Source organism: Catenulispora sp. GP43, from assembly GCF_041260665.1.
Lineage (GTDB): Bacteria > Actinomycetota > Actinomycetes > Streptomycetales > Catenulisporaceae > Catenulispora.
The window spans coordinates 1-45,028 of record NZ_JBGCCT010000049.1; the positions used below are offsets into that span (position 1 = coordinate 1).

34 protein-coding genes, 1 pseudogene and 1 riboswitch are annotated in these 45,028 nt (G+C 70.9%); of the genes and pseudogenes, 20 read left to right on the plus strand and 15 right to left on the minus strand.

Features of this window, described 5'->3' with window-relative positions; all coding sequences use genetic code 11:
* Positions 1-26 precede the first annotated feature (26 nt).
* Both ABH926_RS50550 and ABH926_RS50555 read left to right on the plus strand, forming a co-directional pair.
* The gene (locus ABH926_RS50550; RefSeq protein ID WP_370374613.1) at positions 27-1,040 is read left to right on the plus strand and encodes an IPT/TIG domain-containing protein; all 1,014 of its coding nucleotides are present in this window, start codon (positions 27-29) and stop codon (positions 1,038-1,040) included.
* Positions 1,041-1,118: 78 nt separating this feature from the next.
* Positions 1,119-1,571 (plus strand): hypothetical protein, encoded by a 453-nt coding sequence (locus ABH926_RS50555; protein WP_370374582.1) that lies wholly within the window; start codon positions 1,119-1,121, stop codon positions 1,569-1,571.
* A 20-nt stretch (positions 1,572-1,591) separates the two neighbouring features.
* Here ABH926_RS50555 and ABH926_RS50560 read toward each other — a convergent pair whose 3' ends face one another.
* Entirely contained in the window at positions 1,592-2,812 is a 1,221-nt protein-coding gene (locus tag ABH926_RS50560; RefSeq protein WP_370374583.1) for a branched-chain amino acid ABC transporter substrate-binding protein, read from the minus strand.
* A gap of 235 nt (positions 2,813-3,047) precedes the next feature.
* Here ABH926_RS50560 and ABH926_RS50565 point away from each other — a divergent pair, with 235 nt between their 5' ends.
* Complete coding sequence (locus ABH926_RS50565) at positions 3,048-3,269, plus strand: hypothetical protein (RefSeq protein WP_370374584.1); 222 nt, start codon at positions 3,048-3,050, stop codon at positions 3,267-3,269.
* Here ABH926_RS50565 and ABH926_RS50570 read toward each other — a convergent pair.
* A complete protein-coding gene (locus tag ABH926_RS50570) occupies positions 3,251-4,609 on the minus strand; it encodes a hypothetical protein (RefSeq protein ID WP_370374585.1) in 1,359 nt (452 codons plus the stop codon). The genes ABH926_RS50565 and ABH926_RS50570 overlap by 19 nt on opposite strands.
* 225 nt (positions 4,610-4,834) lie before the next feature.
* On the opposite strand from ABH926_RS50570, the pseudogene ABH926_RS50575 reads away from it, so the two are divergent.
* Positions 4,835-5,761 (plus strand): annotated as a pseudogene (locus ABH926_RS50575) (endo-beta-N-acetylglucosaminidase H); the annotation flags it as partial.
* A 778-nt stretch (positions 5,762-6,539) separates the two neighbouring features.
* Positions 6,540-7,241: a hypothetical protein gene (locus ABH926_RS50580; protein WP_370374586.1), complete on the plus strand. Its 702-nt coding sequence runs from the start codon at positions 6,540-6,542 to the stop codon at positions 7,239-7,241.
* Between the two features lie 144 nt (positions 7,242-7,385).
* Here ABH926_RS50580 and ABH926_RS50585 read toward each other — a convergent pair whose 3' ends face one another.
* The 4 genes from ABH926_RS50585 to ABH926_RS50600 all read right to left on the minus strand — a co-directional run bounded on the left by ABH926_RS50585 (position 7,386) and on the right by ABH926_RS50600 (position 10,482).
* Positions 7,386-7,886 carry a cupin domain-containing protein gene (locus tag ABH926_RS50585; RefSeq protein ID WP_370374587.1) on the minus strand — a complete coding sequence of 167 codons (501 nt, stop codon included), beginning with the start codon at positions 7,884-7,886 and terminating at the stop codon, positions 7,386-7,388.
* 24 nt (positions 7,887-7,910) lie between these two features.
* On the minus strand, positions 7,911-8,876 hold the full coding sequence (locus ABH926_RS50590; protein WP_370374588.1) for an NADP-dependent oxidoreductase: 966 nt from the start codon (positions 8,874-8,876) through the stop codon (positions 7,911-7,913).
* Between the two features lie 224 nt (positions 8,877-9,100).
* On the minus strand, positions 9,101-9,958 hold the full coding sequence (locus tag ABH926_RS50595) for a helix-turn-helix transcriptional regulator (protein WP_370374589.1): 858 nt from the start codon (positions 9,956-9,958) through the stop codon (positions 9,101-9,103).
* 17 nt (positions 9,959-9,975) lie between these two features.
* Positions 9,976-10,482: a MarR family winged helix-turn-helix transcriptional regulator gene (locus tag ABH926_RS50600; protein WP_370374590.1), complete on the minus strand. Its 507-nt coding sequence runs from the start codon at positions 10,480-10,482 to the stop codon at positions 9,976-9,978.
* 124 nt (positions 10,483-10,606) lie between these two features.
* Between ABH926_RS50600 and ABH926_RS50605 the strand changes: the two genes are divergently transcribed.
* Entirely contained in the window at positions 10,607-11,431 is an 825-nt protein-coding gene (locus tag ABH926_RS50605; protein WP_370374591.1) for a MarR family transcriptional regulator, read from the plus strand.
* A gap of 285 nt (positions 11,432-11,716) precedes the next feature.
* On the opposite strand, the gene ABH926_RS50610 is transcribed toward ABH926_RS50605, so the two are convergent.
* From ABH926_RS50610 to ABH926_RS50620, 3 genes are all read right to left on the minus strand, one after another.
* On the minus strand, positions 11,717-16,024 hold the full coding sequence (locus ABH926_RS50610; RefSeq protein ID WP_370374592.1) for a carboxypeptidase regulatory-like domain-containing protein: 4,308 nt from the start codon (positions 16,022-16,024) through the stop codon (positions 11,717-11,719).
* A 184-nt stretch (positions 16,025-16,208) separates the two neighbouring features.
* Positions 16,209-19,274, minus strand: coding sequence for an AAA family ATPase (locus ABH926_RS50615; RefSeq protein WP_370374593.1), 3,066 nt, complete (start codon positions 19,272-19,274; stop codon positions 16,209-16,211).
* A 55-nt stretch (positions 19,275-19,329) separates the two neighbouring features.
* Positions 19,330-20,004, minus strand: coding sequence for an HD domain-containing protein (locus tag ABH926_RS50620; protein ID WP_370374594.1), 675 nt, complete (start codon positions 20,002-20,004; stop codon positions 19,330-19,332).
* Positions 20,005-20,230: 226 nt separating this feature from the next.
* Between ABH926_RS50620 and ABH926_RS50625 the strand changes: the two genes are divergently transcribed.
* The 5 genes from ABH926_RS50625 to lepB all read left to right on the plus strand — a co-directional run bounded on the left by ABH926_RS50625 (position 20,231) and on the right by lepB (position 23,999).
* A complete protein-coding gene (locus ABH926_RS50625) occupies positions 20,231-20,476 on the plus strand; it encodes a hypothetical protein (RefSeq protein WP_370374595.1) in 246 nt (81 codons plus the stop codon).
* Between the two features lie 62 nt (positions 20,477-20,538).
* Positions 20,539-21,054: a MauE/DoxX family redox-associated membrane protein gene (locus ABH926_RS50630; RefSeq protein WP_370374596.1), complete on the plus strand. Its 516-nt coding sequence runs from the start codon at positions 20,539-20,541 to the stop codon at positions 21,052-21,054.
* A 40-nt stretch (positions 21,055-21,094) separates the two neighbouring features.
* Positions 21,095-21,628, plus strand: coding sequence for a hypothetical protein (locus ABH926_RS50635; protein ID WP_370374597.1), 534 nt, complete (start codon positions 21,095-21,097; stop codon positions 21,626-21,628).
* Positions 21,628-23,514: an ABC transporter ATP-binding protein gene (locus ABH926_RS50640; protein ID WP_370374598.1), complete on the plus strand. Its 1,887-nt coding sequence runs from the start codon at positions 21,628-21,630 to the stop codon at positions 23,512-23,514. Before ABH926_RS50635 ends, ABH926_RS50640 begins: the two co-directional genes overlap by 1 nt.
* An 8-nt stretch (positions 23,515-23,522) precedes the next feature.
* Positions 23,523-23,999, plus strand: a complete 477-nt coding sequence (lepB, locus tag ABH926_RS50645; protein WP_370374599.1) for a signal peptidase I — start codon at positions 23,523-23,525, stop codon at positions 23,997-23,999.
* A gap of 2 nt (positions 24,000-24,001) precedes the next feature.
* Here lepB and lhgO read toward each other — a convergent pair whose 3' ends face one another.
* The 3 genes from lhgO to ABH926_RS50660 all read right to left on the minus strand — a co-directional run bounded on the left by lhgO (position 24,002) and on the right by ABH926_RS50660 (position 28,959).
* Positions 24,002-25,192, minus strand: a complete 1,191-nt coding sequence (lhgO, locus tag ABH926_RS50650) for an L-2-hydroxyglutarate oxidase (protein ID WP_370374600.1) — start codon at positions 25,190-25,192, stop codon at positions 24,002-24,004.
* A gap of 216 nt (positions 25,193-25,408) precedes the next feature.
* Positions 25,409-26,167, minus strand: coding sequence for an alpha/beta hydrolase family protein (locus tag ABH926_RS50655; RefSeq protein WP_370374601.1), 759 nt, complete (start codon positions 26,165-26,167; stop codon positions 25,409-25,411).
* Positions 26,168-26,343: 176 nt separating this feature from the next.
* Positions 26,344-28,959: a discoidin domain-containing protein gene (locus ABH926_RS50660; protein ID WP_370374602.1), complete on the minus strand. Its 2,616-nt coding sequence runs from the start codon at positions 28,957-28,959 to the stop codon at positions 26,344-26,346.
* Between the two features lie 108 nt (positions 28,960-29,067).
* Between ABH926_RS50660 and ABH926_RS50665 the strand changes: the two genes are divergently transcribed.
* The gene (locus ABH926_RS50665) at positions 29,068-30,333 is read left to right on the plus strand and encodes an ROK family protein (protein ID WP_370374603.1); all 1,266 of its coding nucleotides are present in this window, start codon (positions 29,068-29,070) and stop codon (positions 30,331-30,333) included.
* A 161-nt stretch (positions 30,334-30,494) separates the two neighbouring features.
* Positions 30,495-34,403 carry a TIM-barrel domain-containing protein gene (locus tag ABH926_RS50670; RefSeq protein ID WP_370374604.1) on the plus strand — a complete coding sequence of 1,303 codons (3,909 nt, stop codon included), beginning with the start codon at positions 30,495-30,497 and terminating at the stop codon, positions 34,401-34,403.
* 9 nt (positions 34,404-34,412) lie between these two features.
* Here the strand turns inward: ABH926_RS50670 and ABH926_RS50675 are convergent, their stop codons facing one another.
* The 3 genes from ABH926_RS50675 to ABH926_RS50685 form a co-directional block, all read right to left on the minus strand.
* Entirely contained in the window at positions 34,413-34,928 is a 516-nt protein-coding gene (locus tag ABH926_RS50675) for a copper chaperone PCu(A)C (RefSeq protein WP_370374605.1), read from the minus strand.
* Positions 34,925-37,135, minus strand: a complete 2,211-nt coding sequence (locus tag ABH926_RS50680; protein ID WP_370374614.1) for a heavy metal translocating P-type ATPase — start codon at positions 37,133-37,135, stop codon at positions 34,925-34,927. Before ABH926_RS50680 ends, ABH926_RS50675 begins: the two co-directional genes overlap by 4 nt.
* 71 nt (positions 37,136-37,206) lie before the next feature.
* Entirely contained in the window at positions 37,207-37,509 is a 303-nt protein-coding gene (locus ABH926_RS50685) for a hypothetical protein (protein ID WP_370374606.1), read from the minus strand.
* Between the two features lie 200 nt (positions 37,510-37,709).
* A riboswitch (cobalamin riboswitch) is annotated at positions 37,710-37,913 on the plus strand.
* Between the two features lie 28 nt (positions 37,914-37,941).
* Here ABH926_RS50685 and ABH926_RS50690 point away from each other — a divergent pair.
* The 7 genes from ABH926_RS50690 (at position 37,942) to ABH926_RS50720 (ending at position 44,769) form a co-directional block, all read left to right on the plus strand.
* Positions 37,942-39,060, plus strand: a complete 1,119-nt coding sequence (locus ABH926_RS50690; RefSeq protein ID WP_370374607.1) for a HoxN/HupN/NixA family nickel/cobalt transporter — start codon at positions 37,942-37,944, stop codon at positions 39,058-39,060.
* Between the two features lie 51 nt (positions 39,061-39,111).
* Complete coding sequence (locus ABH926_RS50695) at positions 39,112-39,828, plus strand: hypothetical protein (RefSeq protein WP_370374608.1); 717 nt, start codon at positions 39,112-39,114, stop codon at positions 39,826-39,828.
* A 63-nt stretch (positions 39,829-39,891) separates the two neighbouring features.
* Positions 39,892-40,458 (plus strand): sigma-70 family RNA polymerase sigma factor, encoded by a 567-nt coding sequence (locus ABH926_RS50700; protein WP_370374609.1) that lies wholly within the window; start codon positions 39,892-39,894, stop codon positions 40,456-40,458.
* A 28-nt stretch (positions 40,459-40,486) separates the two neighbouring features.
* On the plus strand, positions 40,487-41,584 hold the full coding sequence (locus ABH926_RS50705) for an ABC transporter substrate-binding protein (protein ID WP_370374610.1): 1,098 nt from the start codon (positions 40,487-40,489) through the stop codon (positions 41,582-41,584).
* 34 nt (positions 41,585-41,618) lie between these two features.
* Entirely contained in the window at positions 41,619-42,683 is a 1,065-nt protein-coding gene (locus tag ABH926_RS50710) for a FecCD family ABC transporter permease (RefSeq protein WP_370374615.1), read from the plus strand.
* A complete protein-coding gene (locus ABH926_RS50715) occupies positions 42,684-43,445 on the plus strand; it encodes an ABC transporter ATP-binding protein (RefSeq protein WP_370374611.1) in 762 nt (253 codons plus the stop codon).
* A 133-nt stretch (positions 43,446-43,578) separates the two neighbouring features.
* The gene (locus ABH926_RS50720) at positions 43,579-44,769 is read left to right on the plus strand and encodes a GNAT family N-acetyltransferase (RefSeq protein ID WP_370374612.1); all 1,191 of its coding nucleotides are present in this window, start codon (positions 43,579-43,581) and stop codon (positions 44,767-44,769) included.
* Positions 44,770-45,028: the final 259 nt, after the last annotated feature.

Sequence of the window (45,028 nt, forward strand, 5' to 3'; positions counted from 1 at the left end):
CGAGCAACAGCGCCACCTACACCTATGTGGCGGCGCCGGTGGTGAGCAGCATCAGCCCGACGCAGGGCCCGAGCGTGGGCGGGAACACGGTCACCATCACGGGCACCGGGTTCACCGGCGCCGCCAGTGTGTCGTTCGGTTCGGCCTCGGCGTCCTTCACGGTGGTCAGCGCCACCCAGATCACCGCCACGGCTCCAGCCGGTACCGGCTCGGTGTCGGTGACGGTCACGACGCCAGGCGGGACGAGCAACAGCGCCACCTACACCTATGTGGCGGCGCCGGTGGTGAGCAGCATCAGCCCGACGCAGGGCCCGAGCGTGGGCGGGAACACGGTCACCGTCACGGGCACCGGGTTCACCGGCGCCACCAGCGTGTTGTTCGGTTCGGTGTCGGCGTCCTTCACGGTGGTCAGCGCCACCCAGATCACCGCCACCGCACCTCCCGCACCCGTGGCACCGGTCGCGGTCACAGTGGTCACCACTGGAGGCACCAGTAACGGGGTGCTGTACTTCTACGTCCCGCCGCCGACCGTCACCAGCCTTTCCCCCGCAGTGGGACCGGCGACTGGCGGCAATACCGTCACCATCACGGGCACCAACCTGACGCTCACCACAGCTGTCCACTTCGGAACCGCCGCCGCCACCGGGCTCGTGATCGTCTCGGACAACCAGATCCGTGTCCAGGCCCCCAGCGGCTCCGGGACCGTGGCCGTCACGGTGACCGCACCGGGCGGCACCAGCCTGCCGGGTGTGGGCAGCCCGTACTACACGTATGTCGCAGCCCCGGTCATCAACGCCCTCAATCCCGCACAGGGGCCGTCGAGCGGCGGAAACGGGGTCACCATCACCGGAAGCAACCTCGGCCGGGCCGAATCCGTCCTGATCGGCGGGAATGAAGCACCCTTCGTCGCCGTCTCGGACACCGAGCTCGTGGCCGTGAGCCCGGGCGGCTCCCCCGGCTCGGTCACCGTGACGGTCACCACGCCGGGCGGCGTCAGCAGCCCTGCCAGCTATCAGCTGGTCGCCGGCCCGAGCGTGTAGAAGGCAATGTGTTTCCTGGAGGACCGGTCCTCACTTTCGCTTCTTCGACAATCGCCGACTCCTGATAGACACACCGTCATGACAACGGGACGCACGCTTTCCTTCACGATCCTGGCGGCTGCGGCGCTGGTCACCGCGGGGTGCGGCAGCCACGGGTATGACGACGGCTACAAGACCTACGTCAACACTCTCGACTCGATCCAGGCAAACGACTGCATCATCGACAGCGCGCCGTTCGGCCAGCTCCTGAAAGCCGATGAGGCGCCCAAGCCGCCGCAGATCGTGCCGTGCAGCGACACCTCCAGCGTCAAGGTCTTCGCGGTGGCCGACCTGGCGGGCCCCTACGAGCAGGCGAAGGACCAGGCCGACAGCGCCTGCAAGGCGGCCGTGGGCCAGGTCCCGGACAGCGAGGCCCAGCAGTACATGCTGCCCGGGGCGACCGACCTGAACTACAAGATCATCTATCCGAGCCTGCAGGAGGACTGGGACCACGGCTTCCACAAGGCGATCTGCTACCTCAGCATGATCTAACAGTCACGACCCGCGCGGGATCAGCCCCCGACCAGTTTCGAGATGTCGCCGATCAGGGTGATCACGCCGCCCTTGATCTGGTAGGCGTAGATCGCCGTGCCCGAGACGTCGCCGGTCGGCGTGAACTTGATCTCCTTGGACAGCCCCTGGTAGTCCACCTTGCCCACGCCGTCGGCCACCGCCTGGCGGGTCGGGCTGGCGGTGTTCAGGCTCTTCAGCACACTGATGATGGTGTTCGCCGAGTCGTAGCCCTCGATGGAGTACGTGCCCGGCTCGGCGTTGGCCAGCTTCTTGTAGTCCGCGGTGAAGGTCGCGTACTTCGGGTCGGTGGCGGGGTCGAAGCAGGGACAGGTGAACTGCCAGCCCTCGGCGGCGTCGGCACCGGCGGTGGTGATGAAGTCCGGGTCCTTCGATCCGTCGCCGGCGATCATCTTGCCGTTGTAGCTCGCGGCCTTCAGCGCCTTGGCGAACACCCCGGCGTCGGCGTAGTAGCCCGCGTAGTACATGGCCTGGGCACCGGAGGCGTCGACCTTGGAGGCCAGCGGGGAGTAGTCCTGGGTTCCGGCCGCCGCGCTGTCGGTCTCGACCTTGACGCCGTCCTTCTTCAGCTCGCCGACGGTCGCCTGCGACAGGCCCTGGCCGTACTGGGACTTGTCGTCGACCACATAGACGTTGGTCGCATTGAGCACCTTGGCCATGTAGTCGGCGGCCGCCGGGCCCTGCACGTTGTCGTTGGCCACGACGCGGTAGAAGGTCTTGAAACCGGAGCTGGTCAGCGACGGACGCGTCGCCACACTCACCGCCACCAGGTTCGCGCTGGAGTACAGCGCCCCGGCGGCGGCGGTCGGGCCGGAGAAGGCCGGACCCACCACGCCGACCACCTTCGGGTCCTGGATCAGCAGCTGCGCCGCCGAGGCGCCCTTGGACTCGTCGCCCTGGTCGTCAGACTCCTTGACGGCCAGGTTGAACGGCAGGTCGCCCTTGGCGTTCTCCTGCTGGACGGCGAGCTTGGCGCCCCAGTCGATGTTCAGGCCCAGCGCCTCGTTGGCGCCCGACAACGGGCCCTGGACGCCTATCTCCAGCGTGGGCTTGTTGCCATTGGAACCGGTCGAGTTGGCGTTCCCGTTGGAAGTCGAGGAGCCGGCACCCCCAGACTTCGACGAACTGCCGGCACAGGCCGAAAGCGCGAGCACGCCGGCGACGACGACCGCGCCGGCCCGCACTCGGTTGATGGTCCACACGTCCGAATCCTCCCTGCTTCGTCGGACGAACCTCGGCGCTGATGACGCAGGGTGCTCATCCATACTCAAGCAATTACCACTTGGGTGATCGGAAGGCCAGAGCTCAGGAACGGCCGTGAGGATGTGCGCCTTCGAGCACTGAGTCCTTCTTGACGCCGTGCCCTATCGCGCACCGACGGGCAGGAACCCGCGGCTAGCTTGGCGGTACGAAAGCCGCCAGCGAAGGAGTGATCACATGAAAGCGTACATCTACAGCAACGACACGGCGGAGATGCAGCTGTTCAGCGGTGAGACCACGGGGACGTCGGGCGGGAAGTTCACCGTCACCCCGTCCACGTCGGTCAGCGGGATGACGCGGGGCGCGAAGTACAAGTACTCCCTGGGCGCGCCGAACGTCAACATCGCGACCGCGACGCTGACGAGTATCGACGGCAGCACCTACACGTTCACCGTCTGATCCGTGGCCTTCGGCTTGCGCTGGATGCGGTAGTGCAGGACGAGGAACGGCAGGCCGAACACCCAGAAGGCGTGTTCGGCGCGCAGTTCCCCGTCCCGCACGTAGACGTCCAGCTGCTCGGCGAAGCCGTGGACCGCGGCGCTGGTCAGCTCGCGCGACTCCGAGTCGATGTAGGTCAGGTAGTGGCCGGGCTGGTCCAGGTCGCTGCGGCTGGTCAGGACCAGGCCGCCGTCCGGCCGGGCCTTCGGCAGCAGCGTCGCGGTGAAACTGGCCTGCGGCAACGGGAACCCGACGCTGACGTACCCGCGCCCGGCGTTCCGGTAGGTGGTGTAGATCCCCATGTAGATCGGCTCGTCGTTGTCCGCGAACGACCGGATCCAGCCACGCACCGCCACGGCGTCGTCCGGGCGCACGATCGTGTCGATCCGGCTGCGGATCCCGCGCAGCGTCTCGCGCTGGTTCATCGGCACGTTCGCCTGGCCGAGCGGGCGCGCCAGCAGATTGCGGTAGAGCAGATAGCCCGGCCGGACCCACGCGCGCCACTCCGGCACGATGTCCAGGGTGAACCGGGTGGTGTGCTCGTAGAACTCGCGCACCAGCGGGTCGGCCTTCGACGGGGCGAAGTCCGGACCCGCCAACTCGTCGAGGGACGCGACGATGCCGACGTCCGGCGTGTCGGGGACGTAGACGCCGCCGAGAACCTTCGCGAGATCGCGCACGTACCCGGTGCCGACGTAGCGTGTGCGCGACTCCAGAGGCACGACGAACGGCAACTCGCGCGCCGTGACACGTTCGGCCAGAAGGCTGACCTGAGGGTCGCGGAACACCAGCGCCGACACCGCGCGGAACCCCACGACGGTCGCCGCGGCCACCACCGCCGGGGCCCTGAGCCCGGGCCGGGTGGCCAGTCCGCGGCCGATCACGGCGCCCAGCACCGGTCCGAGCGCGACCTTCTGCGGGCGCAGGCCGAGGCCGCCGGCGACGGCCCCCGCCGCGGTGCCGACCACCACGGGTCCGGCGCCCGTCACCCGGCCGGCGGCCCAGCCGACCGGGGCCGCGATCGCGCCGCTGGCGGCCACGCGCGCCCACCAGGCCGGGATCTGCCCGGGACGCTGCCGGGCCCGGGCCACCGCCTCGACCGTGCCGAGGCCGGCCGCCCCGGCGAGGGCGGCCAGCGTGGTCGCGCGCCTGCCGCGGTGGCTGCCGAGGGCGGCGCCGGCGAGGGCGCCGAGGACGCCCGCGGTGACGATCTGCTGGGTGCGTGAGGCGCCGGCGGCGCCGGCCGGACCTGCCGGCTCACCGCCGGCCGGGCGGTCGAGCGGGTACTCGGGTGTCGTCACGGTGGCACGCTACCCGAACGCGCCGCGCCGCACCTCGCCGGTCGCCGGCCGGGACCGGAACAGACTCCAGCCGGATCAGGCTCTTGACCCAGTACTCCGCCGGGTGGATAGTGCCCTTGCTTGAGCGGTTTATCTCCCTCGGCGGCACCACCCGGCACTCGCACAGGCAATGAGCAGACTGGATCAGAGGAGATGGTCATGAACGACGGTCCCAGCAGTTCGTCGATGCCGATCACCCGCCGCCGCCTGCTGCGCGACGCCGGTCTGGCCGTGGCCGTCCTCGGGACGTCCTCGGCTGTGGTCCGGGCCCAGGCGGCCACCCCGGCCGCCGCCGCCACGGGTGCCGCGGCCCCGGCCGCCACCAAGTCCGGTCCGATCACGACCGCCTACGTCGAGGTCAACACCAACAGCATCACCAGCGCCGGCAACTACACCCTGGCCTCGAACGGGGCCAACGTGTTCGACATCGCGATCATCTTCGCCGCGAACATCGACTACGACGGCACCAAGGCCACCCTGTATTTCAACCCGCAGGTACAGGCAGTCCTGGACAACGCCGCGACCGAGATCGCACCGCTGCAGGCCAAGGGGATCAAGGTCCTGCTGTCCATCCTCGGCAACCACCAGGGCGCCGGCTTCGCCAACTTCCCCGACCAGGCCAGCGCCGCCGCGTTCGCCACGCAGCTGTCGAACGCCGTGACCACCTACGGCCTGGACGGCATCGACTTCGACGACGAATACGCCGACTACGGCACGAACGGCACCGGACAGCCGAACGCGTGGTCGTTCCCCTACCTGGTCCAGGCACTGCGCAACGACATGCCGAACAAGATCATCTCCCTGTACTACATCGGCCCGTCCTCGACGTCGTTGTCCTACGGCGGGATCAACGTCGGCAGCCTGATCAACTACAGCTGGAACCCCTACTACGGCACGTGGGGGGCTCCGGATGTGCCCGGCTTGACGAACGCGCAGCTCGCCCCCGCGGCGATCGACATCCAGAACACCTCGTCGTCGACCGCGACCAGCCTGGCGCAGCAGACCGTGAGCGGCGGCTACGGCGTCTTCAACACCTACAACCTGCCCGACACGGACGCCAGCACGTACATCTCGTCCTTCACCCAGGCGCTGTACGGCAGCAGCGCCGTCTACAAGAGCAGCGGCTCGAGCGGCGGCGGCACGGCGACGTACAACAACACCGGCATCGCCGGCGACGGCTCCACCGGCCCGAACTTCGACGGCGTCGGCTGGGCCTACTCGGCCCAGGCCCTCGCGTCGGCCGGCGCCGGCCCGGGCTCGCAGCTCACCGCATCGGGGAAGACCTTCACCTGGCCGAACGTGGCCGCCGGGGCACCGGACAACTACCAGGCCGCGGGCCAGACGGTCGCGATATCCGGGGCGGGCACCTCCGGCAGCATCGCCTTCCTGGGCGCCGCCACCAACGGACCCTCCAGCGGGACCGCGACAGTGAACTTCACCGACGGCACGAGCCAGAGCGTGACGCTGTCGTTCTCGGACTGGACGCTCAACGGCGGGAGCGCCTCGGTCCAGTCGGGCAACACGGTCGCCATCACCAGCGCCTACCGCGACACCACTTCAGGCGGCCGCGACGGCGTCACCACCTACGTGTTCGCCACCAGCTCCGTCTCCCTGACTGCGGGGAAGACGGTCGCCAGCGTCACCTTGCCGTCCAGTGCCGACCAGGGCCAATTGCACGTATTCGCCATCGCCGCATAGCCCTCGGCGCTCGGCGCTCGACCCTCGGCATCGCGCGTTTCGTGGTGTGTTAACTTAGCCGCAGCGCGTACCAGGACGCCTCCCGTCCGCGGCAAGCACCGAGTGCCCCTGGATTCCCCATCACTGTGCAGCGCCATGCGCCGATCCCTATCGCGCCCGGCCGCAGCGGACTCGGGCGACGATGGAGAACGTCATGGATCACAAGACGCTTCCGGACAACGCGGACCTCGCCCAGCTTCGCGCCCAAGCCAAGGAACTGCGGCGTGCCTGCGCCGGCGGCAATCCCGCGGCACTGGCCCGGCTGAAGGCGGTCCGCCCCGATGTCGAGTCGGCCGCCGGCACCGCGGTCCAGCTGCGGGACGCCCAACTGGTCATCGCCCGCGAACACGGCTTCGACGGCTGGCGCGACCTCGTGGCGGCGGTCGTCGACCAGCAGAGCGGCGGCCGCGACCTGCACCGGTGGTTCGGAGTGGAGCTGAACAACGGCACGTGGGACGTCCTGGACTCCGGCCTGTCGGAGAACAGCCCGATCGAAGACCAGGAAGCGGCGCTGTACGCGGCGTACGCCTCGACGTACCACTGGATGCAGGCCGGGACGGTCGCGAACCACGGCCGCGGCGAGTACATGATCGCCGCGGTCGCGACGGCGATCGGCCATCTCGACGTCGCGGCCCGGCACGCGAACCGCTACGCCGGGCTGATCGAGGCACACCCGGCAGCCTTCACCGACTGGGACCGGGCCTTCGCCGCCGAAGGACTGGCCCGCGTCGCGGCCCGTACCGGCGCGGCGGACGCCGAGGTCCTGAGGACCGAGGCGGTCCGCCTCATCGAGGCGGTGGCCGACCCCGAGGACCGGCGGGTCTGCCAGGAGCGTCTGGCAGCGTCGCCCTGGTAGCGGAAACGCGAGGGCGAGCCGGCCGCGCGGGACGTTGACGGTCCGGGTCCGTACACAGCGGGCCCGGATCCGGCCCCATCGAAGCCGGCTGACACACGCGGGGAGCGGAAGCGCGGCGCCTGTCTGGCAGAGGACAGAGGCGGGCTACAGGAATTCGCTTCGGTACGTCTCGGCCAGCTCGCCGGCGAGGCGGCGGCGCTGCGCGAGTTCGTCCTGCGACAGCTGCGGAGGCGGCGCGTCCTTGCTCGCCACGACATCACCGATGCGCATGAAGTACTCGTCCTGGCCGGCGGGGGTGCACATGCACAGCATGCGGGCCGGCGCGCCGGAGACGTTGCGGAAGTTGTGCGGTGCGTTGGCCGGGACGTTGATCGTGGACCCGGCCCGTACCGTGCGCTTCTCACCGCGGAAGGTGAACTCGATCTCGCCCTCGAGGATCGTGAACATCTCCTCGAAGTCGTGCCGGTGCGGCGGCGGACCGCCGCCGTCGGGGACGCGCATGTCGATCAGGCAGTACCGGCCGTCGGTCTGCTCGCCGGTGATCAGCATGGCGTAGGTGTTGCCCACCAGCGAGATGTAGGTCGTGGTCGGGTCGTCGGGGTTCGCCACGGTCAACGAACGGGACGGGTCGTCAGCGGGGATCATGTGGATCGTCTCCTAGGAGGTCGGTCAGGCACCGGGATTGACTACGACGACGATCTTGCCGCCGGGCAGGTTGCCCGCGGCGGCGTCGGCGTGCAGGGCGGACAGGTCAGCCAGCGGAACCCGCCGGGCGACCTCGATACGCAGCTCGCCGCGATCGGCCAGCTCCACGAGGTGCGCCAGCTGCTGCGCGTCGCTGCGGACGAACAGGTCGATGCCGCGCACGCCCCGCTCCTCGTCGCTGGGCGCGGGCATCCACACGGTGGTGTTCACCAGGACGCCGCCCGGCCGGATCACCTCGAGCAGTGCGGCCAGCTGCGCCGGCTCGATCGGCGCGAGGTTGAGCACCACGTCGACCGGGGCGGTCGCGGCGTCCACAGCGGTGCTGGTGTGGTCGATGACCTCGTCGGCGCCGGCGGCCTGGACCCGGTCGCGGCTGCGCGGGCTCGCCGTGGCGATGACATAGGCGCCGGCGGCCTTGGCCAGCTGCACGGCGTAGCCGCCGACCGCCCCGCCCGCGCCGTTGACCAGCACGCGCTGGCCCGCCGTGAGCTTCGCGTGGTCGAACAGCGCCTGCCACGCGGTGAGTCCGACGGCCGGCAGCGCCGCGGCGTCGGCCGAGGCGACGCTCGTCGGCGCCGGCGCGAGGATGTCGGCCGGGACCACGACGTATTCCGCGGCCGCGCCGTCGTCCGTCATCGGCAGGAACCCGACGACCTGGTCACCGACCTTGAGACCCTTGAGGCCATCGACTCCCCCGGCCCCCTCGCCGAACGCGGCGATCGTGCCGGACACGTCGAGGCCGGGGGTGTGCGGGAGCGTCACCGGGATCGCCTCCTGCATGAATCCCGCGCGGATGTTGCCGTCGACCCCGTTGAACGACGTCGCGGCGACCCGGATCAGCGCCTGTCCGGGCCCGGGGACGGGCTGCTCGGCGTCCTCGTAGCGCAGGACGCTCGGGTCGCCGTACTCGTGGAAACGCACTGCCTTCATCACGAACTCTCTTTTCTTCTCCGACCATATGCTTCGTTTTCGAAGCACTTGATGACCATAGCATGCTTCGAACCTGAAGCAAACTGTGGCGCGAACGACCTGCGAAACCAAGAAGCCCAAAAAACTTAGAAGCCCGAGAAACTCAGAAGCCCAAGAACCTCAGAAGCCCAGTTCGGGCTGCGGATCAAGCGTGGCTCGAACCGGGAACCAGATGAAGGCCCGCCTTATCCGCGGACAACTTGTCCCTGGACAGCACTGCCGCCGTCCACGACGACCAGGCGCTGAAGCTTCTCCTCGCTCGGCGAACCGGCCTCCGCCATGAAGACCAGCAAGTCCTGGTTCTCGTCGGGATCCATCAGCCGCCAGCTGTACATCTCCAGGTCGCCCAGCTCCGGATGCAGGTAGCGCTTGAGCTCGTGATGGTGGGTCACATCCACCTCGTGACGGCGCCAGACCTCGGCGAACTCCGGGCTGACCGCCAGCAGTGCTTCGACGATCTCGCCGGCCGTGCCCGCGGGGTCCGCGGTGTACACCGCCCGCAGATCCACGGTGAAGACCCTGCCGCGAAGGTCATGATCCTCAGGCGGATAGATGGCGCGCTGCGCCGGGTCGGTGAACCAGCGGTAGACCAGGTAGCGGGACATCCCGCTGAAACGGGTGTAGTCGCCGAACAGGGCAACCGCCCCGCTGGTCTGCAGCAGCGCCTCGCCGAACTGGGAGAACACGATCGCGGGCGTGTCCGACAGGCGCTCGACGATGCGCCGCATGGCGGGACTGACGCGCTCGTCGCGCAGAGCGCGCCGCGGTGCCGAATGCCCGCCGAGCGCGAACAGGTGCTCGCGTTCACTCGGGCTGAGGTTCAGCGCTCGCGCGAGGGCGGCGAGCATCTGCTCGGATGGCATCGGACCGCGCTGCTGCTCGATCCGGCTGTAGTAGTCGGTCGACATGTCGGCCAGCATCGCGACCTCCTCGCGGCGCAGCCCGCCGGCCCGACGCCGGGAACCGCGGGGCAGGCCGACGTCCTCCGGTTGCAGCGCCTCGCGACGAGCCCGGAGAAAGTCCGCGAGCAGCGCACGATCCATCGCCCGGTCCCCCTTTTTCAGGCGGTGCGGTTGCGTCCGGCGCGGGGTTTGGCAGACCGCGGCGGTGCGGCGCGCATATGGGTGCGGACGCGGCCGAGGACGGCGCTGAGGGCGGTGAGGTCCTCGTCGGGCATCGAGTCGAACAGGAGCTGCCGGACGCGGTCGACATGCCCGGGCATCACATGCGCGATCAGGGCTCGGCCGGCATCGGTGACCGTCACTATGACGCTGCGCTCGTCGTCCGGCGACGGCGAGCGGGTGATCAGGCCGCGCTTGTCCAGCAGTCCTGCCTGGTAGGTGAGACCGCTGCGGCTGTAGACGACGCCGTCGGCCAGGTCGGTCATCCGCAGCCGGCCCTCCGGTGAGTCCACCAGGCGTGCCAGGATCTGGAACTGCACGTAGCTGAGATCGCCGTCGGCGCGCAGATGTTCGTCCACCGCGTATTGGAGAAGGCTGCTGACCTCCATCAGGGCGAAATAGGCACCGAGTTGCTCCGAGTTCAGGCCGGGTGTCGCGTCGTTCACTCCGCGAGTCTACTTGCTTTGAATTCGAAGTGCACCCGGTTGTCGGATCCGGGCCGTGCCGTTCGTGGCATCAGCAAGAGGTGACCCGCGAGGGCGCCTTCACGACTACGGAAGATGACGACAGATGCCGCACCCACAGGCCAAGATCCACCGCATGTCCGAGCTCATCGAGCCGATCGGCGCCGTCACCTTCTCCGCCGTGCCGAACGAGGGGTTCCTGGCCCTGGGCATGCGCAACTACTGGGACGGATACTTCGCCGGTCGGGCCGCGCCGCTGGGCTCGGCGCCGGCCGAGGTGGTGCACGCGGTGTTCTACAACTTCGCCGAGGGCGAGGTGGCGCGCCACATCCCGTGGGTCTGGGGGAAGACCACCCCGCAGGAGGCGATCGCCGTGCGCGAACGGGGCAGCGCCGCCGCGCTGCGGCAGTGGATCGGGCCGCTCGCCGACTCCCCCGGGCTGCCGCGGGTCATCGACCTCGCCACCCGAGCCGCCGTCAGCGCGCCGGCCGAGGGCCGCGCGCTGTACGCCGGGCTTCGGGCGCTGGCCGTGCCCGAGGAGCCGGTGGCCAGGCTCTGGCACGCCGCGATGCTGCTGCGCGAGCATCGCGGGGACGGGCACAACGCGGCCCTGCTCGCCCACGGCATCGGTGGCACCGGGGCCCACGTCCTGATGGCTCTTTCCCTCGGGATGCGGGCTGAGAAGTTCGGCCGGCTGCACCACCTGCCCGAAGCGCAGCTGGCCGCCGTGGTCGACGGCCTGCGCGGACGCGGGCTGGTGGACGCCGACGGCGGGTTCACCGACGCCGGCCGGGCGACCAGGGAGCGGATCGAGGCGCTCACCGACGAGCTGGCGGCGCCTGCTTACGACGTGCTCAGCGCCGACGAGCTCGACGAGCTGATCACGGGACTCGAACCGATCGCCGCGGCGGTGGAGGCCGCCAATGACTGAGCGAGCGCCACGGGCAAGGGCCGATTCAGGACTCGAGCGCCGCACGCGGCCTCACCGAAAAGGTGGCGGCTGTGCTCGCGTCTCGCGTCGCCGGGCGGCATCTGACCACCTGGCGCCCTGAGCTGCTGGGCAGCGCCACAGAACAACTCAGCAGGGTCCTCATGCACAGCGCCGCTTGCAGTGCCGTCCAAAATCGCCGGTCCCAACAACCGCGCCCCGCAGAGGCAAACAGCCTCTGCGGGGCGCGGGTCGCGCGCGGGGGGATGCGCGCGGGGAGTTGGTCTGTTACGCGGTCGCCAGTGTGAAGTCGAGCTCGAAGACGCCGCCTCTGCGGATCATCACCTCCTTGGTCTGCGAGGCGTATCCCGTGCTGGAGGCGACCACCGCCATCGTGTCGGCCCGCCCGGGCAGCCACAGCGAGTACGCGCCGTGGGCGTCGGTGGTGACCGTGTACTGCGCGTGAGTACAGGTACCGGACGTCGCGTCGCGTGCCGGGCACAGCTGCACTGTCGCTCCGGGCAGGGGCTTCGCGGCGCTGCCCGCAGTGGCGGCCGAGGTCACCGTGCCGGTGACCTCGCTCCAGGACGAGGGCACGGTCACGTGCAGGTTGACCGGCAGCGCGTCGTTGACGTACGGCGTGTCGGTGGTAAACGTCAGCGCGCCGGCGTACCTGCCCGGCGCCGTGATCTGCGAGGCGTCGGCTGTCACCCGGACCCTGATGCTCTGGCCCGGGGCGAGCTCCAGGCTGCCGCGGTCGCGCTGGGTGGTGAGCCAGGGCACTGCGTCGCCGCCGCACTGGTCGAAGCCGGGCAGCACCTGGGCCACGTCGTTGCCGGTCGGGAAGGCGACGCCGTCCGCGATCGAGCCGCCGATCTGGTACAGGCCGCAGCCCGTGCCGCCGCTGCGGAAGGTCGGGTAGACCGCGTTCGGCAGGGCGCTCCACACGTTGTTGACCGGGTCGTACTGTTCGGCCTGGTTGGTGCCGTCGGCGTCGGTGATGCCGCCGACGATCTGCAGTTGGCCGTTGGCGCCGCTGGACGACATGCCCCAGTCGGGGTACGGGATGTCAGCGGCCTGCGTCCAGGTGTCGGTCTTGGGATGGAAGAGGTACGTCGAGGCCAGGCCCTCGGTGTGGCCGCCGGAGTCGTGCGTGTCGCCGCCCGCGCAGATCACCTCAGCGGCGATGCCGGCGCAGGCGCCCCATTGCATGGACACCGGATAGTCGGCCAGCTTCGTCCAGCTGTCGGCGGCCGGCGAGTAGCGGTAGACCGCCGACGAGAGAGTCGCGCAGTTGCCGGTGGCGCAGCCGCCGATCACGTACAGGCTGCCGTTGAGCACCGCGGCGGTGGCCGACGTCGTGGCCTGCGGCAGGTCGGCGACCCGCGTCCACGAGTCGCCGGCCGGGTGGTAGGCGTAGACGGTGGACTGGATCTTGCCGTCGACATTCCAGCCGCCGACCACGTACATCGTGCCGTTCAGGAACGCCGCCGCCGGGGACTCCAGCGCCTGCGGCAGCGGCGCGATGGCGGTCCAGGAGGCACCGACCGGGTCGTACACGAAGCCGTCGGCACGGGCCACGCCGCCGACGATCTGAGTCACGCCGCCGACGGAGTAGGCCCGGCCCTGGTAGTACCCGACCGCGTTGTCCATGATCTGCTCGGGATAGTCGGCGAGGGCCTGCCAGCCGCCGGTGTCCGCCACCGGGGCGATCGCCGGAGCCGGCTTCGCAGGAGTCTGGTTCGCCGGAGTCGAGTTCAGAGTCGGTGTCGCAGTATTCGTACTCGGGGAGCGGACTGCCGGACCGGTCGGGTAGTTGCCTGGGACCTTCTTCAGCGGCACCGGCACGGCGGTCGTCCCGGCCGTCGTGCCGGAAGCCGGTGCGGTGGAGCCGGCGCTCTGCTCGCCGAGCGTGACATGCAGCGGGGCCCGGCCGGTATTGGTCAGGGTGACTTCCCTCTGGGTCTTCTTGCCGAGCTCCTCGCTGACCGAGAGCGAGGACGGACCCACCGAAAGCCGCCCGGCCTGCAGGGTGACATCGTGAGCGACGACCGTGTCCGCCTTCGTCGTGGCCGTCGTGGTCTGCGTGGCGTACCGGTTGGCCGCGGTGGTGTAGGTGTGCCGTCCGGCGCCCTGGCTGAACAGCCAGTAGAACCCGTCGGCGGTCCCCGCATCGTCCGGAGTCGGGTGACTGGTCGCGGTGGTCGCCGCGCTCGCGGTGTCCGTGGTGACCGCGCCGTTGAGCGGCTGGTGCGTGTTGCCGTCGGTGACGGTGCCCTCGACGATGCCGCCGGGCACGGTGCGGCAGGTACCGATGTAGACGCTGTCGATCTGCCACAGCGAAAGGCCCGCGCCGCTGTAGTGGAACCGCACCTGGACGCCCGCGTGACCGGCCAGACCAGTCAGCGGCACGCCGACCGCACCCTGGGGGGCACCGCCGTTCGCGTTCCAGATCTGGTGCCAGGTCTTGCCGCCGTCGCCGCTCCCGTCGACCTCGGCCACGGTGCCCGCGGCCGGCAGATACGCGTGGAGGAACTTCAAGGCCGCGTCGGGCTGCGCCGACAGGTCCATGACCGGCGAGACGAAGTCGGTGTCCTCGGCCGCGCCGTTGTGGTCGTACGGGTCGGCGGTGCCGAAGTTGCCCGAGCCCGTGGTGAGGTTCCACATACCGTTCGGGTCGTCGAACTCCCAGGTGGCGGTCGCGCCGTTGTTGTCGGTGACGGTCCAGCCGCCCTGGCCGGTGGTTCCGCTCCAGCCTTCGAAGTCCGCCTGGGCGGGGTAGGAGTAGCCGGGGGCCGTGCAGAGGTTCTGATCGGCTCCCACCGCGAGGTTCTGGGCCACGTCGGCGGTGCCGACCGTGATCGACTGGCTGGCGGTGCCGTAGCCGGGATAGATCGGCGTCACGTGCACGGTGTAGTTCGCGTCCTCCGGCAGGCTCACCGAGTACGCGCCTGTCTTCGGGTTCGAGTAGATCGCGCCGTAGGGGTAGCCGTCGATGGTGATTTTCGAGTACAGCCCCCACTTGTGACCGGTCGAGTCGAGCACCTTGCCCGAGACCGTCTTGGACGCGATGACGGACAGCGTGAGATCGACGGTCGTGGTCTGGTTGTCGGTGATCTGCACCCCGGCCCGCGTCGCGGGCTTGAAACCGTATGCCGACGCGGTCGCGCTGTAGGTACCGTGCGCGACTTGAACGGTGAACCTGCCTTGCGCGTCGGTCGTCGCGTGGAAGGTCAGGCCTTGCGAGGCGTCGGTGAACACGACACTCGCGTTCGGCAACGGACCGCCGGCCGAGGAGGTGAGGGTGCCGGTCGCGGTACCGAAGCCGCTCAGGGTCAGCGCGGTGACGCCGTTCGGGGTTCCCATGCCGGTCGGGCCGTCCCAGCCGGAACCGGCGGTGCACAGCACGTTGCCGCAGCTGCCATCAGAACCCTGCGTCACGTCGAACAGGTGGTTGCCGCCGAAGGCATACGGATAGGTCACCGGGTACGTCCCGGCGGCCGGAGCGCCGGCCAGGGCATACATCGCGGTGATCAGCGGCGCGGACAGGCTTGTGCCGCCGACCTGGACCCACCCCGGCTGGCCGAGCGTGTCGTAGACCGCCAGGCCGGTCTGCGGGTCGGCGACCGCGGAGATGTCGGCGGTGGCGCGTTTGGCGCAGTCGGTGGTCAGGCCGGCCTGGTACGCGGGCTGCGGCTCGTACGCCGAACAGCCGGAACCGCCGGAGGTCCACGCGGTCTCGGTCCAGCCACGCGTCGTCGATGAGTCGGCGGTCAGCGTGGTGCCGCCCACCCCGACCACATCCGGGTCGGACGCCGGCCAGTTCACCACGTTGCCGGTGTCGCCGGAGCTGGCCACGATCGCCACGCCGGGGTGGTCGTAGTCGGTGTCGGCCTGTTCGCCCGCGAACTCACCGGGGATGCCGTAGGAGTTCGACACGTACTTCGCACCGAGGCTCACCGCGGTCTTCTCAGCGGTGCCCAGGTCGGACGTGGCGGCGCTGGCCGCCTCCACCAACAGGATGCGGCACTGCGGGCACGCCGAGGACACCGCGTCGACGTCGAGCGAGGTCTCCTCGGCCCAGCCCTTGTCGTCGGCCGGGTAGTCGGCGCCGCCGGTCTGGTCGGTCTTGCGGAAGCATCCGTTGGCGGAGGTGCAGGCGGGCAGGCCGTAGTGCTGGCGGAAGACAGCCAGGTCGGCCTCGACGGTGGAGGCGCCGAAGGCGTCGACGATCGCCACGGTCTGGCCCTGGCCGCCGTCCGGCAAGTGGTAGGCGGCCTTGATCTGAGCCGGACCGAGCGCGGTGGCCGGCGGTCCGTCGGCGCCGGCGATCAGGCTGCGGACTTTGGTGGTGGCTTGCAGCGCGAAGCAGACCGCGTGGCCGGGAGCCGGGTCGGGCACGTTGCACGCCGCCGGGCTGTAGTCCGGCTGGTTCGCGGCGAGCTTGGCCAGGCGCGGGTCGCTCTGTGCCTCGGCCGTGGGCGGCTTGGGCGTCACCGGGCCCTGCAACGAATCGGTGTTCGCGGGGTTCGCGGGGTTCGCGGTGTTCGCGTTCGAAGCTGCGACGCTGCTCGGTGAGTTCGTACCCGCCGACACCGGGGAGGCGTAGCAGAGGCTTAAGCCGAGGAGTCCGGCTATCAGTCCGAGAAAGGGCGCACGACGGCGCCCGGGAGAGTGCATCGGGCAGTTGCCTTTCATGGGGGCGGGTGACTGGCGTCCCTGGCGAGTATGCGGCGTGAACGTGCGGTGCTCGATTGGGCAGATGCCCTAAAGAAAGGAATCAGTCCCGAGCTGTGTCCGCCGCGGCCCCGAAACGTGTCTGCGTCACGATGACGGCCAGGGCGGTGCGAGTCGTCACTCCGTGCTTGCGCATCGCGGAGTTGAGCTGCGCCGCGACGGTCTTCGGGGAGCGGGACAGCGCGACCGCGATCTCCCGGTTCGTCAGACCGCTGAGCAACAGCTCGACGACTTCCTGCTCGCGCGGTGAGAGGTGGTTGCCGTAGCCGCGGCGCCCCGCCCTGCGGCGACCCGGCTTCTCGCCGCCGCGCTCCTGAAGCGTGTCGGCGACGCGCTCGGCATCCTTCTTCGCGCCGAGCACCGCCAGCCCTTGCGCGACCTCGGTCCACTGCGACAGCGCGGCCCGGCTCTCGCCGGCCTTCATCAGGCAGCCGGCCTTCTGCTCACGGGCCAGCAGCGCATAGTACGGTCGCGGCTGTGCCTGCCACGCGGCCGCGGCGACGTCCCACGCGGCGGCGGCCTCGGCATGGTCGCCGCGCCCCTGGGCGAGCAGGGCACGGCAGGTCTCCAGCGCCGCGCGGGTCGACGGGATGGCCCGGTCGGCGAAGCCCCGGGCGAACGCGGCCACCAGATCCTCGGCTTCGCCGAGGCGCTCGGCCGCGATCAGCGCCGCCACCCGCACCGGTAAGGTCTCCGTGGCCCACAGCCACATCTCCTTGCCCAAGACCACGTGGACGGCGTCGTCGGTGAGCGACAGAGCCTCCTCGGCATCGCCGGCGGCCAGGCGGAGCCGCGCGAGTGCGCCGGTCGATTCCATCGACATGTCGGCGATGCCGCGCCGGACGGCTTCGTCGCGGACCGAGCGCACCGCGTCCTCGGCGGTCGGGTCGTCACCCGCGGCCGCGCCCAGCAGCCCGAGGACCAGTCGGCTGTCGAGCTGCATCATCGGTTCGTCGTCGAGCCGCACCCAGGGCCGGGCGCGGTCCGCCAGACCGCTCCACGTGCCGGTGAACCAGTCCAGGTGCGTGATCGTCACCTGCGTCATGTCGCGCAGGCGCTGATGGTGGTGCCGGCGTGAGATGTCGCCGGCGATCGCCAGCCGCCGGCGGGCGTCATGGTGGAGACCCCAATGCATCGCGGCGTCGCCGGTGTTCATCGAGAGCCGCGCCAGGTCCAACGCCCCTTGTGACGAGGTCTCCTGAGTGGGGAACCGCGCGGCCAGGTCCCAGCCGGACGGGTCCCCGAGGTCGAGCAGAGCGGTGATCCGGTCGATCAGCAGAATGCGCCGTTCGGCCTCCGGCAGCCGGGACTCGGCGACCGACGCGGCCCGGTCGATCCAGCGCCGGTGCTCGGCGGCGGGCAGTGAGCCGACCCGGCCGCCGAGGGTGGCCATCGCCCGCGCCACTTCCGACGGGCTGTCCGCCAGGTCCGGGATGGCACGCCGGATCTGGTCGACGCCGTCCGCGTGCTCGCCGAGGTGGATCAGCATCCTGCCGAGCTGTTCGCGGATGCGGCCCCGGTCGGCCCCCTGGATCCGCTCGTCGTCCAGCACCGAGCGCAGGGTGCTGACGACGTCGGCGCGGTGCAGGTAGCCGGTGACCGAGAGCAGCGGGAACTTCTGGGCGATACGCGCGATGTCGCTCGCCGGGAGCCCGCCCTCGGTGAGCAGATCGTGCAGCAGGGAGACCGCGATCGGCTGGTCGCCGGCCGCCAGCGCGAGATCGGCGGCCTGCTCGGCGTACCGGCACCACTGTGCCATCTCGTTCGCGGCCCGGTAGTGGTAGGCCAGCCGCGCGACGGGCACCGGGCGCTTGTCCTCGAGCCTGGCCGCGGCCCGCCGGTGGGCCGCACGGCGATCCGGTCCGGCGGCGCGGTGGTAGACGGCGCGCGCGGCCAGGACGTGCCGGAAGGCTATGCGTCCGGCCTCGTCCTCGCCGATCAGGCCGCTGAGGACCGCCTCGCGCAGTGCGGGCCCGGCCTCGTGCGGGGCCAGGCCGCTCACGTGGGCCAGCACCGGCTCCGCCTCCGCCTCCACGAGCACCGCCGCGGCCAGCAACATCTGCTGTGCCTCGGCGCTGAGCCGGCCGACGCGATCGGTGACCGCGTCCCGGATCGAGGGCGGCACGTCGATCTCGTCGAGGGTGCGCCGGATCCACTCGCCGTCCCGGCGGACCAGGTCGGAGCGGGCATGCAGAAGTCGCACCGACTCCTCCAGCGCCAGCGGCACGCCTTCGGTGCGCGCGTGCAGCAGCTCGGCGAAAGCCGGGGAGACGAGCTCGTCGTCCAACATCGAGGAGACCAGTTGCGCGACCTCCGGCGGCTCCAGCCCGCCGAGGGCGATGCGGACACTCCCCTGGCCGCCCGAGGAGTCCGCGACCTGCCGCGCGCCGGCCGACAGTCGCGGTAACAGCGAGTCGGCGGGAAGATCCTCGGCCCGGTAGGTCAACAGGAGGCTGATCCGCCGCGCGCGACGCGTGGCGAGGAAGAGCAGGAAGTCCATGGTGGCCTCATCGGCCCAGTGCACATCTTCGACGACGAGCACACTCACCCCGAGCCGGTCCAGCAGTTCGGCCAGCGCGCGGATCAGCCGGTGGCGCGCCGCCCCCGGATCGCTCAGCGGCTCGGGTGCGGGCGGCAGCGCCTCGCTCCACTCGGGGAACAGCGGACGCAGCGTCCCGGCCAGTGCGCTGAGCCCCAGCCCCGAAACGTCGGAGCATTGTTCCCGCGCGGCATCGACGATCGGCCCGAGGGTGAGTGGCTCGCGGAACGGCGGGCACACGGCGACCAGTGGTTCGGTGGCCGGCGGTTCGGTGGCCGGCGGTTCGGTGGCCGGCGCGGCGCTCGCGTCGGTCGCAGCGGTCGCGTCGGCCGCAACGGTTGCGTCGGCCGCAGCGGACATGCGGGCCCGGAAGGCGGCCAGCGTTTCGCGGACCAGCCGGCTCTTGCCGATGCCGGCCTCGCCTTCGACCAGGACCAGCGCGGGCGGGGCGAGCAGGGCGCGGACGGCTCGGGTCAGCTCGGCCTCACGGCCGATGAAGCGCGGCGTGCCGATCCGGGTCAGGTGTGAAGCGCCAGCCTGTTGGTCATCCTCCGCCGAACGCCGATCCACCGTGCCAGAGTACCGATGACTGGGAACTTGCCCAGAGGTCCGCAGGTCCGGCCGACTACTCGGGCCAGGCACTCCCCTGGATGATCCCGACGAAGTCGGCCCGGACGAATGCGGGGTCGAAGTACGCGAGGACGTCGTCGTTCATCGTCCCGAAGGTGGTGTCCGGGCGGTCGGCCATGCCGTCGTGGAAGGCTCGCAGGATCCGGTTCTTGAAGTCCGGGCGGGGGTGGGCGGCCAGCACGGCGGCGCGCTGCTCGTCGGTGATCTCGTCGAGGTCCAGGCCCAGGACGTCGGTCTCCACGCCGAGCGTCACGACCGCGACCTCGGGGCTGAGCCGGTGCGGGATCTCCGGCGTCGTGTGCAGGGCGATGGCCAGCCAGACCTGGTGCGCGTCGTGCGCCGGGCGGCCGTGGTCGAGCAGGAAGGCGCGGGCGGCGTCGGCCCCGTCGATTTCGAAGCGCTGGTCCTTGGTGCGGTACGCGGCGGTCAGGCCGAGGTCGTGGAACAGGCCTCCGACGTAGGCGAGTTCGGGGTCTGCGTCGAGTCCTCGGGCCGCGGCCTTGAGGGAGCCCCACAGGAAGACGCGGCGGGAGTGGTTGAACAGAGTGTCGTCGGCGGCTTCGCGGACGAGCGCGGTCGCCTCGCGGACGAGGTGGGTGTCGGGGACGGTGATCCCGGCGATGGTCTCTGTCTCTGACCCAGGCGTCTCTGACACAGGCATCTCTGACATGGGTTTTCTCCCTGGCTTCGGATCCGTTGCTGACTGATTCCAGTCTTGGATCCGGCCCGCGCCCCGACCACCGCGTTGACGGACAGGCACCCCACAGTTCCGGACCTCCCGCCGTCCGTTTTCCGGCCTCGGCGCAATCCAGCCGCAAGAACGACGCTATCGGGACCTGAGAGCTTGATCGCCACCGGTACGACACCGGATCGGACCTCAGAGGAAGGGATGCGCTATGACCAAGTTCATCAACGCGTTCGGCGACCGGATGCTGGCGAAGGTGCTGAAGAAGGAGAGCGCCGGCGCCTGCATCGACGGCGTGGGGACGTTCTGCGGCTGGGTGGCGGTCAACGGCGGCAAGTGCGGCTCCGACGGGCACTTCTACCAGGAAGTCTGCTACGGCGTGCAGACCTGCTACGGCAGCTGCGGTGCCGCGTGCAACCGCGGTGTCGCCTACCAGCACACCCAGATCGTCTGCTAGTCGCTCCCGTGGTGGCGGGGCCGCTGCATGGCCCCGCCCCCCGTTCCCCGGACGGATCTGACGTGATCTATCTCAATCTGTTGTGCCGCGGGCTGCTCGGCGCGGTGTTCCTGATCGCGTTCGGCGGGAAGGTGCGCAGCCCGGCGGCTTTGCGGGCGTTCGCCGGGTCGCTGGCCGACCTGGGGTGGTTGTCGGCGCGGCTGCGGCCGGCCGCGGTCGTGGGGCTGCTGGTCGTCGAGGGGGCGACCGTGCTGCTGGTGGTCTGGCCGGGGACGGCGGCGGCGGGGTTCGCCGCGGCCTTCGCGCTGCTCGTGGTGTTCGTACTCGGGGTGGGGCTGTCGATGCGGCGCGGCGAACGCGTGCGCTGCCTGTGCTTCGGCGCCGATCGTGGCCCGATGGGCGTCTCCGACGTGGTGCGGAACCTGGTGCTGGCCGCCGTCGCGGCCCTGGGGTTCGGCAGTTCCCTGGCCGGCGGCACGGCCGTCGCCGGCGGGGCGATCGCGGCGGTGGCCGGGGGCGTGGCCGCCGGGGTCGTGGCGACGCGCTGGGACGATCTGCGCTTTCTGCTTTCCGCGTGATCCACGCGTTCTCTCCTATGACGATGAAGGGGTTCTCACCATGGTCGGCGTACTCACCGGGCTGGTCGCGGTCCTGACCGTGCTCACGGTCTTCAACCTGGTGTTGTTGTTCGCGGTGATCCGCCGGTTGCGGAGCGCCGAGGCCGGGCACGGCGCCGCGCAGCTGACGCTGCCGCAGGTCGGGGCGCCGATCGGCACCTTCATGGCGGGCGCGACGGACGACACGGTCCTGTCCGGGGAGCAACTCGCCGACGACTTCGTGGTCGCGTTCGTGTCGCCGACCTGCGCACCGTGCAAGACGCAGCTGGCCGACTTCCGGGCCACGCCGCGCTCGGCGCCGGAGCGCACCGTGTTCTTCGTGAACGGCAGCGCCGACGACGCCCAGAGCGCGGAGTTCGCCACGTCGCTGGCCGATCTCGGCCGGGTCGCCTTCGCCTCGGTCGGCGACGCCGCCAGCACCGCCTTCGGGGGCGTGGACAGCTTCCCGACACTGCTGCGCACCGGTGGCGGGAAGATCGAGGCGACCGGCCGGACCTGGGACGCGATCCTCGCGCCGGCCGGCGCGGCGGTGTGATGGCCGAGGCCGGCATGCCCGGTGGTGGTGGTGGTGGCGCTGGCGCTGGCGGCAGCAGCAGTTCGGCGGCCCCGGCACCTCGCCGCCACGTCGCCCGCGCCGCCCTCACCCTGCTGTGGCGCTCCGCTCCGCGGGACGCGGCCGGCGGCCTGTTCATCACCGTCCTGCAAGGCCTCGTCCCCGCCGCCGGCGCCTGGATCGCCAAGCTGCTCTTCGACGAGCTCGCGCACGGCCGCGCCCTGGACACCGCCCGGGCCACCCGGCTCGTGATCGCCGGCGCGGCGCTGACCGCCCTCGGCGTCGTGCTGACTCTGGCCGGCACCCACGTCGCGCGCCGCACCCGCCGCGCCGTCACCCTGCGGGCGCAGGACGAGCTCTACCATGCGGTGTCGCGGCTGCCCGGGCTGCGCTCCTTCGAAGACCCCGTATTCCAGGACCGCCTGCGGCTGGCCGAGCAGGGCGCGCAGAACGCGCCCACCGACATCGACGCGTTCCTGACCGAGAGCGTCCGCAACACCGTCGGCGTGCTCGGATACCTCGGCGCGCTGCTCGCGGTGTGGCCGCCGATGGCGCTCATCCTGCTCCTCACCGCCGTCCCCGCGGCCGTCGCGCAGCGGGCGCTGGCCCGCCGCCGGGCCGGGGTCGCCGAGACCACGATGGCGACCCTGCGACGCCGGTTCTTCTTCCAGCAGCTGCTCACGGACGCCACGGCCGCCAAAGAGGTGCGCCTGTTCGGCCTCGGCCCGCTGTTCCACCGCCGCATGCTCGCCGCGCTCCGGGAGAGCACCGACGCCGAGCTGTCGGTCGAGGGCCGCGGCTCGCGCCTGCAGTCCGGGCTGGCCCTGCTCGCCGCGACGGTCGCGGCGGTCGGCACGATCGTGGTGATCCACGGCGTCGCGGCCGGCCGCGTGACGATCGGCGGGCTCACCTTGTTCACGGCCGCCGTCGCCGGCGTGCAGAGCGCCTCCTCCGCCGTGATCAACCAGGCCGCGCAGGCCGGGAAGACGATGCGGCTGTTCCGCAGCTACCTGGACGTCGTCGGCACGCCGCCGGACGTGGCGTCCGGCACCGGCGAGGTGACGCCGCTGCGCCGCGGCGTGGAGTTCCAAGACGTCTGGTTCCGGTACCACGACAACGCGCCGTGGGTGCTGCGCGGCGTGAACCTGCTGATTCCGGCGGGCCAGAGCGTGGGGCTCGTCGGCCTGAACGGCGCGGGCAAGTCCACCCTGGTCAAGCTCCTGTGCCGGTTCTACGAACCGGACCGCGGCCGGATCCTGTGGGACGGCGTCGACGTCCGCGAGCTGGCGATCGACCAGCTGCGGGCCGCGCTCGGGGCCACGTTCCAGGACTTCTGCCGCTACGACCTGAGCGCCGCGGAGAACGTCGGCGTCGGCGACGTCACCCGCCTCGACGACCGAGAGGCGATCCGCCGGGCGGCGCTGGCGGCTGGGATCGACAGCACCCTGTCGAACCTGCGCGACGGCTACGACACGCTGCTCAGCCGGCTCTTCTTCGACGAGGACCGGCAGCAGGGCCTGGCCCTGTCCGGCGGCCAGTGGCAGCGCGTGGCGATCGCCCGCAGCCTGATGCGGCACGACGCGTCCCTGCTGATCCTCGACGAGCCGAGCGCCGGGCTCGACGCCGAGGCCGAGCACGAGATCCACCGCGCCCTGGCCGTCCGGCGCGCCGGACGGACCAGCCTGCTGATCTCGCACCGGCTCGGCGCCATGCGGGAGGCGGACCTGATCGTGGTGCTGGAGGATGGTCGCGTGGTGGAACAGGGGACGCACGACGAGCTGCTGAGCACTGATTCGCGATACGCGCGGCTGTTCCTGCTCCAGGCCGAGGGCTACCGGGACGCCGCAGCCGTGGCGGGCACGCCGTGATGTGGGCCGTGATCTGGACCGTGATCTGGGCCGTCATCAGCGCAGCCGTCTGCGCCCTGGCGGCCTGGTCCGCGATAGCCGCCGTCCGCCACCGCTACACCGTGGTGCAGGTCGACGGCACCAGCATGGCCCCGACCTTCGCCGACGGCGACCGGCTGCTGGTCCGGCGGGCCCGGCTGGGCACGGTGAAGCGGGGCGACGTGGTCGTCTTCCGGACCCCGCCCGGCCATCAGGCTGCTGACACCCCGCCCTGGCTGGTGAAGCGCGCGGCCGCGATTCCCGGCGACGGCGTCCCGGCGGACATGCGGCCCGCCGTCGGCGACGACACCGAGGTGCCCGCCGGCCGGCTCATGGTTCGCGGCGACAACCCGCGCAGCCTCGACTCACGCAACTTCGGCTACATCGATGCGGACGGCTTCCGTGGGGTGGCCGTACGCCGGTTCGGTCAGACCGGTCCGGCCGGCGGTCAACCACCATCGCGGTAGCGTCACATGCCCTCGGTCACCCGGTCCGCGATATGCCGGGCGATCTCGAGCGCGCTCGTCGCGGCGGGCGACGGCGCGTTCAGGACGTGCACCTGGTCGCGCGCGGTCTCGATGAGGAAGTCGTCGACGAGTGAGCCGTCGCGGCGCATGGCCTGCGCGCGCACGCCCGAGCCGTGGCGCACGATGTCGTCCTCGGTGACGGCCGGGACGAGGCGGGCCAGGCTCGCGGCGAACCGCTTCCTGGAGAACGAGCGGCGGACCTCGTCCAGACCGGTCGGGATCGCGTAGCGGCGGGCCAGCCGCCACGTGCCGGGGAAGGCCGCCACCTCGGCGACGTCCTTCGCGGAGAAGTCGGTCCAGCGGTATCCCTCGCGGCGCAGCGCCAGCACGGCGTTCGGGCCGGCGTGCACGCTGCCGTCGAGCATCCTGGTCAGGTGCACGCCCAGGAACGGCAGCGTCGGGTCCGGCACCGGGTAGATCAGGCCCCTGACCAGGTGGCGGCGCTCGGGCCGGAGCTCGTAGTACTCCCCGCGGAAGGGCACGATCCGGGCCGACGGCGTCAGCCCGGCCAGCCGCGCCACCCGGTCGGAGTGCAGGCCGGCGCAGTTGACCAGGGCGTCGGCACGGACGACACCGGCCGCGGTGGCGACCCCGACACCGCCGGCGCGCCCGGCCCGGATCCCGAGCACGGCACTGTTCAGCCGCAGGTCGGCGCCGGCCTCGCCGAGCAGCCGGACCAGCGCGGCGCAGACGCCGGGATAGTCGATGATCCCGGTGGACTCGACCCGCAGCGCGGCGACGCACGAGACCTCGGGCTCGTACTCCCGGGCCTCGGCCGAGGTGATCCGCTTCGCCGGCACGCCGTTGGCCTCGGCCCGCTCGGCCAGCGCGTCGAGCGCCGGGATCTCCTCGGCGCCGGTCGCGACGACGAGCTTCCCGCAGACTTCGACGGGGACGCCGTACCGCCGGGCGAAGTCCACGATGGACCGGTTGCCGGCGACGGACATACGGGCCTTGAACGAGCCGGGCTTGTAGTAGAGCCCGGCGTGCACGACGTTGGAGTTGTGGCCGGTCTGATGCGCGGCCCAGCCGGACTCCTTCTCCAGCACGGTGACGCCAAGCCCTCGCCCGGTCAGCTCCCAGGCCACGGCCAGACCGATGATTCCGCCTCCGACCACCACGACACTGCGCATAATCGGTCAGGCTACGCGACTCGGTATCGGCCGCCTAGGTTTGCATTTGATCCATCTCCATGGCGATCACCGACGCATGCCGATCACCGACGCCACGCCAGCCGAGCGCGAAGCCAAGCGCCTGTTCGCCCGACATTGCGGGCTCCTGCTGGTCTACGTGCTGGGCAGCAGGTTCGTCAGCAGCAGCCCCGGGGCGGAAGAACGTGTGAGCAGCCCCTACCCGTCGATGTACTGCCGGGCCCAGGCGCTGATGATGTGCGCGGCGCGCTGTGCCTGCCCCCGCGCCGTCAGCAGGTGGTCGGCGCCCTCCAGCGAGATGAAGCTGCGCGGGTGCTGTGCCTCGCGGAAGATCGCCCCGGCGTCGGCGATGTCGACGGTGTCGTCGGTGGGCGAGTGCATGACCAGCAGGGGGCGGTGCAGGTCCCGGATGCATTCGCGCAGTCTGGCCTGGCGGACGTCGTGGACGAAGGCGCGCTTCAGGACCAGGGTCCGGCCGCCGACGAACCACTCGTGCTGGCCCTCGCTGAGCACGCGGTCCACGACCGCGTCGTACATCCGCTCCACGTGGCTGGGGTCGGAGGGCGCGCCGATCGTGGCGACCGCGCGCACGCCCGGGGCCTGGGCCGCCGCGGCGATCGCGGCGGCCCCGCCCCACGAGTGCCCCACCAGCAGGTCCGCCGGGGTGCCCCGCTGCGCCATGAACTCGGCCGCGCGGATGGTGTCCTGGACCTTGACGGTGAAGGAGCCGTCGCCCCAGTCGCCGTCGGAGTCCCCGATGCCGAGGTTGTCGTAGCGGAGCATGCCGATGCCCTCGCGCGCCAGCTGCTTACTGACCCGGGAGGCGGCCGGCGAGTTCCGGCCGAGGGTGAAGCCGTGGACGAAGATCCCCCAGCCCCGGACCGGCCCCTCGGGCAGGTCGATGGAGGCGGCCAGGTCGGGGCCGACGACGCTGGCGAATCTCACTTCTTCGGGCACAGGTGCTCACTCCTCGGTGCTGAGCGGCGCGGTGGTCTCGGCAGTCTCGCCGTTCATGATCCCGATGTCGTCGGCCGCGATCAAATCCGGGGGCGCGGGGGTGAGCGGGCGAGCGGGCGCGACGGAGAGCGGGGAGCGGCGTGCCGGGCGAGGCCCTCCCCGCCCGGCACCGTGAGTCAGGTTCCGTAGACCTGGAACTCCCAGAGCGAGTAGCCGTACCCCGTCGCGCGGGTCGTGCCGAGCATCCGGACGTAGCGTCCGCTGCCCGAGAGCGCGAGGTCCTGGGTGCCGCCGGTGCCGCTCGTGGTGGCGTAGACGGTCGTCCAGGTGGTGCCGTCGGTGGAGGTCTGGATCTTGAAGGCGGTCCCGTAGGCCGCCTCCCAGTCCAGGTCGACGCCGGTCAGGGTGTGCGTGGCGCCGAGGTCGACCTGGAGCCACTGCGGGTCGCTCGGGGCGCTGGACCAGCGGGTGGTGGTGTCGCCGTCGGTGGCGGCCGCGGCCGGGTACGCCGAGCTCTGGATGGACGACGCCGTGGTCGGATGCCCTTGGGAGAGCAGGGTCGGCCCGCCCGAGGCCGGTGTGCCCTGGACGGAGAACCCCCAGAGCGAGTAGCCGTAGCCGGTGCCCCGGGCGGTGCCGTACATGCGGATGTATCTGCCGGTGCCGGTGATCGCGAGATCGTCGGTGCCTCCCGCGCCCGTGGTCGTCGAGTAGACGGTGGTCCAGTTCGTGCCGTCCGGCGAGGTCTGGATCTGGTAGGCCTTGGCGTAGGCGGCCTCCCAGTTCAGGGTGGCGTGCGTGACGTTGTAGGTCTGGCCGAGGTCGACCTGGAGCCATTGCGGGTCGCTGTACGCGCTGGACCAGCGGGTTCCCGGGTCGCCGTCGGTGGCGTAGCTCGCGGGGAAGTTCGCGTTCTCCGTGGACGAGGCGGTGGTCGGCTTGCCCTGGGCGATGTCGGTCCCCGACCCGGTCGGGGTGAAGTTCAGGGTCTGCTCGGCTTCGGTGCGGGTTCCGCCGACGCTGCTGCCGGTGGTGTTCGTCCAGTTCCGGAGCGGTGTCGTCTCGGCGAGCCGGGACGTGTCCGAGGACATGGCCAGCATCAGTCCGCTGTATCGGTTGACGAGCCGGTAGGTGCCGGTCATGTTCCTGATGATGAACCACTGCTGCCCGACGGAGGCCCCGCCGGCGGCGAGCGCCGTGGCCGTCGGCTTGGTGCCCCAGGCGCGGTCCGCGGTACTACCGGAGTCGACGCCCAGCGCCTGGCCGGTGCCGGCGTTGGTGATCGTGTAGGAGCCGTCGCCGAGGGCCTTGAACGACCACGACTGGAGCGCCGATCCAGTGGCGGCGGGCACCGAGGTCGTCGCGGAGCCGCCCGCCACCTGAGCCAGGACCCGTCCGGAGCCGCTGCCGATCAGGTAGGTCTTGGACGTGTCGACCGGCGGTGCCGCCGGCGCGGTCGAGCCGAGGGTGATCGTGGCCTCGGAACCGAGGTTCATGCAGTTGGTGGAGCAGTAGGAGCGGAAGGTCTTGCCGACGATCGTGGAGCTGGTCTTGTTCACGTTGTCGATGAACCAGCGGTACCAGGACCCTGTGGTGTAGCTGCTGCCGGTGTCGCCGATCAGGTACCACTTCTGCGTCGACAGGTCGTCGGTGGCGTAGAAGCGCTGAGGTGCACCGGTGTCCTGGTTGTTAACTTCGGGCTCGCCGATGTACAGGCCCAGGTACGCGTCATAGGTGATGTTCATGGTCAGCAGGTCCGACTTGGGCGGCAGCGTCCCGGCAGCTATCTGCTGGTCCGTGGTGCCGGTGTCGGCCGGGTTGTAGTCGCTCGCCACAGGCGTGTAGCCGTTGGTGTTGGCGGAGGTCACCGGGACCATGTTGCTTTCCAGCCCGCCGACGCCCGGCTGGGACCAGGCGCCGTTGTACCACTTCTCCCAGCTGCCGGTCGCCATCTTGCCGGAGATCGGGGCACGCGCGACGTGCGCCAAGCTGTCGGTGCTGCCCGCTTGGCCGCCCTTGGGGACGATGCGCGAGGTGTAGTAGAGGTAGAAGTAGCCTGATGCGGCGTCCACATACAGGCGCGGGTCGCCGTCGCCGTAGTCATAGGACTGGTTCGGGAACGCGGTGGTGTCGCCGCGGGTGGTGCTGTAGGGCGAGGTGATCGCGTGCCCGGTGATCGCCCAGGTCTTCCCCTGGTCGTGGGAGACCGCCCAGTCGATCGAGTCGAAGTGCAGGCCGTCCCCGAACGGCTGGCCGGTGAACTCGTTGTGGACCAGGCCGTACCAGTCGCCGGTGTCCGGGTCGACCCAGGTGCCGATCAGATCGCAGTAGTTGCCCAGCGGGTAGGCGGAGCTCGGCGTCGCGGTGAGGCCGGTGGGGCTGTTCTGGCAGCGCCACACGGTGTTGGCGTTGCTGTCCTGGGAGTTGTTCGGGTTGACCGCGTTGCTGATAGCGGTGTTCTCCGTGGCGGTGTCCATGTTCGTGCCGCTGAAGAACTGCCAGTAGTGGTCGGGCGTGGTCGCGGCGTCGTACTGGTTGTACGACTGCTGGAAGTAGAACGTGCCGTCCTTGTCGATGTACGGGCCGGCCGGCGAGTCGGTCTGGTACGGGAAGCTGCCGGTGGAGTCGACGGCGACGGTGTAGGTGGCGCTCGGCGGGGTGGCGGACGCGCTCGCGACTGTCAGTGGGCTGACAGCCGTAGCCACGGTCGCGGCGCCGACCGCGGCGCCGGCGAGGGCTCTTCGGAGATGGGACACAGGGGTGCGATCCTTCCGTGCGTGACAGCGGATCATTAGTTCGCTTATTGTTCTAACTAATTCGGACGGCTGTCAATACACCGATTCACCGGCCGTGATATGACGGGAGGCGACGACGCGACCATGGAGACCCTCTTGCCCGCAGTGCCGAAGCAACCGGGTGCCGCCGCCCGCACCCCGGTGACGGACCGCTCCTCGATCCGCCCCGGCAACCTCGGGTTGATCCTGCGGCGCCTACGGGACGACGGCCCCCGGTCGCGCACCGCCCTGGCCGCCGACACCGGCCTGCCCAAGGCGACGATCTCCAGCCTCGTCACCGAGCTGGCCGACCTCGGCCTGGTCCGCGAGGGCGATCCGCAGCGCGGCGAGGGCGCCGTCGGCCGGCCGCGCCTGGCGGTGGAACTGGACGGCCGCGGCGTCTGCGGGATCGGCGTCGAGATCAACGCCGACTACGTCGCCGCCATCGCCCTGGATCTGCGCGGCCGGACCGTCTTCGAGCGCCGCGCCGCCGCCGACGTCCCCGCGCTGGGCGCCGCCGGGACCCTCGACGTCGTCGGCCGGCTCACCGCCGAGGCGATCACGCAGACCCGGAGCGCCGGCATCCGTCCGCTCGGGATGACGATCGCGGCGCCCGGCGGCGCCGATCCGGCCACCGGATCGATCACGACCGCGGTGAACCTGGGATGGCGCGACGTCCCGGTCGTCGCGCCGCTGCGCGAACGGTTCGGCGCGGACGTCCCCCTGCCGCCGATCGCCATCCGCAACGACGCCCACGTCGCGACGGTGGCGGAGTACGTGGCCGTGGCCGGCGCCGGGGTGCGCGACCTGCTCTACGTGACCGGCGAGATGGGCGTCGGCGGCGGCGTCTACAACGGCGGCCAGCCCTATCACGGCGCCAGGGGCAGGGCCTGCGAGTTCGGCCACATGCCGATCAACCCCGAGCCCGTCGCCTGCCCCTGCGGGCGGGTCGGCTGCTGGGAGACGATGGTCGGCCTGGGCGCTTTCCTGGACCACGCCACCGACTCCGGCGACATCGTCAGAGACCCGCTGACGGACCGGGAGCGGCGCCTGGCCGAGCTGCACCGCCGGGCCGAGAGCGGCGACGAACGCACGCTCGGCGCGCTGCGTGAGATCGCCGCCGGCCTGGGACGCGGCGTCGCGCTGCTGGTCGACGCGTTCGACCCCGAGCTCGTCGTCCTCGGAGGCTACTTCACCCAGTTCGCCGACTACCTGCTCGAACCGGTGCAACGGGCCATCGACGAACGGATCCTGAACCCGTCCACCGGCCGCTGCGAGGTACGGCCGTCCACGCACCGGTACACATCAACTGTGCGCGGCGGCGCACAGTTCGCTCTGGAACCGGTGTTCCAGGACCCTGTCGGGACGATCGGCAGAAGCCCCGCGCTGTGACACGCGGGTTCCCGGGGCGGGTCAGGTGGCGCCTGCCCGCCGGTCCCGGAGACAGCGGTTGGTAGAACCCTGGCTTTTTGTCGAAGTGTTGACAGAGGGCAGGGCCATACCGATGCTGAGCGCGCTGTCCCCTCCCCCTGGACCTCCAGGAAGGTCATTCGATGAATCCTCAGGGACGACCGTTCCGGCCGTGGCGAGCCCTCGCCGCCCTCTGCACGACGACTCTCGCGCTCACGGCGCTCACCGTGGCCGCGCCGACGTCTCAGGCCTCTTCCACGCCGAACACGACCGCCGCCACGACGGACACCTCACCGGTCAACCTGGCGACGCCGGTGGACAAGGCGGCGGCCATCGCCGCCCGCCGGGCGACCGTGGTGTCCGGCGACGCCCGGTTCGAAGTGCTCACCGACGGTGTGATCCGGATGGAGTACTCGCCGACCGGCACGTTCCTGGACGATCCGACCTTCGACGTGCTCTACCGGAACTTCTCCGTGCCGCACTACGACGCGGACGTGCGGCAGGGCTGGCTGACCTTGCGCACCGACTCGATGGTGCTGCGGTACAAGCTCAGTTCCGGACCGTTCAGCACGGCCAACACGCAGGTGCAGCTGTCGCACAAGTCCGCGAACGGCACCACGGCCGCGAACCCGGCGTGGACCGGCGAGTGCACCTTCGGCCAGGTCTGCCAGTCCGGCGCGGCCGCCGAGTCCGGGGCGGCGACCATCGCGCGCGCCGACCACACCGGGTACGTCAGCGCCGCCGGCTTCGTGAGCGGGTACGGCGCGGCCGGCGACGACGCCACGTGGCAGGTGCTGGGCACTCCGGCCGGAGCCGGCCAGGTCACCGTCCGGTACAGCAACGGCAACGGCGCCGCCCGCACGATGAGCCTCGTGGTCGACGGCACGACGACACAGCTGACCCTGCCGGCCACGCCGAGCTGGAACGACTGGTCGACGGTCACCGTGCCGGCGGCGTTGACCGCCGGGACCGACTCCGTGGCCGTGGACTGCGGCAGCGCCGACAGCTGCCACGTCAACATCGACGACATCGCCGTCACCGCGTCCGGCGCGGCCGCGCAGCCGTTCACCCCGGCCGATCCGCTCGGCGGCTACATCCGTTCCTACGACTCGGCGAACGGCACCTACGCGCTGGGCACCTCGTGCGCGAGCGGTCAGAGCGACGACACCTGCACGGCCGCGATCCCGTCGACGGCCCCGGGGCTGCTGGACCAGTCCGGCTGGTACCTGCTGGACGACACGCGGTCGGATGTGTGGGCCGCCAACGGCTGGGTCGCGCCGCGCTCCCCCGGCGGCGACATCGAAGACGGCTACCTGTTCGGCTACGGCACGGACTACAAGACCGCGCTCGCCGATCTCGCGAAGCTCACCGGCCCGACGCCGATGCTGCCGGAGAACGTGTTCGGCAACTGGTTCTCCCGGTACTACCCCTATGCGTCGGCCGACTACCAGAACACGATCCTGCCCACGGCGAAGGCGAACGGTGTGTCGCTGGACGCTCTGTCGGTGGACACGGACTGGAAGGCCCCGAACCAGTGGGACGGCTGGGAGTTCGACCCCTCGTTGTTCGCGGATCCGAGCGCGTTCCTGTCCTGGGCCAAGTCCCAGGATCTGATGACCACGTTCAACGTCCACGCCAGTGTGGACACCACAGACCCCGAATACTCCGAGGCGCAGGCGATCTCGGGCAACACGCTGACCCCGGGCAGCTGTTTCGCGCCGGGGACGTGCGACGTGTTCGACTGGAGCAAGATCGCGCAGGCCGAGGCATACTTCGCGCTGTCGCAGCCGATCCAGAACGCCGGCGCCGGCTTCACCTGGCTGGACTGGTGCTGTGACGGCAGCACCGTCTCCTCCGCGGGTCTCACCCCGGACAGCTGGATCAACCACCTGTACGCGCAGCAGCTGCTGAACACGGGCCAGCGCGGCTTCGTGCTGTCCCGGCTCGGCGCCTCGTATCAGAAGGACCAGGCCGGCGCGTACGCCACCGGCGCCTGGGCCGACCACACCTCGACGCTGGCGTTCACCGGCGACACCTGGGGCACGTGGAACACGCTGGCCTCGGAGGCGCAGCTCGCTCAGGACGAGGGCAGCATCGGGCAGGCGTACGTCAGCGACGACATCGGCAGCTTCCTGGGCACCCCGTCGCGGGCGAAGAACGATCCGGACGACCTGTACCTGCGGTGGCTCGGCCTCGGCGCGTTCCAACCGATCATGCGGCTGCACTCGGACATCAGTCAGAACTCGCGGCTGCCCTGGGAGTACGACGCGCCCACCGCGGCGACCGGCGACCAGTACCTTCAGCTGCGCGAATCGCTGGTGCCGTATACCTACACGCTGTCGCACGATTCGACCACGAACGGCCTGCCGATGGCCAAGGCGCTGTACCTGGACTACCCGGAGCAGGCTGCGGCGTACACGAATCCCGGCGAGTATCTGTTCGGCGACGACATGCTGGTGGCACCGGTTACCACGCCCGGCCAGGTCGCCAAGACCACAGTGTGGTTCCCGCCCGGCCGGTGGACCGACTACTTCACCGGCGCCACGTTCACGGGGCCGTCCACGCAGACCCTGGAGGTCCCGCTGGACCGGGAGCCGGTGTTCGTGAAGGCCGGCGGGATCGTGCCGTTGCAGCCGTCCGACGGCAAGGCGCAGAGCGCGAACTCCGCGCCGCTGACGCTCAAGGTCTACGCCGGGGCGAACGGCGACTTCTCGCTCTACCAGGACGCGGGTACCGGGCTGGGCTACACCAAGAACCAGTCCACGACCACCCGGATCGACACCGCCACGCACGGCGAGGCGACGACCGTCACCATCGGTGCGGCCGACGGCAGCTACCCCGGCGCTCCCACGTCGCGCAGCTACACCGTCGACCTGACCGGTGTCTCCCAGCCGCGCACGGTGCTGGTGGACGGCAGGCCGCTGGCCTCGTCGCAGTGGTCTTATGACGGCGGCAGCCACACGATCGCCGTCGCGCTGCCGACGTCGTCCGTGCGGCGCAGCGTCACGGTCACGGAGATCGGCGGGGACACGGTCCAGGCGGCCGAGCCCGCGGCCGTGAACGTCGCCCTCACGTCCGCCGACACCACCTTCCCGGCCGGCGTGCCGACGACCGTGACGGCGGTGACGAGCAACCAGGGGCCCGGAACCGTGTCGAATGCGAAGGTCGCGCTCAGCGTGCCGAGCGGCTGGACCGTCACGCCGTCCGGCAGCCAGAGCCTCGGTTCACTCGCGGACGCCACGACCACCACGTGGACGGTGACCGCACCGACGCACTACCAGACCGGAACTGTCGAGGCGGTCACCGCGACGGTGGAGTACACGGACGACGCGAGCGGCCGGGCCGAGACCGCGTCGGCGGCGGTGGACCGCGCACCCGGGCCGGTCACCGTCACCTTCCGCACCAAGGCGCCCGCCGGCACCCCGGCCGACGCACAGGTCTACATCGTCGGGGCCGTCTCCCAACTCGGCGGCTGGGACCCCGGCAAGGTCCCGATGACCAACGAGGGCGGCGGCGTCTGGCAGACCACGATCACCGTGACCGACGGCACCGATCTGCAGTACAAGTTCACCCGGGGCAGCTGGAACACAGTCGAGGACTGGGGCAGCATCACCGGCGTCACCAACCGGGACGCCGTCGTGAACGGCGGCAGCACGGGCACGATGCTCGTCGACGACACCTCGACGGCTTGGTCGGACCCATCCGTGCCGGACAGCCAGAAGGCCCCCGAGTTCTGGCGCGACCCGCTCGTCGTGTCCACCACGCCGGCCGATGGCTCCTCCGGCGCCGCGCCCTCGGCCCTGACCGTCGCCTTCGCACAGGACATCACGCCGACCGGCAGCGACTACTCCGGGTCGGTCGCGGTGACCGACAGCGGGAGCGCCGTGGCCGGAACGACGGCCAAAAATGCGGCCGGCGTCCTCACGTGGACGCCTTCGGCCGCGCTGTCGGCGGGGACGTATCAAGTGACCGTGCAGGATGTGGCCAGCGCGAACGCCGGTGACAACATGCCGATACAGGAGCCTTATACGTTCAGCTTCACGGTGAACTGAGCCGAATGTTCAGCCGATCCTGCTGTCCAGGTCCTCGGGCACGATCGCGACCGCGCTGACCGTGACGGTGCCGCTGTGGCGGAAGCGCAGCGTGACCGTGATCCGTTGGCCGGGGTGGAGATCCGGCGGGTTCGCGATCACGATGTCGGCGACGAGCGGGGCCATCCTCAGCTCCCCGCGAGCCGGGATGGCCAGGCTCGCGGTGGGCTCCGGCCGGCCTTCGCTGCCCACGTGCAGATGGCGGCTGAGTTCCACGTCCGATGACACGGTCGAGGTGGCTTGGAGCAGCGTGTCGGGGACGTCGCCGGGGTTGCGCACCGTGAAGAACGCAGCGGTGGTCGCGGGGCTGCTGGGGACGAGTATCCAGCCGTCGCTGACCTGTACTGGCCGCGAGGTGCCGGCGCGGCCTGCCGCCACCCAGCCGGTCAGGAGAATCAGCGCGACAGCAGCGGCCAGGACCGGGGCCGCCGCCGCGCGGACCACGGCCCATCGCCGAACGCTGAGGCGTGGGCCAGCGCCGGTCACCGGACGCCTCCGGCAAGCCCGCGGCGCTGCGGCTGCCAGGTACGCAGCCGCAGGCTGTTGCCGACGACCAGCAGCGAGCTGGCGGACATCGCCGCCGCGGCCGGCATCGGGTTGAGCAGTCCGACGGCCGCCAGCGGGATGAGGAAGAGGTTGTATCCGAAGGCCCAGACCAGGTTCGCGCGGATCGTGGACAGGGTCCGGCGGGCCAGACAGACGGCGTCGGCGACCAAGCCGATGTCGGCGCGCACCAGCGTCAGGCCGGCGGCGCCGATCGCGGCGTCGGTACCGCCTCCCATCGCGACCCCGAGGTCGGCCGCGGCCAGGGCGACGGTGTCGTTGACGCCGTCGCCGACCACGGCCACGACGCGGCCGGCGGCGCGCAGCTCGGCGACGATCTCGGCCTTGCGTTCCGGTGAGGCGCAGTGGTGCACCGCCGTGATGCCCAGCTCGCGCGCCACGGCGGTCGCCGCGCCGGCGCTGTCGCCGGTGGCCAGGATCGGCTCCAGACCCAGTCCTCGGAGCCGGCGCACTGTGCGGTAGGCATCGGGACGCAAGGTGTCGCCGATGGTGAGGATCGCCGCCGGCGCGCCGTCCACTTCGACCAGGACCGGGGTGTGGCCGTTCGCTTCCGCGGCGGCCAGCGCCGTGCGGAGTGCTTCGGGTAGTTCCCGAGCATCGTTCGGGCGGACCGCGCGGACATCGCAGCCCTCGACCATCGCCCCGACTCCGACGCCCGGTCGCGACCAGAAGTCCGCGACGGCGGGCAGTGCGGAGCCGTCGGCACGGTGGGCGGCGGAGACGACGGCTCGGCCGAGGGGGTGCTCGGAGCGCTGCTCGACAGCCGCTGCCAGCCGCAACACCCGGTCGCCGTCGTGTCCCGGGGCCGGTGTGACGGCGATCAGCGCCGTGCGGCCTTCCGTCAGCGTGCCGGTCTTGTCCAGGACGACCGCGTCCAGGTGGCGCAGCCGTTCCAGCACCTCGGGGCCCTTGACCAAGATGCCCAGTTGCGCGCCGCGTCCGGTGGCGGCCAGCAACGCGGTCGGGGTGGCCAGGCCGAGTGCACAGGGGCACGCCACGACCAGGACCGCGACCGCCGCGGTGATCGCGACTTCGGGCCGGACTCCGGCGCCCTGCCAGAAGCCCAGGACGGTCACGGCGATGGCCAGCACCGCCGGCACGAACACCGCGGCCACTGTGTCGGCCAACCGCTGCGCGCGCGCCTTGCCGGTCTGGGCGTCCTGGACCAGGGCCGCGATCCGGGCCAGCTGAGTGTCGGCGCCGACCGCGGTGGCCCGGACCACCAGTGTGCCCCCGACGTTCAGGGTGCCGCCGGCGACGCGCTCCCCCGGGCCCGCCTCGACCGGCACGCTCTCTCCGGTCAGCATGCTCAGGTCGATCGCCGACGCACCCTCCACCACGACACCGTCGGTGGCGACCCTCTCGCCGGGACGCACCACGAACTCCCGGCCCGGCAGGAGCTGCTCCAGCGGAATCAGCTGTTCGCCGCCGGCAGCGTCGCGGACGCAGACCTCTTTGACGCTCAGCTCAGCCAGAGACCGCAGGGCCGAGCCGGTCTGGCGTCGGGCACGGCTCTCCAGGTGACGTCCGCAGAGGACGAACAGCGGCACGCCGACCGCAGCCTCCAGATACATGTGCCCGGCGCCGTCGCCGCCGACGCTGAACGAGAAGCCCATCCGCATTCCGGGCAAGCCCGCGGTGCCGAAGAACAGCGCGTAGACCGACCAGCCGAAGGAAGCGAGAACGCCGATGCTCACCAACGTGTCCATGGTCGCGGCGCCGTGCCGCAGGTTGATCAGGGCACGGCGATGGAAGGGCCAGGCGCCCCAGGTCGCCACCGGGGCGGCCAGCAGGAAGCAGAACCACTGCCAGTCGCGGAACTGGACCGCCGGGATCATGGACAGCGCGATGACCGGCACGGCCATCGCGGCCACGCCGAGCAGGCGCTGCCGGTCGGCCGGCGACTCGGCCGTCTCGGCCGTCTCGGCCATCCCGGAAGAAGCGGCGTCGTCGCGGACCGCGAGTGCGGTGTATCCGGCCTGCTCGACCGCGGCGATCAGGTCCCGGACCGGAACCCGCGGCGGATGCAGGATCCGGGCCCGGCCGGTCGCCAGGTTGACGCCGGCCGAGACGCCCTCGATGCGGGCCAGTCGTCGCTCCACCCGCCCGACGCACGCGGCGCAGGTCATCCCGCCGATCACGAGATCGGTGACCGCCGCAGGCGGCGTGGACGCTGCCGGCACCGTGTCCGGCCCGGCGCTCACCGGCCGCCACCCAACGCGCCCATCCCCGGCATCCCCGGAGTGGGGCTCTGCCCGCCCGGCGCGCCGGGAACGAGATCGGGTGCCACCGGTCCGGCCAGGCGCCCGGCGCCGAACGCGCCGGCGTACAGTGCCGCCGACAACGCGACGAACGCCAGCACGCGGCCGAACCCGCCGAGACGGGAACTCAGGCTACTGGTACCGAAGCCGCGTCGGGGATCCGCCGCTCCGGAATGTGCTGATCCGGGATGTGCTGATCCGGGATGTGCCGCCGGACCGTCCGGCACGTCATCGATGCTCACACGATGATAGTCGTCCGCGAATCCCGGCTGGTTCCCGCAAGAGTCGGCATCATCTGTGCGGCAAGGGCCCTGACGGTCGCTGGACCCATGAGTGCCGGATCCTGATTCATCGCTCGGCACTTCAGCGCCTCGGGCTGGATCCCGCAGACTGATGGTCTACGCATAGCCGGGGCCCACCTTGCCGGGTTCCGGACCGCTCGCTACGGTGACCATGCCGTGGTGCTCGGGAAGACCGGTGGAAAACCGGAGCGGCCCTCGCCACTGTGATCGGGAATGCACCGGTTCCATGCCGCCGCGCGAAGTACGGCGCGGCGGCGGCCACTGGACGCGTCAGGCGTCTGGGAAGGCGGAGCCGGGGCGTCGACCCGTCAGCCAGGAGACCGGCCACGGCACCGAACATCGACCATCCACGAGGTGCTGGAGGCGAGCCGCGTGAGCGTGCCTGCGAACGATCCCGTCCGACCTGTCCGGAATCCGTCCTCGGCGCCGCTGCGCTGGCTCCGTACCGACTGGCTGCGCTTCGGCGGCCTGCTGGCGGTGATCGTGGCGATGCACGTCGCGGCGTTCGGGATCCTCGCCGGCCTGGTCGCCCCGCATCACTACACCGTCGGCAAGCAGGTCTTCGGCTTCGGCCTCGGCGTCACCGCCTACACGCTCGGCATGCGCCACGCGTTCGACGCCGACCACATAGCCGCGATCGACAACACCACGCGCAAGCTGATGGCCGACGGCAAGCGGCCGGTGTCCGTCGGATTCTGGTTCGCGCTCGGGCACTCGACGATCGTCGTCGTGCTGGCCGCCGGGATCGCCGCCGGCGCGCGCCAGGCCGCCAGCCTGACCGACGACAAGTCCAGCACGCGCCAGTCGCTCGGCGTGGTGTCCACGACCGCTTCGGGCACCTTCCTGTACCTGATCGGCATCCTGAACCTGGTCGCGCTGATCGGCATCTACAAGGTGTACAAGGCGATGCGGCGCGGCGTGTACGACGAGGCCGCCCTGACCGCGCAGCTGGACAAGCGCGGCTTCATGAACCGGATCCTGGGCCGGCTCACCAAGTCCATCACCCGCCCCGGCCAGATGTACCCGGTCGGGCTGCTGTTCGGCGTCGGCTTCGACACCGCCACCGAGGTGCTGCTGCTGGCCCTGGCCGGCTCCAGCGCCGCGGCCGGCCTGCCCTGGTACGCGATCCTGTGCCTGCCGCTGCTGTTCACCGCGGGCATGACCCTGTTCGACACGCTCGACGGCACCTTCATGAACTTCGCCTACCACTGGGCCTTCTCCAACCCGATCCGCAAGGTCTACTACAACCTCACCATCACCGGGCTGTCCGTGGCCGTCGCCCTGATCATCGGCAGCATCGAGCTCGTCGGCGTGGTCCACGACCAGTTCGGCGTCGTCAACCCGGTCACCGACTGGATCGCGAACCTGAATCTGAACAATGTCGGGTTCATCATCGTCGGCGCGTTCATCGCCGTCTGGGCGGCCGCGATCGCCTACTGGAAGATCGCGCGCGTCGAACACCGGTGGGACGTCACCGGCCAGGAGCCGTAGCCGGCGCCTGCCGTCACCCGCCCGGCGGGCGGATGCGACGATGTCACAGCCATGAGTGTCGACGGGGGACTGCGCGCCGCGCGGTCCGCGATGTTCGCGGCCGTGTGCACGCTGCTGGCCACGGCCGCGCACTTGTCGATGTCCGGGCGGGCTGTCCCGTGGTGGGCACTGGCCGGGGCCGCCGAGGTCACCTTCGGCCTCGCCTGGCTGCTGTCCGGCAAACAGCGCGGCACGATTCATGTCATCACCTTGACGATCGGCGCGCAGGCTCTTCTGCACTTCTGGTTCGAGGCCAGCCAGGCTCTGACGACGGGGCCGCTCGACGCTTCGGCCATGTCCGGGATGAACGCCTCCGGGATGAACATGCCCGGGATGGCCGGCGTGCCGGGCATGTCGATGGGCAGTGCGAGCGGCATGAGCAGCGCGAGCGGCATGAGCAGCGCGAGCGGCATGAGCGGCATGAGCGGCATGCACTCGGGCCCGCCGTTCCTCGGCTCCGACAGCTGGGGAATGCTGGCCGCCCACCTCGCGGCGGCCGTCGTGGTGGGCGTCTGGCTGGCGGCCGGCGAGCAGGCCGTCTTCCGGCTGCCGGCCGCGGCCGCGTCCTTCCTGCTCACGCCGCTGGCATTGCTGTTCCGGCCGGTCGTTCCCGTGCCACGGCCCCGCACCACCGCGGTGGCGGCCCGGACTTCGACGCCGCTGCGCCAGCTCCTGCTCGTCCACGCCATCACCTCTCGGGGGCCGCCGGCCGGGACCGCCGTCGCTTAGACGGCCCTGTCCGGCGGCGCGATCCCCGCGCTCGCCGTGTCTCGTTTCTCCCAGCAAGGACACATGGCGATGACCCCTGCCCTGCAACACCCCGTCGATCGAGCCGATGTCGACTCCCTGGCCCTGGCCGCGCGCGACGGCGATCCCGACGCCGTCGAGCGCTTCATCCAGGCGACCACGCTCGACGTGCGCAGATACGTCGCGCGCCTGAGCGGGAGCCCTCAGGACGCCGACGACCTCACCCAGGACACGTACCTGCGGGTCCTGCGCGCCCTGCCGGCCTTCCAGGGCCGGTCCTCGGCCCAGACCTGGGTGCGCTCGATCGCCCGGCGCACGGTCGTCGACCGCATCCGCTGGGTCTCGGCCCGGCCACGGGTGGCGGACACCGACGACTGGCAGGGCGCGGCCGAACGGGCGCAGCCCGACGGCCTGCCCGGCTTCGACGAAGGCGTGGTGCTGGCCGAGTTGCTGGCCGCGCTGCCCGAGGAACGCCGGACGGCGTTCGTGCTGACCGCGGTGGTCGGTCTGCCCTACGAGGAGGCCGCTACGGTGATCGGGGCGCCGATCGGCACCGTCCGCTCGCGCGTCTCCCGGGCCCGCAGCACGCTGATCGCCTCGCTCGGGAACTGAACCACCGCCCGCCCCGACTACTCCTTTCGTGGAATACAGCACGAGAGCCCCGGGGCGGGCGGTCACGGCGGTGGTCGCCAGCGTGGCATTGGCATCACTCACCGCGGCGTGCGGGAGCAGTCCGCCGAGTCCGGCTGCCGGCGACACGTCCGTCACACGGACGCCGCCGGCCAGGACCGCCTACCCGCTGACCATCGACAACTGCGGCCGGAAGATCACCTTCCAGAAGGCCCCGAGCCGGGTCCTGATCCTGAACGGCACGTCGGTCGGCGAGGTGGAGAGCTTCGTCATGCTCGGCCTGGACAAGACGATCCTGGCCGACGCGCAGCACTACGGCGTCTCCGACGACCCGGACATGGTCGCGAAGATCGACGCGCTGCCCACCGGCGGGCTGACCATGAACAAGAACTTCGACGTGCCCGCCGAACAGGTCCTCGCCGCCAAGCCGGACCTCGTCGTGTCCACCTGGGCCGGCGGCTTCGACGCGAAGAACGGCATGGCCACCCGGGAACAGCTCGCCGCGGCCGGGATCAACTCCCTGGTGAACCCGACCAACTGCGCGATGGGCGATCCGAACGCCACCGACGCCGAGAAGAAGGCCTTGGCCGGCCAGGGCATCGACGCCTCCTTCGACTTCATGACGCTGCTCGGCCAGATCTTCGACGTCCAGCAGCGCGCCGCCGACCAGGTCGCGCAGCTGCGAGCACGGATCGACGCGGTCGAGAAGTCCAACCCCGGGACTGCGGCCAGGAAAGTGCTGATCGCCTACCCCGGCATGTCCATGATGAACGCCAACGGTCTGCCGGCCGTCATGACCGGCGGCATCTACGACAAGGTGATCGCCGCCGCCGGCGGAGTGAACTCCTTCGCCGGCAAGGGCTCCGACACCACACGCACCCTCAACGCCGAACAGCTCGCCGCCGCCGACGTCGACGTCCTGGTGGTCGGCGAGTTCACGCCGAACGAGAAGCCGGATCAGGAGGCCGCGAAACTGTTCGCCGCCTACCCGCAGTGGAACGCCTCCAAGACCAAGACGTACGCCGTCGTGTCCGACGGCGTGTACCTGGGCCCGATGAACGCGTGGGCCGTCGAGAAGATCGCGAAGGTGATCCGGGGCCGTGGCTGAGATCGTCGAAGCCGCAGCTCCGGCGCGTCGCCTGATGCGGACGCGGCGGCGCGGCCCGCACCTGTTGTCCGGAATCCCTGTCGCGGCCCTGCTCGGCGCCCTGGCCGTGGCCCTGGTCGGCGCCGCCGCGATCGGGATCTCGCTCGGGTCGGTGGACGAACCGCTCGGCGCGGTGTGGCGCGTCGTCGGGGCCCACGTCTTCCACACCGGGACCACCGATCCGCTGCGGGATCAGATCGTGTGGCAGATCCGGGTGCCGCGGGTGTTGCTGGCGGCGGTGGCCGGGGCCGGGCTGTCCGTCGCGGGCGTCGCCTTCCAGGCCCTGGTGCGCAATCCGCTGGCGGACCCCTACATCCTCGGCGTCTCCTCGGGCGCGTCGTTGGGCGCGGTCGGTATCGCAGTCGCCGGAGGCGCGGTCGGCGGGGGCGTGGTCGGCGGGCTCGGCCAGACCGGCGCGGCGTTCGTGACCGCCCTGCTCACCGTCGTCGCCGTCTATCTCCTGGCTCAGCGCTCGGGGCGGCTCCTGGACTCCTGGCTGGTGCTCGCCGGGATCGCCGTCGGCTACCTGTGCACCGGTGTGACCACATATATGCAGCTGCGCCTGAATCCGACGGAGCTGCAGGGCATGATGTTCTGGCTCATGGGCAGCCTGGCCGGCGCCAAGTGGAGCGACCTCGGGATCCCCACCGCGGTCATCGTCTCGTGTCTGGCCGTGCTGCTGTCCCAGGGACGGCGCCTGAACGCGCTGTCCGCCGGGGAGGACGCCGCCGCGGGCCTCGGCGTGCCGGTGGCCGCGCAGCGTGCGCTGCTGCTGGTCATCGGCTCGCTGCTGACCGCATCGATCGTCTCGGTGGTCGGCGGGGTCGGCTTCGTCGGGCTGATGGTGCCGCACATGACCCGGTTCGCGGTCGGGGCCGACCATCGCCGGGTCCTGCCGGTCTCCGCACTGGCCGGGGCCGTGTTCCTGGTGCTCGTCGATCTGCTGGCGCGCACCCTGAACCGCCCGGACGAACTCCCGGTCGGCCTGGTCACCACCGTCCTGGGTGCCCCGTTCTTCCTGTGGCTGCTGCGCCGCCGCACCGCCAAGGCGGGTGGGTAGATGCAGTTGGAGTTGCGGGGCGTGTGTGTCGACATCGACACGCGCCCGATCCTGTCCGACATCGACCTGCGCATCGCCCCCGGCGAACTCGTCGCGCTCGTCGGACCGAACGGCAGCGGCAAGTCCACCCTGCTGCGCACCGTCTACCGCACGCTGCGGCCCAATGCCGGCGCGGTGTTCCTCGGCGGAGACGACCTGCGGCACCTCCGGCCGCGCGAAGCCGCGCTGCGCCGCTCGGTGCTGCCGCAGCACGGCGACGCCGGCACCGAGTTCACCGCCGCCGAAGTCGTGGCGATGGGCCGGACCCCGCACCTGCGATCCTGGCAGCGGCCGGGCGACGGCGACGCCTCGATCGTCGGGCGGTGCCTGGAGCGGGTCGGCCTGAGCTGGGCCGCCGACCGGCTGGTGACCACGCTGTCCGGCGGCGAACGGCAACGTGTCCTGCTGGCGCGCGCACTGGCGCAGCAGGCACCGCTGCTCGTCCTGGACGAACCGACCAACCACCTGGACATCCGCTCCCAGTTGGAACTGCTGGACCTGGTCCGCGACCTCGGCCTCACCCTGCTCGCCGCGCTCCACGACCTCGACCACGCGGCCGGCCTGGCCGACCGGGTCGTGGTGCTGCGCGACGGCGCGATCGTCGCGAACGGGGCGCCGCTGGAGACGCTGACGCCGTCGCTCATCCACGAGGTTTTCGGTGTCCGCGCACACGTCGGTCCGCACCCCATCACCGGCCGGCCGCACATCGCGGTGGCGATCTGAATCGGTATTGGGACGACCACCATGCGACCGAACGCCGAGTTTGGCTTAGGATCTGACGCGCAGTGGCGCTCGTGTCCGGACGCCGCACCTCACTGGGAGAGACGAACCCACAGCTGAGACCACGGGGTAGGCAATGTCGGCAGCGACCAGGAGGCAGACCGGTACGACCGGTCGGACCGGTTGGACCGCGGAAGTCACCTGGGGAGCCGAGGCCCTCGACGCTCTGGGCGCTGAGTGGGACCGGCTCTTCATGCGCTGCTCGGCCGCGACTCCGTTCCAGTCGAGGATCTGGCTCTCGTCGTGGTGCCGGTGGTACGGACCGACGAACGGTCGGCTGTGTGTCGTCAGTGTGCGGCACCAGGGTGTCCTGGTCGCCGCCGCAGCGTTCGTGCTCACCCGGCTTCGGCTGTGGCGGGTGCTCCGGCCTGTGGGCGTCGAGCAATCGGACTTCTGCGACGTCCTCATCGACGACTCCGGCGACGACGGCGTGCCGGACCGGCGGACCATCGTCGAACAGCTGGTCACCGCGATCCGCGGCGAGCTGCGCTTCGACCTGCTGGACTTCCCCGACGTGCGGCCCGACAGCGTCCTGGCCCGGGTGCGCGACGAGTGGCCGCGCCGGGTGATGGAGATCCCCAGTGTGATGTGCCTGTCGCTGCCCGGGATACCGATGGCGCAGCACGTCGAGGCGATCGAGACGACCAAGATCCGGCAGCAGTTGCGCCGGAGATTGCGCGAACTCGACAGAGTCAGCCTGGAAGTCCGCCTGATACCGGCGGCCGAGTCCGAGGACGCGGTGGCCAGGTTCCTCGAACTGCACCGCCGGCAGTGGGCCGATCGTCCGGTCAACTCCGAGCACCTGACGGAGCGGTTCAAGGGGCACCTCACAACGGTGCTGCGGGCGTCGACCGAGCCGGGTGAGACCGTCGGCTTCCAGGCTGTTCTCGCGGAGTTCTCGCTGAAGAACAAGGAGACGCTCGAGGTGGAACACGTCGCCTCCGACCTCCTCATCGTCGGCCGCACCATGGTCGGCGGCTACCTGTACGGCTACCTGCCGAGCCTGCGGTCCCGCGTGGACGTGTCCGTCGCCGTCACCCGCGCCGCGATGGCGATGACCGCCGAGCGCGGCATTCCAGAGCTGTCGCTGCTCCGCGGCACCGAGCCGCACAAGCTCCGGCTGTCCCCGAGCGAAGTGCAATGCGTTCGGATCGTCCTGGCGGACGGGTTCTGGGGGACCGTCGGGCTGTGGACCATCCGGGGGCGGCAGTTCTTGCCGAAGGCTGTCAAGCATCTGATTCGCCGGCACGCCGCCGACGAGTCCTGATCAGCTCTTTCTTCTTTCGCCGATACCCAGGTTCTGAGTTGATCGCGTTGGCGGTTGGCGGTGGGACTGTGGTGCGGTTTCAGGCGCCTCCGGCGGCGCCTGCGCGGCGAGCGGCCTCGGCTCGGAGGGTGCACAAGACCCCGCGCAGGTGGCGGTTCGAGTTGTGGTCGCCTCTGTCCCGGATCCCTCGTCGCTGTCGTCGCCGTAAACGGAATCATCCCGGCCTGGCGGTATCAAGTCGGATCACACGCTGCTGTGG

What these genes read in the sequence shown, in the direction of transcription:
- ABH926_RS50555 (WP_370374582.1), top strand. Translation starts at nt 1,119, where the DNA reads ATGACAACGGGACGCACGCTTTCCTTCACGATCCTGGCGGCTGCGGCG.
- ABH926_RS50565 (WP_370374584.1), top strand. Translation starts at nt 3,048, where the DNA reads ATGAAAGCGTACATCTACAGCAACGACACGGCGGAGATGCAGCTGTTC.
- ABH926_RS50580 (WP_370374586.1), top strand. Translation starts at nt 6,540, where the DNA reads ATGGATCACAAGACGCTTCCGGACAACGCGGACCTCGCCCAGCTTCGC.
- ABH926_RS50585 (WP_370374587.1), bottom strand. Translation starts at nt 7,886, where the DNA reads ATGATCCCCGCTGACGACCCGTCCCGTTCGTTGACCGTGGCGAACCCC.
- ABH926_RS50590 (WP_370374588.1), bottom strand. Translation starts at nt 8,876, where the DNA reads ATGAAGGCAGTGCGTTTCCACGAGTACGGCGACCCGAGCGTCCTGCGC.
- ABH926_RS50595 (WP_370374589.1), bottom strand. Translation starts at nt 9,958, where the DNA reads ATGGATCGTGCGCTGCTCGCGGACTTTCTCCGGGCTCGTCGCGAGGCG.
- ABH926_RS50605 (WP_370374591.1), top strand. Translation starts at nt 10,607, where the DNA reads ATGCCGCACCCACAGGCCAAGATCCACCGCATGTCCGAGCTCATCGAG.
- ABH926_RS50620 (WP_370374594.1), bottom strand. Translation starts at nt 20,004, where the DNA reads ATGTCAGAGATGCCTGTGTCAGAGACGCCTGGGTCAGAGACAGAGACC.
- ABH926_RS50625 (WP_370374595.1), top strand. Translation starts at nt 20,231, where the DNA reads ATGACCAAGTTCATCAACGCGTTCGGCGACCGGATGCTGGCGAAGGTG.
- ABH926_RS50635 (WP_370374597.1), top strand. Translation starts at nt 21,095, where the DNA reads ATGGTCGGCGTACTCACCGGGCTGGTCGCGGTCCTGACCGTGCTCACG.
- ABH926_RS50640 (WP_370374598.1), top strand. Translation starts at nt 21,628, where the DNA reads ATGGCCGAGGCCGGCATGCCCGGTGGTGGTGGTGGTGGCGCTGGCGCT.
- lhgO (WP_370374600.1), bottom strand. Translation starts at nt 25,192, where the DNA reads ATGCGCAGTGTCGTGGTGGTCGGAGGCGGAATCATCGGTCTGGCCGTG.
- ABH926_RS50660 (WP_370374602.1), bottom strand. Translation starts at nt 28,959, where the DNA reads ATGATCCGCTGTCACGCACGGAAGGATCGCACCCCTGTGTCCCATCTC.
- ABH926_RS50670 (WP_370374604.1), top strand. Translation starts at nt 30,495, where the DNA reads ATGAATCCTCAGGGACGACCGTTCCGGCCGTGGCGAGCCCTCGCCGCC.
- ABH926_RS50680 (WP_370374614.1), bottom strand. Translation starts at nt 37,135, where the DNA reads ATGACCTGCGCCGCGTGCGTCGGGCGGGTGGAGCGACGACTGGCCCGC.
- ABH926_RS50695 (WP_370374608.1), top strand. Translation starts at nt 39,112, where the DNA reads ATGAGTGTCGACGGGGGACTGCGCGCCGCGCGGTCCGCGATGTTCGCG.
- ABH926_RS50700 (WP_370374609.1), top strand. Translation starts at nt 39,892, where the DNA reads ATGGCGATGACCCCTGCCCTGCAACACCCCGTCGATCGAGCCGATGTC.
- ABH926_RS50710 (WP_370374615.1), top strand. Translation starts at nt 41,619, where the DNA reads ATGCGGACGCGGCGGCGCGGCCCGCACCTGTTGTCCGGAATCCCTGTC.
- ABH926_RS50715 (WP_370374611.1), top strand. Translation starts at nt 42,684, where the DNA reads ATGCAGTTGGAGTTGCGGGGCGTGTGTGTCGACATCGACACGCGCCCG.
- ABH926_RS50720 (WP_370374612.1), top strand. Translation starts at nt 43,579, where the DNA reads ATGTCGGCAGCGACCAGGAGGCAGACCGGTACGACCGGTCGGACCGGT.